This window comes from Alysiella filiformis (assembly GCF_014054525.1).
Taxonomy (GTDB): domain Bacteria; phylum Pseudomonadota; class Gammaproteobacteria; order Burkholderiales; family Neisseriaceae; genus Simonsiella; species Simonsiella filiformis.
In genome coordinates this window covers 1,614,806-1,672,476 of record NZ_CP059564.1, presented here as the reverse complement: position 1 = coordinate 1,672,476, position 57,671 = coordinate 1,614,806, and the positions used below count along the sequence as shown (strand labels likewise).

The 57,671-nt window shown below is 47.7% G+C and carries 55 protein-coding genes (2 of these 55 running past the window's edge); 40 read left to right on the top strand and 15 right to left on the bottom strand.

Annotation, left to right across the window (positions count from 1 at the left end; translation table 11 throughout):
• A protein-coding gene (locus tag H3L97_RS08280; protein ID WP_097113105.1) for an acyl-CoA dehydrogenase family protein crosses the window boundary here: on the top strand, positions 1-803 show its 3' portion. The gene continues 301 nt to the left of window position 1, outside the view; 803 of the gene's 1,104 nt are visible here — the last part of the coding sequence; the start codon falls outside the window, past its left edge; the stop codon is at positions 801-803.
• 99 nt (positions 804-902) lie between these two features.
• Here the strand turns inward: H3L97_RS08280 and H3L97_RS08275 are convergent, their stop codons facing one another.
• Entirely contained in the window at positions 903-1,442 is a 540-nt protein-coding gene (locus tag H3L97_RS08275) for an NADPH-dependent FMN reductase (protein WP_097113104.1), read from the bottom strand.
• 280 nt (positions 1,443-1,722) lie between these two features.
• Here H3L97_RS08275 and aceE point away from each other — a divergent pair, with 280 nt between their 5' ends.
• The 10 genes from aceE (at position 1,723) to H3L97_RS08230 (ending at position 15,904) form a co-directional block, all read left to right on the top strand.
• A complete protein-coding gene (gene aceE, locus H3L97_RS08270) occupies positions 1,723-4,410 on the top strand; it encodes a pyruvate dehydrogenase (acetyl-transferring), homodimeric type (protein ID WP_097113103.1) in 2,688 nt (895 codons plus the stop codon).
• Positions 4,411-4,501: 91 nt separating this feature from the next.
• Positions 4,502-4,708, top strand: coding sequence for a hypothetical protein (locus tag H3L97_RS08265; RefSeq protein ID WP_034291578.1), 207 nt, complete (start codon positions 4,502-4,504; stop codon positions 4,706-4,708).
• Entirely contained in the window at positions 4,698-5,075 is a 378-nt protein-coding gene (locus tag H3L97_RS08260; protein WP_034291580.1) for a type II toxin-antitoxin system VapC family toxin, read from the top strand. Before H3L97_RS08265 ends, H3L97_RS08260 begins: the two co-directional genes overlap by 11 nt.
• The gene (locus tag H3L97_RS12075; protein WP_257010963.1) at positions 5,075-5,209 is read left to right on the top strand and encodes a hypothetical protein; all 135 of its coding nucleotides are present in this window, start codon (positions 5,075-5,077) and stop codon (positions 5,207-5,209) included. Before H3L97_RS08260 ends, H3L97_RS12075 begins: the two co-directional genes overlap by 1 nt.
• A 21-nt stretch (positions 5,210-5,230) precedes the next feature.
• A complete protein-coding gene (locus tag H3L97_RS08255; protein WP_143269071.1) occupies positions 5,231-5,683 on the top strand; it encodes a DUF7832 domain-containing protein in 453 nt (150 codons plus the stop codon).
• Between the two features lie 197 nt (positions 5,684-5,880).
• Entirely contained in the window at positions 5,881-7,527 is a 1,647-nt protein-coding gene (aceF, locus tag H3L97_RS08250; RefSeq protein WP_097113274.1) for a dihydrolipoyllysine-residue acetyltransferase, read from the top strand.
• Between the two features lie 79 nt (positions 7,528-7,606).
• Positions 7,607-8,800 carry an acetate kinase gene (locus tag H3L97_RS08245; RefSeq protein WP_097113101.1) on the top strand — a complete coding sequence of 398 codons (1,194 nt, stop codon included), beginning with the start codon at positions 7,607-7,609 and terminating at the stop codon, positions 8,798-8,800.
• Between the two features lie 307 nt (positions 8,801-9,107).
• The gene (mfd, locus tag H3L97_RS08240) at positions 9,108-12,662 is read left to right on the top strand and encodes a transcription-repair coupling factor (RefSeq protein ID WP_097115050.1); all 3,555 of its coding nucleotides are present in this window, start codon (positions 9,108-9,110) and stop codon (positions 12,660-12,662) included.
• Positions 12,663-12,741: 79 nt separating this feature from the next.
• Positions 12,742-14,064 (top strand): AAA family ATPase, encoded by a 1,323-nt coding sequence (locus tag H3L97_RS08235; protein WP_097115051.1) that lies wholly within the window; start codon positions 12,742-12,744, stop codon positions 14,062-14,064.
• Positions 14,065-14,254: 190 nt separating this feature from the next.
• Positions 14,255-15,904 (top strand): VWA domain-containing protein, encoded by a 1,650-nt coding sequence (locus H3L97_RS08230; protein WP_218839699.1) that lies wholly within the window; start codon positions 14,255-14,257, stop codon positions 15,902-15,904.
• 374 nt (positions 15,905-16,278) lie between these two features.
• Here the strand turns inward: H3L97_RS08230 and H3L97_RS08225 are convergent, their stop codons facing one another.
• On the bottom strand, positions 16,279-17,196 hold the full coding sequence (locus H3L97_RS08225; RefSeq protein WP_143269207.1) for a hypothetical protein: 918 nt from the start codon (positions 17,194-17,196) through the stop codon (positions 16,279-16,281).
• A 99-nt stretch (positions 17,197-17,295) separates the two neighbouring features.
• Positions 17,296-17,559, bottom strand: coding sequence for a 30S ribosomal protein S20 (rpsT, locus tag H3L97_RS08220; protein WP_097115053.1), 264 nt, complete (start codon positions 17,557-17,559; stop codon positions 17,296-17,298).
• Between the two features lie 211 nt (positions 17,560-17,770).
• On the opposite strand from rpsT, the gene prmA reads away from it, so the two are divergent.
• The 11 genes from prmA to H3L97_RS08165 all read left to right on the top strand — a co-directional run bounded on the left by prmA (position 17,771) and on the right by H3L97_RS08165 (position 27,971).
• Positions 17,771-18,664 carry a 50S ribosomal protein L11 methyltransferase gene (gene prmA, locus H3L97_RS08215; protein ID WP_097115054.1) on the top strand — a complete coding sequence of 298 codons (894 nt, stop codon included), beginning with the start codon at positions 17,771-17,773 and terminating at the stop codon, positions 18,662-18,664.
• An 18-nt stretch (positions 18,665-18,682) separates the two neighbouring features.
• A complete protein-coding gene (locus H3L97_RS08210) occupies positions 18,683-19,396 on the top strand; it encodes a zinc-ribbon domain-containing protein (protein ID WP_097115055.1) in 714 nt (237 codons plus the stop codon).
• Between the two features lie 78 nt (positions 19,397-19,474).
• Entirely contained in the window at positions 19,475-20,791 is a 1,317-nt protein-coding gene (gene argA / locus H3L97_RS08205; RefSeq protein ID WP_097115056.1) for an amino-acid N-acetyltransferase, read from the top strand.
• A 9-nt stretch (positions 20,792-20,800) separates the two neighbouring features.
• The gene (locus H3L97_RS08200; protein ID WP_097115057.1) at positions 20,801-21,046 is read left to right on the top strand and encodes an NGO_0222 family membrane protein; all 246 of its coding nucleotides are present in this window, start codon (positions 20,801-20,803) and stop codon (positions 21,044-21,046) included.
• Between the two features lie 41 nt (positions 21,047-21,087).
• Positions 21,088-21,684, top strand: a complete 597-nt coding sequence (rdgB, locus tag H3L97_RS08195) for an RdgB/HAM1 family non-canonical purine NTP pyrophosphatase (RefSeq protein WP_097115058.1) — start codon at positions 21,088-21,090, stop codon at positions 21,682-21,684.
• 327 nt (positions 21,685-22,011) lie between these two features.
• A complete protein-coding gene (gene erpA / locus H3L97_RS08190; protein WP_097115060.1) occupies positions 22,012-22,350 on the top strand; it encodes an iron-sulfur cluster insertion protein ErpA in 339 nt (112 codons plus the stop codon).
• Between the two features lie 215 nt (positions 22,351-22,565).
• Positions 22,566-24,161, top strand: coding sequence for a YdgA family protein (locus tag H3L97_RS08185; protein WP_097115061.1), 1,596 nt, complete (start codon positions 22,566-22,568; stop codon positions 24,159-24,161).
• Between the two features lie 172 nt (positions 24,162-24,333).
• Positions 24,334-24,822, top strand: coding sequence for a cell wall hydrolase (locus H3L97_RS08180; protein WP_097115062.1), 489 nt, complete (start codon positions 24,334-24,336; stop codon positions 24,820-24,822).
• A gap of 82 nt (positions 24,823-24,904) precedes the next feature.
• Positions 24,905-26,308, top strand: a complete 1,404-nt coding sequence (locus tag H3L97_RS08175) for an L-serine ammonia-lyase (RefSeq protein WP_097115063.1) — start codon at positions 24,905-24,907, stop codon at positions 26,306-26,308.
• A gap of 284 nt (positions 26,309-26,592) precedes the next feature.
• A complete protein-coding gene (locus tag H3L97_RS08170; protein WP_143269209.1) occupies positions 26,593-26,997 on the top strand; it encodes a hypothetical protein in 405 nt (134 codons plus the stop codon).
• Between the two features lie 62 nt (positions 26,998-27,059).
• On the top strand, positions 27,060-27,971 hold the full coding sequence (locus H3L97_RS08165) for a bestrophin family protein (protein ID WP_097115065.1): 912 nt from the start codon (positions 27,060-27,062) through the stop codon (positions 27,969-27,971).
• A gap of 62 nt (positions 27,972-28,033) precedes the next feature.
• Here H3L97_RS08165 and H3L97_RS08160 read toward each other — a convergent pair whose 3' ends face one another.
• The gene (locus tag H3L97_RS08160) at positions 28,034-29,866 is read right to left on the bottom strand and encodes a trehalase family glycosidase (RefSeq protein ID WP_097115066.1); all 1,833 of its coding nucleotides are present in this window, start codon (positions 29,864-29,866) and stop codon (positions 28,034-28,036) included.
• A complete protein-coding gene (locus tag H3L97_RS08155; RefSeq protein WP_097115067.1) occupies positions 29,856-31,082 on the bottom strand; it encodes an MFS transporter in 1,227 nt (408 codons plus the stop codon). Before H3L97_RS08155 ends, H3L97_RS08160 begins: the two co-directional genes overlap by 11 nt.
• 292 nt (positions 31,083-31,374) lie before the next feature.
• Between H3L97_RS08155 and acnB the strand changes: the two genes are divergently transcribed.
• Together acnB and trpD are read left to right on the top strand one after the other, a co-directional pair.
• On the top strand, positions 31,375-33,963 hold the full coding sequence (gene acnB / locus H3L97_RS08150) for a bifunctional aconitate hydratase 2/2-methylisocitrate dehydratase (RefSeq protein ID WP_097115068.1): 2,589 nt from the start codon (positions 31,375-31,377) through the stop codon (positions 33,961-33,963).
• Between the two features lie 125 nt (positions 33,964-34,088).
• Positions 34,089-35,114 (top strand): anthranilate phosphoribosyltransferase, encoded by a 1,026-nt coding sequence (trpD, locus tag H3L97_RS08145; RefSeq protein ID WP_097115069.1) that lies wholly within the window; start codon positions 34,089-34,091, stop codon positions 35,112-35,114.
• 50 nt (positions 35,115-35,164) lie between these two features.
• Here trpD and H3L97_RS08140 read toward each other — a convergent pair whose 3' ends face one another.
• Complete coding sequence (locus H3L97_RS08140; protein WP_179655896.1) at positions 35,165-35,341, bottom strand: hypothetical protein; 177 nt, start codon at positions 35,339-35,341, stop codon at positions 35,165-35,167.
• 162 nt (positions 35,342-35,503) lie between these two features.
• On the opposite strand from H3L97_RS08140, the gene H3L97_RS08135 reads away from it, so the two are divergent.
• Together H3L97_RS08135 and H3L97_RS12070 are read left to right on the top strand one after the other, a co-directional pair.
• Positions 35,504-37,024 carry a phospholipase D family protein gene (locus H3L97_RS08135; protein ID WP_097115070.1) on the top strand — a complete coding sequence of 507 codons (1,521 nt, stop codon included), beginning with the start codon at positions 35,504-35,506 and terminating at the stop codon, positions 37,022-37,024.
• Positions 37,025-37,092: 68 nt separating this feature from the next.
• On the top strand, positions 37,093-37,227 hold the full coding sequence (locus H3L97_RS12070) for a hypothetical protein (RefSeq protein WP_263480786.1): 135 nt from the start codon (positions 37,093-37,095) through the stop codon (positions 37,225-37,227).
• Between the two features lie 9 nt (positions 37,228-37,236).
• Here H3L97_RS12070 and H3L97_RS08130 read toward each other — a convergent pair.
• A protein-coding gene (locus tag H3L97_RS08130) for an IS630 family transposase (RefSeq protein WP_182073065.1) occupies positions 37,237-38,084 on the bottom strand; the annotation gives its coding sequence in 2 pieces (ribosomal slippage) (positions 37,237-37,769 and positions 37,769-38,084; 849 coding nt in all).
• Between the two features lie 93 nt (positions 38,085-38,177).
• On the opposite strand from H3L97_RS08130, the gene H3L97_RS08125 reads away from it, so the two are divergent.
• From H3L97_RS08125 to H3L97_RS08115, 3 genes are all read left to right on the top strand, one after another.
• A complete protein-coding gene (locus H3L97_RS08125; RefSeq protein ID WP_097115072.1) occupies positions 38,178-38,366 on the top strand; it encodes a DUF3460 family protein in 189 nt (62 codons plus the stop codon).
• Positions 38,367-38,490: 124 nt separating this feature from the next.
• Positions 38,491-39,159, top strand: coding sequence for a class I SAM-dependent methyltransferase (locus H3L97_RS08120; protein ID WP_097115073.1), 669 nt, complete (start codon positions 38,491-38,493; stop codon positions 39,157-39,159).
• 2 nt (positions 39,160-39,161) lie between these two features.
• Positions 39,162-39,953 (top strand): tetratricopeptide repeat protein, encoded by a 792-nt coding sequence (locus H3L97_RS08115; protein ID WP_097115074.1) that lies wholly within the window; start codon positions 39,162-39,164, stop codon positions 39,951-39,953.
• 318 nt (positions 39,954-40,271) lie between these two features.
• On the opposite strand, the gene lpdA is transcribed toward H3L97_RS08115, so the two are convergent.
• A complete protein-coding gene (gene lpdA / locus H3L97_RS08110) occupies positions 40,272-42,062 on the bottom strand; it encodes a dihydrolipoyl dehydrogenase (protein WP_097115094.1) in 1,791 nt (596 codons plus the stop codon).
• Positions 42,063-42,146: 84 nt separating this feature from the next.
• Positions 42,147-42,638, bottom strand: coding sequence for an FxsA family protein (locus H3L97_RS08105; protein ID WP_097115075.1), 492 nt, complete (start codon positions 42,636-42,638; stop codon positions 42,147-42,149).
• Positions 42,639-42,813: 175 nt separating this feature from the next.
• Between H3L97_RS08105 and H3L97_RS08100 the strand changes: the two genes are divergently transcribed.
• On the top strand, positions 42,814-43,473 hold the full coding sequence (locus H3L97_RS08100; protein ID WP_097115076.1) for a murein hydrolase activator EnvC family protein: 660 nt from the start codon (positions 42,814-42,816) through the stop codon (positions 43,471-43,473).
• Positions 43,474-43,562: 89 nt separating this feature from the next.
• Here the strand turns inward: H3L97_RS08100 and H3L97_RS08095 are convergent, their stop codons facing one another.
• Both H3L97_RS08095 and H3L97_RS08090 read right to left on the bottom strand, forming a co-directional pair.
• Complete coding sequence (locus H3L97_RS08095; protein WP_097115077.1) at positions 43,563-45,236, bottom strand: cation acetate symporter; 1,674 nt, start codon at positions 45,234-45,236, stop codon at positions 43,563-43,565.
• Positions 45,233-45,577 (bottom strand): DUF485 domain-containing protein, encoded by a 345-nt coding sequence (locus tag H3L97_RS08090; RefSeq protein ID WP_097115078.1) that lies wholly within the window; start codon positions 45,575-45,577, stop codon positions 45,233-45,235. The genes H3L97_RS08095 and H3L97_RS08090 overlap by 4 nt, the downstream gene beginning before the upstream one ends.
• 329 nt (positions 45,578-45,906) lie before the next feature.
• Here H3L97_RS08090 and H3L97_RS08085 point away from each other — a divergent pair, with 329 nt between their 5' ends.
• The 4 genes from H3L97_RS08085 to H3L97_RS08070 all read left to right on the top strand — a co-directional run bounded on the left by H3L97_RS08085 (position 45,907) and on the right by H3L97_RS08070 (position 49,166).
• Positions 45,907-46,791: a LysR family transcriptional regulator gene (locus H3L97_RS08085; protein ID WP_097115079.1), complete on the top strand. Its 885-nt coding sequence runs from the start codon at positions 45,907-45,909 to the stop codon at positions 46,789-46,791.
• A gap of 410 nt (positions 46,792-47,201) precedes the next feature.
• The gene (locus H3L97_RS08080; RefSeq protein WP_097115081.1) at positions 47,202-47,678 is read left to right on the top strand and encodes an LPS-assembly lipoprotein LptE; all 477 of its coding nucleotides are present in this window, start codon (positions 47,202-47,204) and stop codon (positions 47,676-47,678) included.
• Positions 47,678-48,685, top strand: coding sequence for a DNA polymerase III subunit delta (holA, locus tag H3L97_RS08075; RefSeq protein WP_097115095.1), 1,008 nt, complete (start codon positions 47,678-47,680; stop codon positions 48,683-48,685). Before H3L97_RS08080 ends, holA begins: the two co-directional genes overlap by 1 nt.
• A 49-nt stretch (positions 48,686-48,734) precedes the next feature.
• Positions 48,735-49,166, top strand: a complete 432-nt coding sequence (locus H3L97_RS08070) for an NfeD family protein (RefSeq protein ID WP_097115082.1) — start codon at positions 48,735-48,737, stop codon at positions 49,164-49,166.
• A 254-nt stretch (positions 49,167-49,420) separates the two neighbouring features.
• Here H3L97_RS08070 and nfsA read toward each other — a convergent pair whose 3' ends face one another.
• Positions 49,421-50,164: an oxygen-insensitive NADPH nitroreductase gene (gene nfsA / locus H3L97_RS08065; protein ID WP_179655897.1), complete on the bottom strand. Its 744-nt coding sequence runs from the start codon at positions 50,162-50,164 to the stop codon at positions 49,421-49,423.
• Positions 50,165-50,397: 233 nt separating this feature from the next.
• Here nfsA and H3L97_RS08060 point away from each other — a divergent pair, with 233 nt between their 5' ends.
• Together H3L97_RS08060 and H3L97_RS08055 are read left to right on the top strand one after the other, a co-directional pair.
• Positions 50,398-51,789: an MFS transporter gene (locus tag H3L97_RS08060; protein WP_097115083.1), complete on the top strand. Its 1,392-nt coding sequence runs from the start codon at positions 50,398-50,400 to the stop codon at positions 51,787-51,789.
• Positions 51,790-51,792: 3 nt separating this feature from the next.
• Complete coding sequence (locus tag H3L97_RS08055; protein WP_097115084.1) at positions 51,793-52,317, top strand: single-stranded DNA-binding protein; 525 nt, start codon at positions 51,793-51,795, stop codon at positions 52,315-52,317.
• Positions 52,318-52,412: 95 nt separating this feature from the next.
• Here the strand turns inward: H3L97_RS08055 and hemW are convergent, their stop codons facing one another.
• Entirely contained in the window at positions 52,413-53,573 is a 1,161-nt protein-coding gene (gene hemW, locus H3L97_RS08050) for a radical SAM family heme chaperone HemW (RefSeq protein WP_097115085.1), read from the bottom strand.
• A gap of 110 nt (positions 53,574-53,683) precedes the next feature.
• Here hemW and H3L97_RS08045 point away from each other — a divergent pair, with 110 nt between their 5' ends.
• The 4 genes from H3L97_RS08045 (at position 53,684) to H3L97_RS11825 (ending at position 55,263) form a co-directional block, all read left to right on the top strand.
• Positions 53,684-54,121 (top strand): type II toxin-antitoxin system RatA family toxin, encoded by a 438-nt coding sequence (locus H3L97_RS08045; protein WP_097115097.1) that lies wholly within the window; start codon positions 53,684-53,686, stop codon positions 54,119-54,121.
• On the top strand, positions 54,111-54,410 hold the full coding sequence (locus tag H3L97_RS08040) for an RnfH family protein (protein WP_097115086.1): 300 nt from the start codon (positions 54,111-54,113) through the stop codon (positions 54,408-54,410). Before H3L97_RS08045 ends, H3L97_RS08040 begins: the two co-directional genes overlap by 11 nt.
• The gene (gene pth, locus H3L97_RS08035; protein WP_097115087.1) at positions 54,400-54,978 is read left to right on the top strand and encodes an aminoacyl-tRNA hydrolase; all 579 of its coding nucleotides are present in this window, start codon (positions 54,400-54,402) and stop codon (positions 54,976-54,978) included. The genes H3L97_RS08040 and pth overlap by 11 nt, the downstream gene beginning before the upstream one ends.
• A gap of 195 nt (positions 54,979-55,173) precedes the next feature.
• Positions 55,174-55,263 carry an acetolactate decarboxylase gene (locus tag H3L97_RS11825; RefSeq protein ID WP_220457429.1) on the top strand — a complete coding sequence of 30 codons (90 nt, stop codon included), beginning with the start codon at positions 55,174-55,176 and terminating at the stop codon, positions 55,261-55,263.
• Here the strand turns inward: H3L97_RS11825 and putP are convergent.
• Together putP and H3L97_RS08025 are read right to left on the bottom strand one after the other, a co-directional pair.
• Positions 55,260-56,750: a sodium/proline symporter PutP gene (putP, locus tag H3L97_RS08030; RefSeq protein ID WP_097115088.1), complete on the bottom strand. Its 1,491-nt coding sequence runs from the start codon at positions 56,748-56,750 to the stop codon at positions 55,260-55,262. The genes H3L97_RS11825 and putP overlap by 4 nt on opposite strands.
• 87 nt (positions 56,751-56,837) lie before the next feature.
• Positions 56,838-57,671 carry the 3' portion of an aspartate kinase gene (locus H3L97_RS08025; RefSeq protein WP_097115089.1) on the bottom strand. 387 nt of this gene lie beyond the right edge of the window, so the window shows 834 of its 1,221 coding nt (coding positions 388-1,221); the start codon falls outside the window, past its right edge; it ends in the stop codon at positions 56,838-56,840.

Genomic DNA, 57,671 nt, shown 5'->3' with positions numbered 1-57,671 from the left:
AACGCCATTTGGCAAACGTGTTGCAAGGCAAAGTGCTGGCAGGCACAGGCATGTCCAACACAGTCAAACACTTGGCTGGCATTGAAGACCACGCTTTACAAGCCACACCTACTGATGGCGGCTACATGGTCAATGGCGTGTTGCCGTGGGTGTCCAATTTGGGCGATACGCACATTTGGGCGAATACGGCTCAAACATCAAATGGTTATGTGATGTTCATCACAGGCGCACAACGCGATGGCGTCACACTCAACCCCTGCCCTGAATTTTGCGCTTTGGAAGGCACGCGCACTTTTGCCTTAAAATTTGAAAACGTGTTTGTGCCAAACGAAGACGTTTTGGCGCAGCCTGAACAGTTTGGCGATTTCATCAAATCCATCAAAACGGGTTTCATTTTGTTGCAAGTGGGCATAGGCGCAGGCATTGTTTCAGGCAGCCTGAACGACATTGAATTGGCAAACGTCAGCCATGGCGAAGTGAATTTCTATCTGGATAATCAAATCGATGAATTGCAATCGCGTTTTGACACCGTGTTAGCCAAAACCGAAAAACTGGCAAACGAAACATGGGCAGGTCAAACCAGTTTGCTGGAAACTTTGGAAACGCGCTTGGCAGCATCGGAATTGTGTTTGGACGCGGCACAATCGGCGGCTTTACACGCAGGCGCAAAAGGCTATTTGTTGCGCTCGCCCGTGCAACGCCGCCAGCGTGAGGCGATGTTTGTGGCGATTGTAACACCGTCCATCAAACATTTGAAAAAAGAAATTTTGGATTTGGAATTTACGGGCGAATTTTCCATTTAAATTCATGTTTTGGTTTTTCAGGCAGCCTGAAAAACCATTGCGCCACAAAAAACACGGTTTCTGTTGAAGCACAGAAACCGTGTTTTATCCCATTTTCAATTACGCCACAAATTGTGCAAACTCATTGATAAAATGCTGCAAATTGGCTTTCACATCTTCCGACACCACTTCGCCCTGCTCATTGATTGAGCCAGCAAAAATACCGCCCACCGCAGCCGCCACAGGCGCAGCCTGCATATTGATGTAAGGCGCATTTGCCAAATCACGCAGTTGCTGAATCACATTTTCCGAACCACGCGCATTCACGCTGATGAAACCCACTTTTTTGCCAATCCACAAGCTCTGACCCGTGGGACGCGACACCACATCAATCACATTTTTCAACATGGCAGACACTTGACCATTGTGTTCAGGGCTTACCCATAAAATCGCGTCAGCCGCTTTCACGATGTCGCGCACACGGTTGTAGGCAGGCACATTTTGCTCGTCCAAATCGCGGTCATACATGGGCAAATCGCCAATTTCAGCAATGTTTAATTGAATGCTGCTGGGGGCAATGCCTTGCAAATGTTTAACCACAGCATGATTGAAAGACGTTTTGCTCGCAGAGCCAATGAATACAGCAACTTGTTTACTCATTTTCAGATTCCTCAAAATTTAAAGTGTGTTAAAGCCGCGTATTTTAACAAGCTCTCATCATGCAAACAATTCGCATTCAAGAAACATAGTTTTTTTAAATGGGAAAGTTTCAGGCAGCCTGAAAATATTTTGCACACATTGGTTAAGATTTGGTTAAAAAAAGCGCGTGAATTGCCAATCATAGCCAATTAACCTAAAATAGACGCGCTTTTTGGTAGGCGCAACGCGAATTTGCGCCCCATTTCAAATCCTTCTTTCAACAAGTGCAAGGAAAGACAAAATGTCTCAAACACATAATTTAATGACCGACACCGACCCCATTGAAACCCAAGAATGGTTGGATTCACTGGCATCGGTTTTACAAAACGAAGGGGCAGAACGCGCCCATTTTATCTTGGAAAACTTGGTGAAATACACACGCCGCCGTGGCGTACACTTGCCTTTTGACGCAACCACCGCTTATTTGAACACCATTCCCGTAGGTCAAGAAGCCAAATCCCCTGGCAATCACGAATTGGAACACCGCATTCGTGCCGCAATCCGTTGGAACGCGGCAGCCATGGTTTTGCGTGCAGGCAAAAAAGATTTGGAATTGGGCGGACACATTGCGTCTTTCCAATCGGCCGCCACTTTGTATGATGTCGGTTTCAACCACTTTTGGAAAGCCAAAGGCGATGGCGAAGAAGGCGATATGGTGTTTGTACAAGGACACTCCGCCCCAGGCGTGTATGCCCGCGCCTTTATTGAAGGACGTTTGAGCGAAGAACAACTCAATAATTTCCGCCAAGAAATCGGTGGCAACGGCTTATCTTCTTACCCACACCCCCATTTGATGCCCGATTTTTGGCAATTCCCCACCGTATCCATGGGCTTGGGCCCCTTGATGGCGATTTACCAAGCGCGTTTCTTAAAATATTTGGATTCACGCGGTTTGAGCAAAACCAAAGGTCGCAAAGTATGGTGTTTCTGTGGCGATGGCGAAATGAGCGAACCCGAATCTTTGGGCGCGATTTCATTGGCAGCGCGTGAAGGCTTGGACAACCTGATTTTTGTGATTAACTGTAACTTGCAACGCTTGGACGGCCCTGTTCACGGCAACGGCAAAATCATTCAAGAATTTGAAGGCACATTCCGTGGCGCAGGCTGGAATGTGATTAAAGTGATTTGGGGCAGCAAATGGGACGCACTCTTGGCGCGTGATACCAACAACGCCTTGAAACAACGCATGGAAGAAGTGGTTGATGGCGACTATCAAACCTACAAATCCAAAGACGGTGCTTATGTGCGCGAACATTTCTTCAACACGCCCGAATTGCGCGCCATGGTTGCCAATATGTCGGACGATGAAGTTTGGGCATTGAACCGTGGCGGTCATGACCCACACAAAGTTTACGCAGCTTATCATGAAGCGGTAAACAATCCCGATGGTCGCCCCACCGTGATTTTGGCAAAAACCATCAAAGGCTACGGCATGGGCGCGTCTGGCGAAGGTCAAAACGTGGCACACCAATCCAAAAAAATGGACGTGGCATCTTTGAAACAATTCCGTACCCGTTTCAACATTCAGGTTACGGACGAGCAAATTGACAGTGGCGATTTGCCTTATTTCCGTTTCCCCGAAGACAGCGAAGAAATGCGCTATTTGCGTGAACGCCGCAATGCTTTGGGCGGCTATTTGCCACAACGCAATCCCAATACCGAAGCCTTGCCCATTCCTGCTTTGGAAGCCTTTGACGCGCAACTGCAATCAAGTGGCGAACGTGAGTTTTCTACCACCATGGCATTTGTTCGCATTTTGAATACTTTGTTGAAAGACAAGCAAATTGGCAAACGCATTGTGCCGATTGTACCTGATGAAAGCCGTACTTTTGGTATGGAAGGCATGTTCCGTCAATATGGCATTTGGAACTTGAAAGGTCAGCTCTACACGCCACAAGACAAAGACCAGTTGATGTTTTACAAAGAATCGATTGACGGTCAAATTTTGCAAGAAGGCATCAATGAACCAGGGGCAATGGCAGACTGGATTGCGGCGGCAACTTCTTACGCCAACAACCGTTATGCGATGATTCCATTCTACATTTACTATTCAATGTTTGGTTTCCAACGCATTGGTGATTTGGCTTGGGCGGCTGGCGACATGCACGCACGCGGTTTCTTGATTGGTGGCACAGCTGGTCGCACCACTTTGAATGGCGAAGGCTTGCAACACGAAGACGGACACAGCCACATTCAAGCGGATTTAATCCCCAACTGTGTGTCTTACGACCCGACTTATCAATATGAGTTGGCGGTGATTGTGCAAGACGGTTTGCGCCGCATGTATGTGGAACAAGAAGATGTGTTCTACTACTTGACCGTGATGAATGAAAACTACAAACACCCTGCCATGCCCCAACGCGCCAACATTGAACGCGATATTTTGAAAGGCATGTATTTGTTCCGCGAAGGCGGTTCAGGCAGCCTGAAAGTGCAGTTGATGGGTTCGGGCGTGATTTTGGAAGAAGTGATTCACGCTGCCGATTTGTTGAAAAACGACTTTGGCGTGGAAGCCGACATTTGGTCTTGCCCATCGTTCAATTTGTTGAGCCGCGATGCGATGGAAGTGGAACGCCACAACCGTTTGCACCCCACTGGCGAGCAAAAAGTGGCATTCGTTACCGAGCAGTTGCAAGGTCATGCGGGTCCTGTGATTGTGTCCACCGACTACATTCGCGGTTTTGCGGAGCGCATTCGTTCTGCCATTCCAAAAGAAAATGGCGAATTGGTGGTGTTGGGTACAGACGGTTTTGGTCGCAGCGACAGCCGCGCCAATTTGCGTAACTTCTTTGAAGTAGACCGCTACCACGTTGCCGTTGCCGCTTTGAACGCATTGGCAAATCAAGGCAAATTGGACAAGAAAACCGTACAAGTGGCGATTGACAAATACGGCATTGTCACAGACGTTGAGCCAAGCTGGAAACGTTGATTGGCGTTTTCAGGCTGCCTGAAAGTCTTTTCTTGCCCTCCCCCTCATTTGGGGAGGGTTGGGAAGAGACAAAATCCAATAGGAGGCAAAAATGGTCATTGATTTACCGCCACATATTGAGCAAATGGTTTTAAATCAAGCACTTGCCAGAAACATCAGCGTGAGTGCTTTGATTGAGCAATGGGCAAAACAGGACGATATGTTATTGATTGATTTTTTTAAACAAAATCCACCAATAGACGCATTTGCCGACATTGACCCTGTTGCCTACCAAAGGGCGGTGCGCGATGAATGGTAAACGTTATTTGTTGGATACCTGTACGCTGATTGGGCTGCAAAAACAAAGTCCTGAAAGTGTGGCATTATTGGCAGAAAAAGGCGTTTATTTATCGCAATGCGGCATTAGTGTGATTACTTATATTGAATTTGTGGGATTTCATGGCGCAGACAAAGCCACATCGCAACATCTGATGGCAATCGCCCAGCGTTTTACGCAATTTCCGATTTCCAATGAAATCCGTGACTTGGCAATCGCTTTGCGCCAGCACCACAAAATCAAATTGCCTGATACACTGATTTTGGCAACCGCCAAAGCGCACAATTTGACCCTATTAACGCTTGATGAGAAACTGGCTAGAATTTATCAACAAACGGATTTAATTTGATGAAAAAATGGCTTTTAATCATGGGCATATTGATGATTTTATTCGGTGCTTACGGCTTGATTTTTGACGACAAAGACCATTGTTTGGATTATGGCGGTTCGTATAACGCGCAAACCAAGCAATGCGAAAAATAATCAAAATTCAGGATTAAAATCATGGCAATAGACCAAATGGATTGGCATTATGGCGCGGCAGATTTTCCCACAAATGTGCCACAAGAAAACGCAGGTGTCCACATTGGCTTTTTCTTGGCATGGGCATTTGAACGTGGCATGGCTGGCGAAATCCACACCGAAGAAGAACCCCAAGCCATTGAACAATTAGTAAAACGCGAAATCACAGGCGTGGACTTTTTGGTGCAATATTGCGATGAAAAGCTGTGGGGCGAAGATTTTAATCAACAGGGCGAAGCCTTTGCCCTTGATTATTATGAAAATGCTGACAGCGAATTTGCCCAATCTTTTGGTAACTATTTGTCTGATTACAATCAAGTTTTTGCTGAATATGATGATTATGCAGTCCCCAATGATTGGGTGCATTTTGAACGCATTAAGCCCATTTTGGACGAACGTTTCGCGCAATGGCAAAACTTGGTTCAGGCAGCCTGAAAACCCAAATCTTTATTATTTAATTGGGGAAAATTCTCTTGGATAACAAAATGTTATTTAAACCCATTGCCGATTTTATCCATTCAGGATTGTGGCAACGCTATTTGCGGCACGGCAAAATATACCGCCCAGCCAAAAAAACGTTCAGGCAGCCTGAAACACATTTTTCCCCATTAAAACAAACAGAAAGAAACAATATGAGTTTAATTGAAATCAAAGTCCCCGACATCGGTGGACACAGCAACGTGGACGTGATTGCGGTTGAAGTCAAAGAGGGCGACACCATCGCACTTGACCAAACGCTCATCACTTTGGAAACCGACAAAGCCACCATGGACGTGCCTGCTGACGCGGCTGGTGTGGTCAAAGAATTGCGCGTGAAAGTGGGCGACAAAGTCTCCGAAGGCAGCGTGATTGTGTTGTTGGAAGCAGCGAGCCAAACCGAAACCGCACCACAAGTGGCTGAAAAACCAGCAGAAACACCTGCGCCCAGCGTTCAGGTAGCCGCGCCACAAGCTACGGCAAGCGCAACGCAAAAAGTGGAAGTACCCGACATTGGCGGACACAGCAATGTGGACGTGATTGCGGTGGAAATCAAAGTGGGCGACACCATCGCGCTTGACCAAACGCTCATCACTTTGGAAACCGACAAAGCCACGATGGACGTGCCCAGCACGGCGGCTGGCGTGGTAACGGCTTTGCACGTTAAGGTGGGCGACAAAGTTTCGCAAGGCACGGTGATTGTGGAAGTGTCAGGCGGTGCGCCTGTGGCGGAATCTGCACCACAAGCAGCCGCCAAACACGAAACTGCACCCGTTCAGGCTGCCGCGCCTGCGCCACAAGCCCCTGCTCCATCTTCACCACAAGTTCAACAAAATCAACCTGTTGCCGCTTATGGCGCGGTAAACGAGGCGGCATTTGCCAAAGCCCATGCTGGTCCTTCCACACGCAAATTGGCGCGTGAATTGGGCGTGGATTTGGGCTTGGTCAAAGGCACGGGCGCGAAAAATCGCATTACCGCCGAAGACGTGAAAGCGTTTGTGAAAGGCGTGATGCAAAACGGTGGCGCGAGCGTTCAGGCAGCCCCTGCGGCAGCGAGCTTGGGTGGCGGTTTGGATTTGTTGCCTTGGCCAAAAATTGATTTCAGCAAATTTGGCGAAATTGAAGTTAAAGAATTGAGCCGAATCAAGAAAATTTCAGGTCAAAACCTGTCGCGCAACTGGGTGATGATTCCGCACGTTACCGTGAACGAAGACGCGGACATGACCGAATTGGAAACTTTCCGCCAACAACTCAACAAAGAATGGGAAAAAGCGGGCGTGAAAGTGTCGCCATTGGCGTTCATCATCAAGGCGAGCGTGGCGGCATTGCAAGCTTTCCCCGAGTTCAACTCGTCTTTGGACGGCGACAATTTGATTTTGAAAAAATACTACAACATCGGTTTCGCGGCAGACACGCCAAACGGTTTGGTTGTGCCTGTGATTAAAGACGTGGACAAAAAAGGCATTAAGGAAATTTCCATTGAATTGACCGAATTGTCCAAAAAAGCCCGCGAAGGCAAGCTGAAACCGCAAGAAATGCAAGGCGCATGTTTCACGATTTCCAGCTTGGGCGGCATTGGCGGCACCAGTTTCACGCCGATTGTGAATGCCCCCGAAGTGGCGATTTTGGGCGTGTGCAAATCGCAAATGAAACCCGTGTGGAACGGCAAGGAATTTGAGCCACGTTTGATGTGTCCGTTGAGCTTGTCGTTTGACCACCGCGTGATTGACGGTGCGGCAGGTATGCGTTTCACGGTTTATTTGGCGCAATTATTGAAAGATTTCCGCCGCGTGATTTTGTAATTCACACCGTTCAGGCTGCCTGAAAAGCCGTTTGTTTCAGGCAGCCACAATGTTTTAATTTATCGTTTTGGAGTTTTTTATGTCTCAATTGATTTTGGTTTTGAACTGCGGTTCATCATCTTTAAAAGGCGCGGTTTTGAACAACGCCACAGGCGAAGTGCTGTTGAGCTGCTTGGGCGAAAAATTGGGCTTGGCAGACGCTTACATCACATTCAAAGTGAATGGCGAAAAACAAAAAGTGGAATTGGCAAACCAACCCAACCACACAGGCGCGGTGGCTGCCATGTTGAACAAATTGCAAGAAATGGGCTTGGAAAGCCAAATTGCCGCCATCGGTCATCGCGTGGTAAGCGGTGGCGAATTGTACAGCGATTCGGTTTTGATTAACGATGATGTGATTGCCGCCATTGAAAAATGCATTCCGCTCGCGCCCTTGCACAATCCAGCCAATTTGTTGGGCATTCGTGCCGCGCAAAACATTTTCAAAGGCTTGCCCAATGTGGCGGTGTTTGATACCGCATTCCACCAAACCATGCCCGAACACGCCTACACCTACGCTGTGCCACGCAAATTGTACCGCGAATTTGGTTTGCGCCGTTACGGTTTCCACGGCACAAGCTACCGCTTTGTGGCAACCGAAGCCGCACGCTTCTTGGGCAAAGACATTGAAAATTCACGCTTTGTGGTGGCACACTTGGGCAATGGCGCATCTGTTGCCGCCATCAAAAATGGCAAATCCGTAGATACATCAATGGGCATCACGCCTTTGGAAGGCTTGGTAATGGGTACACGCGCTGGCGACATTGACGCGAGCGTGTACGAATTTTTGGCAGACAATTTGAATTTGTCGGTAAAAGAAATCACCAATTTGTTGAACAAACAAAGTGGTTTGTTGGGCATTTCTGAATTGTCCAGCGATTGCCGCACCATTGAAGAAGAAGCCGCCAAAGGACACGAAGGCGCAAAATTGGCTTTGGAAATTTTCTCTTACCGTTTGGCAAAATACATTGCGTCTATGGCGGTGGCAGCAGGCGGCTTGGACGCGGTGGTGTTCACAGGCGGCATTGGCGAAAATTCTGACATCATTCGCGCCAAAGTTTTGAATTATTGCGCTTTCTTGGGATTGAAAGTGGACGATGAAGCCAACTTGGCAGCCCGTTTTGGCAAAGACGGCATCATCACCGCCGCCGACAGCCAAGTTCAAGCGGTTGTGATTCCCACCAATGAGGAATTGATGATTGCCCAAGACACAGCCCGTTTGAGCGGATTGTGATTTTTCAGGCAGCCTTAACAGTACACGACATTTTTTGATATTGCCACAAACCTGCCCCCTCCCCCTATGCAAGGGGGAGGGCTGGGGTGGGGGTTAGAAACGCAACGAGCCACCCCCACCCTAACCCTCCCCCGCCAGCGTGGGAGGGGACAGGTTACAGGCTGCCTGAAACCACCCAAACACGCCAAATCACACGATTTTGGCGTGTTTTTTTGTTAAAATGGCACGTTTTTGATTTTTCAGGCAGCCTGAAGTCCTAGCGGACGGCAAAACCACTTCCCAATTCAATCCCATTTCGGTTTATTTTATGAACTTCCCCCTTCCCAAACCCACGCAAAAATCCTTCTGGACAGATTTATCATTAGGCTCAATGCCTTATTTATTAAGCGAAAATCTCCCCAAAAATTCAAGCAAAATCATTTTAACTGCCGACAGCGAAACCGCCCACCGACTTCATCAAGCATGGCAATTTTTCCGCCCACGCGACAATGCCCTGTTTTTCCCCGATTGGGAAACTTTGCCCTACGAACATTTTTCGCCACACCAAGACCTTGTTTCTGAACGATTATCTGTGTTGTGGCAACTGAAAAACGGTACGGTGGACGCGCTGTTTTTGCCCGTTGCCACCGCCATGCAAAAGCTCGCGCCTGTGTCATTTTTGTTGGCGCGGACGTTTTGGTTGAAAGTCGGTCAAACTTTACACATTGATTCTTTAAGGGAAAATTTGATTCAGGCAGGCTATCATTTGGTGGACAATGTGTTGGCGGCAGGCGAATTTGCCGTGCGCGGCGGCATTGTGGACGTGTTCCCCATGGGCGCGGATTTGCCCTATCGCCTTGATTTGTTTGATGAAGAAATTGACACCATCAAAATTTTCAACCCCGAAACGCAGCGAACCATTGAAAACATTCAAGAAATCAGATTGTTGCCCGCCCACGAATTCCCCACCGATGCGGACGCGCAAAAAATCTTCCGCAGCCGTTTCCGTGAAGAAATCGATGGCGACCCCAGCGCGGCAGCCGTGTACAAAGCGGTGGGCAATGGGCAATTTGGCGCAGGCGTGGAGCATTATTTGCCTTTGTTTTTTGAAGAAAATTGTGCCAATCTGTTTGATTATGTTGGCGAAAATGCGATTGTGGTTTGCACGGACGATGTCCACGCCTACGCCAACCGTTTTTGGGGCGATGTGAAACAACGCCACCAATTCGCGCAGGGCGAGCCGCATTATCCGCCACTTGCACCGCAGTTTTTGTATTTGTCGCCCGACCAGTTTTCAGGCTGCCTGAAACCGTATCCGCAAATTTGGACTTCGCCCGACCACCGCCACGATTTGCCCAATCTTGCCGTAAATCGTCAGTCGGAACAGCCGCTTTTGGCGTTGCAGGATTTTCAGGCAGCGTTTGACGGCAAAATTTTGCTTTGTGCCGACAGCTTGGGGCGCAGGGAAACCATGTCCGCTTTTTTCAAACAAAATGGTTTGGATGTGGCACAAGTGGCAAGTTGGCAGGATTTTGTTCAACAAAACCATAAATTGGCAATTTGCGTGTCGCCTTTGGTGCAGGGCTTTCAAATGAACAGCAATCTCGTCCCCTCTCCCTCTGGGAGAGGGTTAGGGAGAGGGCAAACCGCAGACGATGAACCCCTCTCCCCAGCCCTCTCCCAAAGGGAGAGGGAGCAAGATTTCAGGCAGCCTGAAAATGCGTTGGCACAATCCCATTCACAAAATGTGAAAAATCAAATTTCAGGCAGCCTGAAAATTGCCGTCATCACCGAAACCGAACTCTATCAATACGTTGCTCGCCCCAAAACGCGCCGCTTGAAACACGCCAAAATTGCCGACACCGCCTTGCGCGATTTGGCGGAAATCAACATGGGCGACCCCGTTGTCCACCAAGAACACGGCATTGCGCGGTATCAAGGCTTGGTAAACATGAATTTTGGCGATGGCGACACCGAAATGATGTTGCTGGCATACGCCAACGAAGCGCAACTGTATGTACCTGTTTCACAACTGCATTTAATCAGCCGCTATTCAGGCAGCGCGTCCGAAAACGTGCAATTACACAAACTCGGCACAGGCGCGTGGGGCAAAGCCAAACGCAAAGCCGCCGAACAAGCCCGCGACACCGCAGCCGAATTGCTCAATTTGTACGCCCAACGCGCAGCACAATCGGGTTTCAAATTTGAAATCAACGAATTGGATTATCAAGCCTTTGCAGATGGATTCGGCTACGAAGAAACCGAAGACCAAGCCGCCGCCATCGCTGCCGTATTGAAAGACTTGACCCAAGCCAAACCGATGGACAGACTGGTTTGTGGCGATGTCGGTTTTGGCAAAACCGAAGTGGCGTTGCGTGCCGCATTTGTGGCGGTGATGGGTGGCAAACAGGTGGCGGTACTTGCGCCCACGACTTTGTTGGTGGAGCAACACGCGAAAAATTTTGCCGACCGTTTTGCCGATTTTCCTGTCAAAACGGCGGCGTTGTCGCGTTTTAACAGCAGCAAAGAAACCAAAGCCACCCTCGCAGGCATGGCAGATGGCACGGTGGACATCGTCATCGGCACACACAAATTGGTGCAAGATGATATTGCGTTTAAAAACTTGGGCTTGGTCATCATTGATGAAGAACACCGCTTTGGCGTGCGGCAAAAAGAGCAACTCAAACGCCTTCGCGCCAATGTGGACATGCTCACGCTGACCGCCACACCCATTCCGCGTACATTGAGCATGGCTTTGGAGGGTTTGCGTGATTTTTCATTGATTACCACCGCGCCATCGCGCCGCCTTGCCGTGAAAACTTTTGTCAAACCCTTTGGCGATGGCAGCGTGCGCGAAGCCGTGTTGCGCGAATTGAAACGTGGCGGACAGGTTTTTTTCCTGCACAATGAAGTAGAAACCATTGAAAACATGCGAGAAAAATTGGCAGAACTCTTGCCCGAAGCCCGCATTGGCGTGGCGCACGGACAGTTGCGCGAACGCGAATTGGAACAGGTCATGCGCGAATTTTTGCAACAGAAATTCAATGTCTTACTCTGTTCCACCATTATTGAGACGGGCATTGACATTCCCAATGCCAACACGATTATCATCAATCGTGCCGACAAATTCGGCATTGCCCAGTTGCACCAGTTGCGTGGACGCGTGGGGCGCAGTCATCATCAGGCGTATGCTTATCTTTTTACAGGCGAATTTGTCAGCAAAGACGCGCAAAAACGTTTGGACGCGATTGCGGCTGCCGATGAATTGGGCGCAGGTTTCGCGCTTGCCATGCAAGATTTGGAAATTCGCGGCGCAGGCGAAATTTTGGGCGAGGGACAATCGGGCGAAATGGCGCAGGTGGGTTTGACTTTGTACACGGAAATGTTGAAACAAGCCGTGCGCGAGTTGAAAAAAGGGCGTGTGCCTGATTTGGACGCGCCTTTGGGCGTGAACACGGAAATCAAGCTCCACGCACCTGCTTTGCTGCCTGAAAGTTATTGCCCCGATATTCACGAACGTTTGGTGCTGTACAAACGCTTGGCAACTTGCGAAAACATCAATCAAATCAACGATATTTTTGAAGAACTCATTGACCGTTTCGGGCTGCCTGAACAAGCTGTGAAAACGCTGGTGGAAAGCCACAAATTGCGGATTATGGCAAGCGATTTGGGCATCAGCACGGTGGACGCGACTGCCGAAGCCATCACGTTGGCGTTTGGCAAAAACATGGTGCTGAACCCAGCCAAAATCATCGCCATCATGCAACGCGAAAAAGGCTGGCGCATGGCTGGCAGCGACAAATTGCGCGTGGAAATGAAAAGCGCAGATGTGGTGGCACGGATTGAAAATGCGCGGAAAGTGTTGAAGTTGTTGGCGGAATAAGGGTTTCAGGCTGCCTGAAAGCATTTAGTGCTACAATTCACATTATTTACCCATTTTAACTTGATAGAGTGTGCATACCATGAACATGAAAACCAAATTAAGCAATCTTTTATCCGAACTCAATCACGGCTTTATTGGACGTGAAGAAATGGTCAAATCGGCTTTGTTGAGCATGATTGCGGGCGAAAACCTGCTGTTGATTGGTCCACCTGGCACTGGCAAAAGCCTGATTGCACGTCAAATCAGTCAAGCATTGGCGCAGCCTGAAACGCCCAATCAAGCCTATTTTGAATATTTGCTGACCAAATTTTCCACGCCCGAAGAATTGTTTGGTCCATTGTCCATCAGCGAATTGAAACAAGACCGCTTTCATCGCAACACGCAAGGCTATTTGCCGACCGTGCAAGTGGCGTTTTTAGATGAAATTTTCAAAGCCAGCTCATCCATTTTGAATGCGCTTTTAACCATTTTGAACGAACGCAAATTCCACAACGGCACACAAACCCAAAACATTCCCTTGCAAGCCTTGATTGCCGCGTCCAATGAATTGCCCAAAGGTCAAGCCGAATTATCGGCTTTATACGACCGCTTTTTGGTGCGCCGTTTTGTGGATTATGTGGGCGAAAATCAACTGAAAGATTTTTTCAACCTGCCTGAAAAACGCGCCATTTCGCCCGAAAACCAATTAAGCCGCGATGAATTGGCAGAGATTCAGCAAAATGCGGCAAAAGTGGTATTCCCCGAACCGATTCAGGCAGCTTTGCTGGCAATTTGGGCGAAACACAAAGAAACATTTAAAGAAAATGCCGATGAACGGCTTTCCGACCGCCGTTTTGCCAAAATTTTGCATTTATTGCGGATTTCTGCATTTACCAATCAACGTGAACAGGTGGATTTGTCCGATTTGTTTTTGTTGAAAGACTGTTTGTGGAATGATGAAACGAATGCGGAGAAAGTACGAAATTTGATTATGGGTGTATTGAGAAAATATGCCCAAAATGGAAAAAAGACCAGTAACCCCAACATTCAGGCAGCCAAAAAGCATTCTGTACATGAAATACGAGTACCACCAGAAAACAATGGAAATATAATAACCGCCTCCATAGCTATATTGCCGTCTTTTAGTGGTTATTTCGTTGTAAAACAAATTCATGTAAAAATTGGGGACAGCGTAGAACCCGACCAATCATTAGTTATGGTGCGACGTAAACCAGGCAAACTCGATTTTGATATACCAAGTCCTGTGGCTGGTGTAGTCAAAGCCATACATGCAAAAGTGGGTGATGAAGTATTACCAGACAGCATCATTGTTGAAATTGTTGAAACCGTATCGGTTGATGAACCTGAAAGCAATACACAATCGCTGTTGGTAGAGCAATTTAAAAACAATATTTGGCTGTAAAAGCTGCCTGAAACAGAAAAACGGTCGTCATTCCCGCGCAGGCGGGAATCCATTTTTAACTTTAAGAAACAAAAGTTTGTGTAACCCAACTTTGGATTCTCGCCTACGCGAGAATGACGGCAATTTAAAGGTTTCCGCAGTTTTGCAAAAGTTTCAGGCTGCCTGCAAATATATTTTTGATAAAGATTTCATGATGATTGGTTTATTTGATACGGTTAAAAATGGGCTAAGTAGCATAACTGCTGGTGTCGTACGTTTTGGCTTAAAACCCATTAAATATTTTATTGACAACAATTTTCGCAGTAAAGTTCAACCCGTTGCAGGCAGCGTGGTCTATTGCGATTTATGGGTGGCGGTGGAACATTCGGGCATTTATGTGGCAGATAACGGCATTTCCAATGTGGAAGTAACGGGCTTTGCCGATAGCCAAGTGCGCCTGTCTAATCCGACAGATTTCACGTCCAAAAGCACCATGGGGAAAAAGATTTACGTTTCCTGCCACGATAGCCATGCCGTTGGGCATGATAAAGTGGGCAATTATGCTGCTCAACAGGTGGGCGAGCGTTTGTTTTATGGCTTGGTGTTCAAAAATTGTCATGAATTTTCCAGCAGTTGCCTAAAACAAATTCCCGAACAAGATATTTCATTTTGGGGCAAATTGTGGGGCGAATTTACCGACTTTTTTGACCCAGAATGGGAATTCACCATTCGCCAATTAAAAAGGAATGCGCGTCTGCATTTGGGTGCAAACAAGTGGCGTTTGTGGGATTGGGATGGCAATGCTGCCAACGAACCCGAACCCGATTGGCAAGCACAACAAGATTATTTTCAGCAACAAGCGCTAACGCCCGAATTTATCCGCCAGTTGCGCTATGAATTGTTGGAAACGCGCGATTATGAACAAGAAATCGCCGATGAAAACATCCCCAAGCATATTCGCCAAAAACTGCACCAATTCAGGCAAAATTTAGAAGACATATCCGATACTTACCAAAAAGCAGAAGCATTTTTGAACGGTTGCCCCGAAGCCAAATTGTCGTTTAATGACCTGCAAAACAGCCCAGAAGATTTTGCATTATTGGCAAAAGAAATGGCGCAAAATCAAGGCATTCGTGAATTGGTACGCAAAATGGGGCGCAATTATGTTTCGGAAGAAATCAAGCAACGCGTGAAAGTGCCAACGCGCAGTCGCAGCGAAGTGCATGGCGTGGCATTGGGCAATGATTTAATGCGCATGCTGCCCAATGAAATGGCGTTGCTGGACGATGAAACTTTGGAAACGCTGTTTTACAGCCGTTTGCTGGAAAGCCAGTTGCAATGCTATGAATTGCAAGGCATTAGCCTGATTGATGAAGAACAAACCACCCAGCAGCAAAAAGCCCAAACAGGACCTGTGGTGGCGTGTTTGGACACATCGAGCAGCATGGCTGGCGAGCCTTTAATCAAAGCGAAAGCGGCTTTGTTTGCCATTGCCAATATTCTGCAACGCGAACAGCGTAGTTTGTATGTTTTGCTGTTCAGCGATAGCGGACAAGTAGCGGAATTTGCCCTAAACCATGCCGACAATTTGGCAGGTTTAATGCGCTTTTTGCAACAAGGTTTTGGTGGCGGCACGGATTATGAAACGCCATTGAATCGCGCTTTGGAAATCATTGAGCAGCAGCCTGAATTTGAAAAAGCCGATGTGTTGATGTTGTCTGATGGCGATTGCAATTTGTCTGATGAATTTGTGCGACATTGGAAACAGAAAAAAGAGCGGTTGAATTGCACGGCTTATTCTGTATTGTGCAATGGTTCGCGTACAGAAGACAATTTCAGCGATGAAATTTTGGTTTTATAGTCAATTCGTCTCAAAATAGAACAAGTGTAGGGTTCAACCTGTTGCACCATTTTCCTGAAAAAACATGGACTTGTTGCAACAAGTTGCACCCTACATGGCGTTCCAAAAGTAAAAATTTTTGCACATCTAAACAGGGCAGATATGAAATCTGCCCCTACGAACCGATTTTTGTAAAGGTTTCAACCTGAATCCTAGGGGCTAATGACAATTTGGGCGCGAAGTTGGTTTTTCAGGCAAACACCGCTTCGCTGTCAAATTCAAGGAAAAAATGCGAGTCAATACCACCCATTGGCGCGTATTTTTGACGCAGAAGTTGGCGATTTTGATGAAAAAACAATCGCGAAACGAATTGTCAAACGAATTGTCATTAGCCCCTAATCCAACAAATCATTCATCAAATCATGTTCGCGTTTCATCGCTTTCAAATCCGCACGAATCCGCGCTTGCACCGCCTGCAAATCCGCAGCAATATCGTGTGGCGCAACCGTTTTGCCCGATTTATCCCATGCCACGCGCGTGCTTTGGGTGGGGGTGTCGTCAATTTTCAGCATTGCTGTGCCATTGTCGTAATAAAACAAGATGTTGCTGTTGCCATTTTGCGAATGCCGCTCTGCCATCAAATTGCCGTTGGGGTAGAAAAATTGCATATTCAGGCTGCCTGAAACCGCCTTTTCCGCGCTGGCAGCTTGATTTTGCCCCAAATCATCGCGCACATAAGCCGACAAACGATTGTGGGCAAACAACCACACTTCGCCCTGCTCCACCCCCTTGTCATACACCGCCATTTTCAACAAACTGCCATCGGGCGCATACCATGCCACACGGCTGTCTATTGCCGATACATCGCCAAAAATTTTCAATTTTGCGTCCTTAATCGCAATATAAGGCGATGTGAATGGCACATCATTGTTTTGATAAAAATCCTGCACCACCCAACGCCCATCGCCCGTTTTCCCAATGATTTCACGGTAAAACCCATTTTTGGTCGGGCGCACTTCGGGGCGGCGCAAACGGTCAAAATAGCGAATATCGCGTTTTTCGGTTGGCGCGTTGGATTGGGCTGCTTTGCCCTTTTTGGGGCGTGATGTGTTTGGGGCTGGCGCAGCTTGTGCCACTTTTTTGGTCAAACGATAGCCCAACTGCTCGGGTGATTGCATTGCCAACACATCAGATGCGGTAAGCGACTTCACCGCCGCAGGTGCTTGTGGCGCAGGCTCATTCAAATCCGCCATTTCCACAGGCACACACGCCACCAAAAAAACCACACACCAGCATTGTTTGAACGATTTCATCAAAATGCCTTTTGGAAACATCAAAAAATCCCCCCAAAACAATAAAACCTGTTGCCACACAGACAACAGGTTTTATTCGTCAATCAAACAACCGCCAAATTAAGCCATTGCTTTGATTTTGGCAGACAAACGGCTTTTATGACGTGCCGCTTTGTTTTTGTGGAACACGCCTTTGTCGGCAATGCGGTCAATGATTTTGGTGTTTTGTTGGAAAGCGGCTTGTGCTGCTGCTTTGTCGCCAGCCTCAACTGCTTTCAACACTTTTTTAACCGCAGTACGGAAAGCGGTACGCAAGCTGGCGTTGTGGGCGCGAGCTTTCAAAGATTGACGGGCGCGTTTGCGGGCTTGTGCGCTATTTGCCATAAGTATTACTCCTGATGAAATTTGGGTAGAAAATGAAAACGTGCCATTCTAAACACGCCCATGGCAAAATGCAAGTATTTTCAAACAAAAACATCACATCACGCCCCAAATTCACCGCAAAAACACATCAATAAACAATCGGTCATTTAAAATTGGCTTAAAAAATGTTAAACTATCGCCCTTTTAGATTATTTATTTGGTTCATTCAGCTATGTCCTATCAACAAGCCAAAATTCCTGTATCCGAACAATTTGCCGAATCCCTGTCTGAATCGCTGATGGAACTGGGTGCTTTGTCGGTTGCCATTGAAGATGCTTACGCTGGCACAGCTGGCGAAGAAGAAATTTTCGGCGAACCCGATATGCCACAACAACAAATGTGGCAAAAAAGCGTTTTGGTCGCCCTGTTTGACGCGCAAGCTGATGTGGCAAGCTGCATTCAGGCTGCCTGTTCACAATTATCGCTGCCCACATTTGCCTATGAATTGGACACGCTGGCTGAACAAGATTGGGTGCGCTTAACCCAATCGCAATTTGACCCCATTCAAATTTCCGAACGCCTGTGGATTACCCCCACTTGGCACGACACCCCCAATAAAAATGCCATCAATTTGCGCCTTGACCCCGGTTTGGCATTTGGTACAGGCAGCCACCCCACCACACATTTGTGCCTGAAATGGCTGGACAACAACCTCAACGGCAAAGAAAATGTGTTGGATTATGGTTGCGGTTCGGGCATTTTGGCGATTGCCGCCTTAAAATTGGGCGCACAAAACGCCACAGGCGTGGACATTGACCCCCAAGCCATCATCGCCAGCAAAGACAATGCTTTGCAAAATGACGTTCAAGCCACTTTTGTGCAACCCAACGAGCTGCCCGATGCCCAATACGATGTGGTGCTTGCCAATATTTTGGCAAACCCTCTGCGTATGTTGGGCGAAATGCTGGCAAGCCGCACCAAACAAGGCGGACGCATTGTTTTATCAGGCATTTTGGCAGAGCAAATTGATGAAATGAGCGCGATTTATTCGCAATGGTTTGATTTAGCCCCCACCGAAATTTTGGACGGCTGGGCGTGTATCAGTGGTCGCAAAAAAGCCGCTTAAAACGAGAAAGCACACACCATGACTAAAATGATTAAAGTAACTTGCCCAAGCTGCAAAACCGCATTGAGCCTGTCTGAACAGCATTTGCGTGAAACAGACGGTCGCGCCGATTGCCACCACTGTGGACACGTTTTTCGTTTGGTAAAAAAGAAAAAAGCCGAAACCCCACCACCTGCCGAATCCCCCAAAAAAGAGCGCCCCAAAACCGACCCCTTTTTTGCTGATGTGGGTGTGAACGACCCGATTTTCCCCACCGATGGTTTCCCCACAGGCAATCGCGCCAAACAGGAAAAAGCCAAACCCAAAACCGCAAACAAAAGCGCGGTCAAACTCAATTATCGTGAACCCAAAGCGGAAAACAAAAACCGCAACACCTTTGCCGATGTGGGTCAAAAACCATTGGCATTCAATATGTTGGATGCGGATTCGGCAAACGCGCAAATTCCGCAAGTGTCCATCAAACCTGCGGTGCAAGGCAATGCGCTTGCCATGAACAGCACGGGCAATCCCGACCAGCAAAACAACATCACGATTCACACCGACAGCTTGGTGTTCACTTTGGTGGGCGACAACAATGGCACCGACAACAATGTGATTGACGCTGGTGGCAACAAAAGCAATGCGCCCATTGTGGTGTCATCTGGCAATGATTTGAATTGGACAATCGCCACCATCGCGGCACTTATCGCTTTGATTGTGCAATTATTTTATTTGGTTTTGATGTTGCAATAATCTTTTTCGTTTGCCCGATTGTTTTGCATGAAATAATCGGGCTTTTTTTCAGGCTGGCTTTTCTTTCAACCCAAAAATATGACAGACCCTTTTGTAAACGCATTCCGCGAAGCCGCGCCTTATATTCACTATTTGCGCGGCAAAACTTTGGTGGTGGGCATTGCCAGCCATTTGCTTGATTCAGGCAGCCTGAACGCTTTGTCGGCGGATTTTCATTTGCTGGCGGCTTTGGGCATACGCTTGGTTTTGGTACACGGTTGCGACACGCAAATTGCGCGGTTTTGTCCACAAAATCAACGCAATCATGCCATTTATCCGCAACGCCGTATTATTGACGACAACGCCCTGCAATTTGCCAAACACTTTTGTGGCGCAATACAATTTGATTTTCAGGCAGCCTTGTCGCTGGGTGTGGCGCGTTCGCCACAACGTCCACCGCGTTTGCGTTTGATTCATGGCAATTTTTTGAGTGCCAAGCCTTTGGGCGTACACGGCGGTGTGGACATGCAATGGGCGGGTCAAGTCCGCAAGGTGGACGCTGCCGCGATTGAAGACGCACTTGCAATGCAAGCCATTGTTTTGATTAGCCCCATTGCCGCATCATTGGGCGGGCAAAGCCATGTTTTGTCCATGCCCGAAGTCGCGGCAGAATTGGCGATTGCCTTGCAAGCGGAAAAATTGGTTTTTCTGACCCAAGAAAACGGCATACGCCATGCCAATGGGCAATTATTGGCAAATTTAACCGCGCAAGAAACACATCATTTGCTGTCTGAAAAGCATTTTTCCATTTCAGAGCAGGCGATTTTGACATCGGCATTGCACGCTTTGCAACAGGGCATTTCGCGCGTGCAAATCCTTTCAGGCAGCCAAAATGGGGGATTGTTGCGCGAATTGTTCACGCGACACGGTGCTGGCACGTCCATTGCCCAAGATTCGTTTATGAACGTGCGCCCTGCTCACGAGCGCGACATCGCCGACATCATCACGCTGATTAAGCCTTTGGAAGAGCGCGGCATTTTGCTGCCACGCAGTCCCGAATATTTGGCGGCACACATTCACGAATTTTTTGCGTTGGAACACGACCGCCAAATTTACGGTTGCGTGGCAATGAAAACCTTTTCAGACAGCCCAAATGACGCTGAATTGGCATGTTTGGTGGTGTCGCCCGATGCGCGAGATGGCGGCTTTGGCGAATTGCTGCTGGAAAAAGTGTTGCAACACGCACGGCAAATGGGCAAACAACGCCTGTTTGCGCTGTCCACCCACACCGCCGATTGGTTTTTGGAACGCGGTTTCCAGGCAGCCAGCGCAGCCGATTTGCCCGCTCAACGCTTGGCAGAATACCAAAGTAACGGTCGCCAATCCAAAATTTTCATTTTAAATTTAAATACTTGATAACAAACAATGAGTAAACGCCAAACTTTTTTGATTTTGATTATTTTGTTTTCGCTGCTGTTTGTGGCGTTGATTGCGCTGGGCAGTTATTGGCTGTCGCTCAAAACGCTGCCTGAACGACAATTTGGCATTGCGGCGTTTTTGTTTGCATTTGCGGCGGCGTTTGGGCAAATTGGCAGCTTGGCGATGTACATTCGCCACATCGCGCGTGAAAAAGCACAACGGCAAATGATGAATCAAAACAATGAGCTTTGATTCAGGCAACCGCCCAAACCATTTTCAGAAGGAAAACAACCATGTTTCAAAAAATCGTCCTTGCCAGCAACAACGCAGGCAAATTGCGCGAATTTACCGATTTATTTGCCGCGCAACACCTTGAAATCGTGCCACAATCCGCTTTCAACATCCCCGAATGCCCCGAACCCCACCCCACATTTGTGGAAAACGCGCTTGCCAAAGCCCGCCACACCAGTCGCCATAGCGGTTTGCCTGCTTTGGCAGACGACAGTGGCATTTGCGTGAATGCGCTGGGTGGCGCACCAGGGGTGTTGTCTGCCCGATTTGCTGGCGAACCCAAATCCGATGCCGCCAACAACGCCAAAGTCAGCGCACAACTGGCTCAACACACTGATTTATCTTGTTATTATGTTTGCGTTTTGGTGCTGGTGCGCCACGAAAACGACCCCCAACCCATCATCGCCGAAGGCATTTGGCACGGACAATGGCAACACCAAGCCGCAGGCGAACACGGCTTTGGCTACGACCCGCATTTTTATTTGCCCCAACACCATTGCACCGCCGCGCAAATGTCGCCCGAACACAAAAATGCCATCAGCCACCGCGCCATGGCTTTGCGCGAATTGCTGGCAAAAATTCAGGCTGCCTTTCACTAAACTGAAAAAATGGATTTTGCCTTCGGCGACTGACTTTTTAAAAAAGTAAGCCAAATACCTTAATGCTGAACGGTTTCTTGCCAAAAAATATTTCAGGCAGCCTGAAACCTTTGCAAACCCTATTTTTTGAACTTTTTTGAAAAATAAATTTATTAAAATCCAATATATTGAAATTTTGAAAAATCAAATTTTAGGCGTTTTGCAAAGGTTTCAGCCTGAAAACCAAAATGTAGGCAAACAGACAAAAAAAGCGTACACTCTCTTGAATAAAACCAAGGTGTGCCCCACATTGCACCCACCCAAATGTATTTTATAAGGAAAATCATCATGTCTGACGAAAACCCAATCATTTTTACCGAAGCGTGCTGCGAAAAAGTTGCCGACTTAATCGCCGAAGAAAACAACCCCGATTTGATGTTGCGCGTGTTTGTAAACGGTGGCGGTTGCTCGGGTTTCCAATATGGCTTTACCTTTGACGAAATCAAAAACGATGACGATTTTGAAATCGTGAAAAACGGCTTGAAATTTTTGGTGGACCCCATGAGCTACCAATACCTGATTGGTGCTGAAATTGACTACACCGAAAGTTTACACGGCTCACAATTTGTGATTCGCAATCCCAATGCCACCACCACTTGTGGTTGTGGCTCATCATTCTCGGTATAAAATCGCATTGTTTATGCAAAAAAAGCTGCCTGAAAGCCATTTTCAGGCAGCTTTTTCGCAATTTATGTTATGATACAAAATTTTTACGACCCATAACAAACAACATGTTCAACACACAGGGCGGCACATAAAATATCGCCTTGCGCCATATATGTTGCCCTGATTTGGACGAGGTGATGCCTCTACCAAATCAAACCCACCGAAAAGGAAATAGGATGAATAAAAAAATTTTAATCGGTGCGATTGCCAGCACCACACTCGCATTGTTTTTTGGCACACCTTACTATTTGGGCATGAAAGCCGAACAAAGCCTAAATGAACAACATCGCATTTTAGCCGATACCTTTTTCCTAGAAATTGACAATCACACCTACGACCGTGGCTGGTTCAGCGCAACCGAAACCACCGTTGTGCGTTTCAAACCCAGCGTGTTGAACAATTTGTCCAAACACCTGCCTGCCAACATCAAAACCGTGTTGGATAAACCCATTACCATGGTCAATCATGTGCAACATGGTTTGTTTGCCGATGGTTTCACGCCCGTTCGCGCTGTGGTTCGCACCGAATTTCAATACGACCCCGAAGTGCAAAAAGTGTTGGCGCGCTTTTTTGGCGACCAAACGCCCGTAAGCATGACCAACACCATAGGCTTAAACGGCAATGGTAAGTTGGAAATGCAGGTTGCCAAATTTGACTATGAAGAATTGTCGGGCATTAAATTGAATTGGCAAGGCATGCAAGCCCACATGGATTATGAGGCAGGTTTTCAAGCCTACACCAATCAATTTGACATTCCCCACTTAAAAGCGATTTTGGCAGACAAAGGCGAAATCAGCATAGAAAATGTGCAAATCAACAGCAAAACCCATTCAGGCAGCCACAACATCAGCTTGGGTTCATCGGAAACCAAATTGGGCAAATTCAATGTGGCTTGGAAAGAAAGCATTGATTACAACATTCGCCTGAATGAATTGGTCAATACCGTTACCGATTTGCAAATTGGCGCGTTCATCAATCCCACAGGCAGCATTGCGCCGTCCAATTTGTCGGTAAACAATTTGAGCTACACCACCCAAACCGATGAAAAAGACGGTTTCATCAACAGCCAAGGGCGTTTTGCTTTTGAAAAATTGCAATATGGCGACAATGCCTACGGCCCACTTGCCATAGACATTGCTGCCGAACATTTGGAAAGCAAGAGCTTGGCAGCCATCAAAAAAAGCTGGGCTGAATTGTCTGCCAAACAGGTTGATGACGAAAAAATGCAAGAAGCCATTTTGGACGTGGTTCGCAAAGAGGGTGTGGGCTTGTTTACCAACAATCCCGTTTTCAAAATCAATCAATTTGATTTTGTTGCGCCATCGGGTCATGTGAAAACCAAAGGACAAATTGGTTTCAATGGCGTTCAGGCAGCCGATTTGAACGATTTTGGCGTTTTATTGAAAAAAATGAACGCCAATATGGACTTTGACGTTTCCAAAGCCCTGATTGAGCAATTTGCCATCAGCCAAGCGCGTGGTTTGTTTAGCGCATCCAATAATCCCGAGAATCAAGAAGCCAAAATGGACGAAGCCGCCCAAAAAGACGTGGACGACACCATACGCTTGATGATAGGCGGCATGGTGGACAATATGGCTGGCGAAGGCTATTTGACCCAAAACAACGATGCCATTCAAACCAATGTGGCGGTGCAAAACAATGAAATCAAACTGAATGGCAAAGTCTTTACCATTCAAAGTGATGAAGATTTGTTGGCACAAATTGAAGCCGATGATGAAATGAAAGCCGCCGCCTCGGAAGTCAAAAAATAAGCAAAATTTGGCGAAAATCCATTCATCATTTATAATAAAAGCCATACAGCTAACACCCCGTGTGTTAGCTGCTTGGTTTTTCAGACAGCCTTTTTCTTCACAAATCACTTCAATAAAAATATTTTTGTGGAAATGAACAACATTTCCCCACACCCATTTTAAGGAACACCACATGAAAAAAACATTTTTCTTGTTTTTGACCACTTTGTTTGCCAGCCTGTTTTTGCCCATGCAGGCAGCCCACGCCAAAACCTATGCCCAAGAAGTCAAGTGCATGGCAACCGCCATTTTCTATGAAGCGCAAGGCGAACCCCACAAAGGCAAAATTGCGGTCGGTCATGTGATTTTGAACCGCATGCGTTCGGGCTTGTATCCCAAAAGCGCGTGTGGCGTGATTCATCAAAAAGGACAATTCCAATGGGCGCACAACCACCGTTTGCGTAAAAATCGCGTGTTTCACCCCGTGCGCCACAAGCAAATTCAGCATTTGGCAAGCAAAGTTTATGCGCAAAAACAATCCATTACCCAACATGATGTTACCCGTGGTGCATTGTTCTTTTCTGCCAATGGTGTGCGTCCTGCGCCACGCGCGGTAAAAGGCGTGAAAATCGGTCGTCATCAATTTTTCAATTTGCGCGGTTTCAAATACCGAGCGATTTAATGGTTCTTATCTTCCCCTTCTTTTTCAGGCAGCCTTGTTGTTTTCAGGCTGCCTGAAAGCACATTTTTATTGAGAAAACATCATGTTGAGCATTTTTGATATTTTTAAAATTGGTTTGGGTCCTTCCAGTTCACACACCGTAGGCCCGATGAAAGCCGCCGCCGCCTTTGCAGGCAGCCTGAACGATTTGGGCGTGTTGCCACAAGTAAAACGCCTTGCTGCCGAAGTGTATGGTTCGCTGGCACTCACAGGTTTGGGGCATGGCACGTTTGACGCGATTTTGCTGGGCTTGGAAGGCAGCCTGCCACACAATGTGGATTTGGAAACCCTGCCCGAACGCCTAGAACACATCAACGCCCACGCCCAATTACAACTGAATGGCACACAAACCATTGATTTTGAAGTGGCGCGCGATATGGTGGTGCGATACAGCGACAGCCTGCCCAAACACCCCAACGGTTTGCGTTTCATCGCCTACGATGCCCAAGAGCAAATTTTGCACGAACAAATTTACTATTCCATCGGCGGCGGTTTTATCGTTACCGATGAACAATTTGGCAAAGAACAAAGCAATGCGACCAGCGTCCCCTATCCTTTCAAGCACATGGCGGATTTGCTGCGCATTTGTGATGAAGAAGATTTGTCCATCGCGCAAGTGGTGGTGCAAAACGAAGCCGCAATAAGCGGCGAAAAACCGCTTGCCGTGCGCCGCCGCGTGGCTGCGATTGCCCAAGCCATGTTTGATTGCGTGGAACGCGGTTTGCAGCAACGCGGTGTATTGGCTGGCGGTTTGAATGTGCAACGCCGTGCGCCCGATTTGGCAGTGAAAATGCAAAATTTGCGTGAGGCAGGTCAGTTGAACACGCATTTGTGGCCGATGATTTACGCGATGGCGGTGAACGAAGAAAACGCGGCTGGTGGACGTGTTGTTACCGCTCCCACCAATGGTGCGGCTGGCATTGTGCCTGCGGTATTGTATTATTTCCATAAATTTCATCCACTTGCCGCGCCGCGTGCGATTGAAGATTTCCTGCTGGTGGCAGGCGCAATCGGCATTTTGTACAAAACCAACGCCTCCATTTCAGGGGCGGAAGTGGGTTGTCAAGGCGAAGTGGGCGTGGCGTGTTCCATGGCAGCAGGCGCGTTTTCAGCCGTGAGTGGTGGCACAACCGCGCAAATTGAAAACGCGGCAGAAATGGCAATGGAACACCATTTGGGTTTAACTTGCGACCCCGTAGGCGGCTTGGTGCAAATCCCGTGCATTGAGCGCAACGGCATTGCCGCCGAAAAAGCGATTAAATTGGCACAACTGTCGCTGCTGGAAGACGGCAACAACAAAAAAGTGAGCTTGGACATGGTCATCAAAACCATGCTGCAAACAGGCTTGGACATGAAATCCACCTACAAAGAAACTTCGCTGGCGGGTTTGGCGGTTACTTTAAAGAAAAAAGCCATTCCCATTTCTGTGCGTGTGGTGGAGTGTTGATGTGTGTAGGTTGGGCTGTCAAACCCAACCTACATTATTTCAGGCTGCCTGAAACAGAAAAACTGCCGTCATTCCCGCGTAGACGGGAATCCACTTTTAACTTTAAGAAACAAAAGTTTGTGTAACTCAACTTTGGATTCCCGCCTACGCGGGAATGACGATGGTAGTGGTTTTGCAAAGGTTTCAGCCTTTCAGAGTAGGTTTCGGCTCGGAGAACCGACCTACGCTGGCTTTTTTAATTTGCGTTAAACATAAATTTAATTTCAAAAAATTAAGATTAAATTATGACATTTATAAAAAAAATAATGGATAACCATTTTATTTTTGTCTGGTGGATATTTTTATTATTTTTATTTACAAACACAATTTTTCCTTACATTGCAATAACAAAAGCAGAAAAAGGTCAGTTTCAAACTGCTTGTGCTTACATAATTAAAACAAACAAAGGGAAATATATTGATGAAACAATTATTGAAATTGAAGGGAAATATTATTCAGATAGAGATATTTTACCTTTACGACATAGGGCTTTTCTGATTAAAAGAAAAGAATGGCTTCAGTTTCCATTGGGAAAAGGATATAAAGATTTTCTTACTGTAGAACCAAACAGATGTAAAAATGTTAAATATATTGAAGTATACAATATATTTGGATTGAGAAAAATTTTCTTATATGAATACATCAAATAACCTTGTCTTTTATTAAAAAATATTTTCAGGCAGCCTGAAAAACCTTCTCGCAAAACAATATTATGATTATCCGCAATAAAAACAATACTTTTACGCTGCTTTTCGCGTGGCGTGGCACGATTTTACCGCAAGTGCTGCCTGAAATTTTGGGCTTATCGGCTTTGTCGGTGGTGCTGGCAATGGTGGTGCATTATCGCTGGCTGGACGTGCCTGCGCCACCATTGGTGGGCTTCACGATTTTTGGTGTGGTGCTGTCGCTGTTTTTGGGCTTTCGCAACAACGCTTGCTACGACCGTTGGTGGGAAGGTCGCAAATTGTGGGGCGCGTTGATTGCGACCGAACGCCATTTGGCGCGCGACACCGCCATTTTGCCGCCCGAACAACGCGAAATCGTGTTGGAGCGCGTGATTGTGTTTGTGCATTTGTTGCGCGACCGTTTGCGCGTTCAGGCAGCCGCGCCCGAATTATTTTCGCGATATGGGCAATTTGATGAAAATGATATTATTCAATTTAAACAACACATTAATTTGCCACAATATTGTTTACAACAAATCCAAAACAATCTGATTGCCGCACACCAACAAAAGCACATCAGCGACATCATCTACACGCAACTGACCGCCCACATTACATCGCTGGGCAGCATTCAGGCAGGCTGCGACCGCATTGCCAGCACGCCCCTGCCCTTTGTTTATTCGGCATTATTGCGCCGTGCGGTGTACAGTTTTTGCGTGATGTTGCCCTTTGCGATACACAGCGAGCTGGGTTTTTGGACACCGTTGATGGTGGCGTGGCTGGTGTACATGTTTTTGGGTTTGGACGCGTTGAGTTTGCAACTGGAAGAGCCATTTGGCACGCAAGACAATGATTTGCCGCTAGACAGCATGGTCATTTTAATGGAACGCGAATTGTTGATGAGTTTGGGGCGCGATGTGCCGCCCGCGTTGGTGGCGCAGGATTTTTATTTAAGCTAAAAATATTTCAGGCAGCCTGAAACGCATTTTTCAGGCTGCCTGAATGTTTTTAACGATGAAAATCAAACCGTTGAATCTGCCAGCGCATTCAATTCATCTTTCTGCGCTTGGGTCAATTTTGCAATACCCAAAATCAAAGACGCATTCGTCCAACCAAAACCGCCTGCTGGCACATAGTCAAACACCGCCCCCACATTGCCATATTCCACATTGGTTTTGTGCGAACTTTGTTCCACGTTGAATTTTTCGGGAATCAAACCGTTGTATTCCACCGTTGCGCGGACAATGGTTTGCACCCACGCAAATGCCGCTTGGTGCATTTCATCAGCAAAACCAAAATGTTGCAAACCTTCCCAAATCAAAATTTGGTGCGGTGCCCAGCCGTAGGGATAATCCCATTGGCGTTCCACATTCAGGCTGCCTGAAATGGGGGCGGTGGACGCAATGCCACCCACGCGCAACAGTTGCGGCAACTGGCTGGCTACCGCGCGTTTCGCTTGCGTGGGGCTGCACGCCTTCGCCCAAAGTGGAAACAAATTGCTGGCGGATACAAACGCATTTTGCTTTTTCGTCAAATGGTTGTAATCGTAGAATGTGCCGTCCGCTTCATTCCACAAATATTGCTGCATGGCGAGATAGCGTTTTTCTGCGTATTCAAAAAAGCGGTCGTACGAATAAGTTTGACCTGCAAATTCAAAACCTTGTGGATAATATTCCAATAATAATTGGGCAATATCCGCTTCCACGCGATACAAAATGGCGTTCAAATCCACACAAGCGGTGTCGGCACACACATCGTCCAAACGGGTGGTGGTGTCGTGTCCGCTTTCGCGCATGGCGCGGTCGTGTTCAAAATAGCGGTCTAGCTCGGGTTCTTTCAGGCTGCCTGAATCGTATTCGCGCTCAAAATCTTGCCAATTCATGCCGTGTTTGTCGGCAAATTGCTGCAAAATCACGCGAAAATGCCCTTCTTCGGTTTCTTTGGGGCGACCCACGCCTTCGTCAAAATAATGGTTCAAACCGATGTCGGCAAAATAATGCGTGTTCGGGTTTTGCCAAACCTGTTCGTATTCTTGAATGGCGATTGCCAAATGCTCTGCCAGCCAGTTTTCAGGCAGCCTGTCGGCATATTGGCGGTAAAACGCGGCTAAATAGGGCGTGTAAAACGGTGGCTGCGAGCGCGTCAAATAATAGCTGCGGTTGGCGTTGAGCATTTTGCCGTAGTATTTGATTTGATAGGCAATGTTTTCCAACATACCGCGTGCCAATTCGTATTGGTCGTGCGCCATCAAGCCCAAGCCGATGAAATAGCTGTCCCAGCCATACATTTCATTAAACCGCCCCCCTGGTACGACATAGGGCAAAGGTTGGTCGGTTGCTTTGTCGTATTTCAATGCCAATAAACCCGCTTTCTCATCAATTTCTTTCAATAAATCAGCAGAATAAGGCGGAGCAGGCAGCTCAATAATCTCAATATTGTCATATTGAGCGGTAATGCGGCGATAGTACGCCAAACCGTCCACATCGGCAGCTGGCACATACAAATAGGATTTTTCGCTGCTGCGTTTTTCATCAAACAAATTGGCAAGCACATTGTCGGCATTCATGCGGCGGCTCAACACGTTCCAATAATGATTTTTCATTAAATAATCAACGCGTTCCAATGGAAGCATCAACACTTTTTCGGTGTCCAATTCGCCATTGCCCAGCCACACTTCTTGCAATAAATTGGCTAAATAATAAGTGCCGCGCACGTCAAATTGTTCGCCATTTTCGCCAAACACGGTAAATTGTTTGTTGCCTGTGTCGTCAATGGTAATGGTGCGTGTGCCTTGCGTGGATTGTTGCGCCAATAAGTCGTTTAAGATTTGGTCGCGGTTGATTTTAAGCTGCATTGCCGTATCCTTTAATGAATTTGTTCAACAAAATCAATGAAACAATCAAAATCGCAATCGGAATTAACATGAAATAAAACGCCTGTGCGCCACCCACATTTTCAAACAACATGCCAATAATGCGCGAACCCAAAGTACCGCCCAATGCGGAGAAAATCACAATCAAACCCGTCATCGGGCTGTGCAAATGTTTGGGCAAGGCGGACAAAGTTGCCGAACTAATCAAGGGGTAAATCGGTGCAATAAACAAGCCAATTAAAGGGAAAATAAAGCCAATCGCGGGAATGTCACTAAATGAATGAATGGTTTGTGGGTTGGCGTTCAAAGCCGATGGCAACACAAACACCACCACCGCAGCCGCCGCCAACAGGCAGCCAATCAGCAAAGTCAGCCAATGGATTTTTTTAACCAACTGCCCCGCCAAAAAACGCCCAGCCGCCAATGACAATGCCAAAATGCTCGCCATTTGTACGCTCAATGTTTCATTCAGCGACAAAACTTTTTGGTTGAAAGTCGGCAGCCAAGTCATAATCCCTTGTTCCACCATCACAAAACAGAATGCGCTCAACACAAAGAAAATCGTCAAAGGCAATGCCGCCATTTTCAACATACCAACAAAATCATCGGACAGGCTGCCTGAAGATTTGGGTGTTTCCACCTCCACTTTGGTAAACAGCAACAGAAAAAATGCCACCGCCACCAAAGCCGCCAACAGCAAATACACGCGCAGCCAGCCATTGGGGTCGTTCGCGTCAAAAAACGCGGGGAACAGGAAATAGGCGGACGCAATGCCTATCATGAAAAAGCCTTCAATGGAACTCATGAAACTGTTGTGTTCTTCCTTGCTGTTGGTGAACAAGCCTATCATGGAATACACGGACACTTTGATAAAGGCAAATGCCACGCCTATGGTTAAAAACAGGATTTTGCTGCTGCCAAACGAGTTACCCAAATACATGGTCAGGCAGCCTGCAAACACCAATGCCAAGCCGAGCAACATGCTGTTTTTGTAACCAAATTTCGGCAAAAATGAAGCAACGAAAAACGACACAATCGCAATCGGCAAATCTTTAAATGCTTCTAAAATACTGGCTTCGGTGGCGGAAACACCGTAGTTGGCAAGCGATTGTTGAATCACAATGCCCACGCTATTGAGCAAAATGGCAAAGACAAAGTAATTGATAAACAATGCCAATTTAATGGGGAAATGTTTCATGGCACATTCCTTGTGGAATAAACAGAAAAGCGGTTTATTTGCCGCACTGAGGTAATGACATCGGTGTCATTTTTATTTTAGTGTAAACACGAATGCCTAAATTGGCAAGCAGATTTTTGAGACACATTTTCAGGCAGCCTGAAAAAGCCGATTTCCCCCTGAAAATATATTGCCAAATTTTGTAAATTTCAGCTATGATTATGAAATAGTCGCACGACTACACACCGTTTCAGGCAGCCTGAAACACCCATTTAAAAGAAAAACATATCCCCAAACATAAGGAACAAAAGAAATGTTAGAAGCCTACCGCAAAGCCGCAGCCGAACGCGCTGCACAAGGCATTCCCGCCCTGCCTTTGACCGCCCAACAAATGGCTGATTTGGCTGAATTGTTGAAAAACCCACCTGCTGGCGAAGGCGAATTCTTGTTGGACTTGCTCGCCAACCGCGTACCTGCTGGTGTGGACGATGCCGCCAAAGTCAAAGCCTCATTCTTGGCAGCCATTGCCGAAGGCAGCGTATCCAGCCCACTGGTGTCGCCCGAATACGCCACCGAATTGCTCGGCACCATGCTGGGCGGTTACAACATTCACCCCCTGATTGAATTGTTGGACAACGACAAACTCGCGCCCATTGCCGCCGAAGGTTTGAAACACACTTTGTTGATGTTTGATTCTTTCCACGATGTGAAAGAAAAAGCCGACAAAGGCAATGTGAACGCGCAAGCCGTGTTGCAATCTTGGGCAGACGCGGAATGGTTCACATCGCGCCCTGCCGTGCCTGAAAAAATCACCGTTACCGTGTTCAAAGTAGATGGCGAAACCAACACAGACGACTTGTCGCCCGCACCTGACGCATGGTCGCGCCCCGACATTCCTTTGCACGCATTGGCAATGTTGAAAAACCCACGCGATGGCATTACCCCCGATAAAGCAGGCGAAATCGGCCCCATTAAAACTTTGGAAGAATTGAAAGCCAAAGGCAATTTGGTTGCCTATGTGGGCGATGTGGTGGGTACGGGTTCATCTCGCAAATCCGCAACCAATTCCGTGATTTGGCATACGGGCGAAGACATTCCATTTGTGCCAAACAAACGCTTTGGCGGTGTGTGCTTGGGTGGCAAAATTGCCCCAATTTTCTTTAACACGCAAGAAGACTCTGGCGCGTTGCCGATTGAAGTGGACGTGTCTGAATTGAAAATGGGCGATGTGGTGGACATTTTCCCATACGAAGGCAAAATCGTGAAAAATGGCGAAACCGTTGCCCAATTTGAATTGAAATCCCAAGTTTTGTTGGACGAAGTTCAGGCTGGCGGTCGCATTAACTTGATTATCGGTCGCGGCTTAACCGCCAAAGCGCGTGAGGCTTTGGGTTTGCCAGCCTCTGACAAATTCCGCTTGCCACAAGCCCCTGCCGAAAGCAAAGCAGGTTTCACTTTGGCACAAAAAATGGTCGGTCGCGCTTGCGGTTTGCCCGAAGGTCAAGGCGTTCGCCCAGGTACTTACTGCGAACCACGCATGACCACAGTCGGCTCGCAAGACACGACTGGTCCGATGACACGCGATGAATTGAAAGACTTGGCGTGCTTGGGTTTCTCGGCGGATTTGGTGATGCAATCATTCTGCCACACGGCTGCTTACCCCAAACCTGTGGACGTTCGCACCCACAAAGAGCTGCCTGAATTCATTTCTACGCGCGGTGGCGTGTCTTTGCGCCCTGGTGATGGCGTGATTCACTCTTGGTTGAACCGCTTGCTCTTGCCCGATACTGTGGGTACTGGTGGCGACTCGCACACCCGTTTCCCCATTGGCATTTCATTCCCAGCAGGTTCGGGTTTGGTGGCGTTTGCGGCGGCAACTGGCGTGATGCCTTTGGATATGCCTGAATCGGTGTTGGTGCGTTTTTCAGGCAGCCTGCAACCTGGTGTAACCTTGCGCGATTTGGTCAACGCGATTCCTTTGTACGCCATCAAACAAGGCTTGCTGACCGTTGCCAAAGCAGGCAAGAAAAACATTTTCTCGGGTCGCATTTTGGAAATTGAAGGTTTGCCCGATTTGAAAGTGGAACAAGCCTTTGAAATCACAGACGCTTCTGCGGAACGTTCTGCGGCTGGCTGTACCGTTCATTTGAACAAAGAACCGATTATTGAGTACATGACTTCCAATATCGTGTTGATGAAGAACATGATTGCCGATGGCTATGCCGATGCGCGTACTTTGGAACGCCGCATTAAAGCGATGGAAGCATGGTTGGCAAACCCACAACTGTTGGAAGCCGACAAAGACGCGGAATACGCTGCCGTGATTGAAATCAATATGGACGAAATCAAAGAGCCAATTATCGCTTGCCCGAACGACCCCGATGATGTGTGTTTCATGTCGGAAAAATCAGGCACGGTGATTGATGAAGTGTTCATCGGTTCGTGCATGACCAACATCGGACACTTCCGCGCTGCGTCCAAATTGCTGGAAGGCAAGAGCGACATTCCTGTGCGCCTGTGGATGGCACCGCCTACCAAAATGGACGCGCAAGAATTGTCCAATGAAGGACACTATGGCGTATTGGGTCGTGCAGGCGCGCGCATGGAAATGCCAGGTTGCTCGCTGTGTATGGGTAACCAAGCGCAAGTTCGCGAAGGTGCAACCGTGATGTCCACTTCAACGCGCAACTTCCCCAACCGTTTGGGTAAAAACACCAATGTGTTCTTGGGTTCGGCTGAATTGGCGGCAATTTGCTCCAAATTGGGCAAAATCCCGACTGTGGAAGAATACCAAGCCAACATCGGTATCATCAACGAAAACGGCGACAAAATCTACCGTTACATGAATTTCAATGAAATTCCTGAATACAATGATGTGGCGGCAAAAGTGAATGTGGCTTAATCGCTTGATTGTGTAAAATTCAGGCAGCCTGAAAGTGGAAATTTGGCTTTCAGGCTGCCTGTCTGTCTTTTGAAGTGGCGACAAAAGCAAGCCATTTCTTAACCCCATTTTTGAAAGGCAATTTCATGATTACCCCCAAACAAGCCCTTGCCCAATTAGTAGATAACAAAGCATTGCATTATGATGAAATGCAAGATTTAATGCGCCAAATCATGCGCGGCGAAGTGCCACCCGAACAAATGGCTGGCATTTTGGTGGGTTTGCGCATGAAAGGGGAAACCGTGTCGGAAATCGCGGCGGCTGCCAGCGTGATGCGCGAATTTGCCACCCAAGTACCTGTGCAAGACACACACAATTTGGTGGACATTGTTGGCACAGGTGGCGATGGCGCAAAAACCTTTAACATTTCCACCACCGCCATGTTTGTGGCGGCGGCGGCTGGTGCAAAAGTGGCGAAACACGGTGGGCGTTCGGTGTCATCATCAAGTGGCGCGGCTGATGTTTTGGCGCATTTGGGGGTGGATTTGAACGTGTCGCCCCAGCAAATCGCGCAACAAATTGCGCAATGTGGTTTGGGTTTCATGTTTGCCCAAAATCATCATTCGGCAATGCGCCATGTTGCGCCTGTGCGTCAGGCTTTGGGTTTTCGTACGCTGTTCAATATTTTGGGCCCCATGACCAATCCTGCTGCTGCCACCAATCAGTTGATTGGCGTGTTTCATGTTGATTTGTGTGAAACGCTGTCGCGCGTGTTGCAACAGTTGGGTTCGGAACACGCTTTGGTGGTACACGGCAGCGATGGTTTGGACGAAATCACGGTTACAGGCAGCACGCGCATCGCTGAACTGAACAACGGTGTGATTCACACATACGATTTCCACCCCGAAGAAGTGGGTTTGCCCATTTATGCCGATTTGGACGCGCTGAAAGTGGACAATCCCAGCCAATCGCTCGCCATGATGAATGCGGTTTTGGACAACACTGCGCCACCTGCGGCACGCGATATTGTGTTGCTCAATGTGGCGGCGTGTTTGTATGCGGGCAATGTGGCAGGCAGCCTGAAAGACGGTTTGGCTCTGGCACAAGATGCCCTGTTAAGCGGCAAAGCCAAAGCCAAACAACAGGAATTTTTGCAATTTAAACCTGCGTAATGGGGCTTTTCAGACTGCCTTTCGCTCTCGGGCATATTGGGATTTGCGCTCTATCGCCGCGCGGGCGACTTACTTTTTAAAAAAGTAAGCCAAATAAACCCAAAAACAAAGGCTACTTCCATTTTATTCAACGTGAGTTTGGGATATTTGCTCCCTCTCCCTGTGGGAGAGGGCTGGGGAGAGGGTATGCTGCTCAACCACGCCTCACCCGAGTTCACGTTATTCAATGGCTTAACCTTTTCAGGCTGCCTGAAATATTTTTTAAAGCAAAACCCTTAAACATTGATTTATTTGGCTTACTTTTTTAAAAAGTAAGTCGCCGAAGGCAAAACCCCTTTTTGTGGGAGCGAGAAAAGCTGCCTGAAATCCCTTTTCCCATTTCATCAACCATGTTTCGTTATGTGATTTTACTGCTGGCGTGTGTGTTGTCGGCTTGCACCAGCTTGCCCGATTTGCAACAGCGCACGCCCAGCATTTACATTCCCACCCAACACGCGCCACGCTTGGAACAGGTGCTGCAACTGCCATCGGTGCAACACACCGCGCCACCCAATGCCCACGTTCACATTTTGGATAAGGCGCAAGACGCTTTTGTTGCACGCGCCACGCTGATTGACCATGCCGATGTGTCATTGGATTTGCGCTATTACATTTGGCGCGATGATGTTTCAGGCAGGCTGCTGTTGCAAAAACTGTGGCAAGCCGCCCAACGTGGCGTGCGCGTTCGCCTGCTGCTGGACGACAACAACACACGCGGCATGGACAATATTTTATTCGCATTAAATCAACACGATAAAATTGAAGTGCGCCTGTTTAACCCCTTTTTAAACAGACGCTGGCGGGCATTGGGCTATTTGTCCGATTTTCCGCGCGTCAATCGCCGCATGCACAACAAATCGTTTACCGCAGACAATCGCGTCAGCATCATTGGCGGCAGAAATGTGGGCGATGAATATTTCCACACCCATGCCGAAACCCTGTTTTCCGACATGGACGTGCTGCTTTCAGGCAGCATTGTTACCCAAATTTCTGCCGATTTTGACCGCTACTGGCAAAGCAACTCATCTTATCCACTGGAAAGCATCATCAAAAAAATCCCAGCCCCCCAGTTGGCAAACGCCCTACAAATCCTCCAATCGCCACCGCAACCCAAAGCCCATTTGTATTTAAACAGCCTGAAAAACACCGATTTAAACCAAGCCATCGCCCACAAAAACGTGCAACACCTGCCCGCCCAAGCCGATTTAATCAGCGATGACCCAGCCAAAGCCCTAGACCGCCACACCAGCGTCAATATCGCCAGCAGCCTCAACGCCGCCTTAAAGCAGCCCCAAAGCGAAATTTATCTGGTCAGCCCCTATTTTGTGCCCACCCAAAAAGGCACACAAAAAATCCAAGAATGGGCAAAACAAGGCAAAAACATCACCGTGTTCACCAATTCACTGCGCGCCACCGATGTGGCAGCCGTGCATTCGGGCTACGCACGTTATCGCAAAGCACTTTTGCAAGCAGGCGTGCGCCTATTTGAATTTAAGCCCGACCACGCCGTACCGTCCAACAAAGACAAAGGCTTAACAGGCAACTCATCAGCCAGCCTGCACGCCAAAACCTTTATCGTGGACAGACAGCGCGTGTTTGTCGGTTCACTCAATCTCGACCCCCGTTCCGCGCGGCTGAACACCGAAATGGGCGTGGTCATACACAATGCTGCGCTCGCCAGCCAAATGCAACGCCAAATGCAACAGCAAGCCCAAGAAGTCGCCTACCGCGTCAGCCTCGACCCACACGGCAAACCCCAATGGCAAGACCCCCAAACAGGCAAAACCAGCCACCGCGAACCCGAAGCCCGTTTTTGGAAACGCACCATCAGCAAAATTTTATCGTGGTTGCCGATTGAACGATTGCTGTAAACATTCAAGCAGCCTGCAACTCGTCCCCTCCCACGCTGGCGGGGGAGGGTTAGGGTGGGGGTGGCTCTTTGATAAACAGCGCACCAAAACAACAATCGCAGAATTTGAACTGTGAACGTGGCGTTGCGCCGCCACACCCACGCTTTGGGCGCGTGGCACGAAACGGTTTTCAGGCAGCCAAAATTTATTGCAAAGCAGCCTGAAAATTATAGTCAGTTAAAATAAGAATAGGACACTAACGTATCAGTAAAATGCCTTCCACTAGGTAAAATGGCTCGCATATATCTCTTGATGTTTGCCCATGTCCGTTCTATGGGATTAAGCTCTGGTGAATAAGGTGCAAGCGGCAAGATTTTATGCCCCCATTTGTGCGCCATTTCACGCAAAATACCCATACGATGAAATCGTGCATTATCCAAAATAATGACAGATTTTTTATTTAAAATAGGCAATAAACATTGCTCAAACCATGTTTCAAAAAAAGCACTGGTCATTGTGTTTTGATAAATCATAGGGGCAATCAGTTTGTTGCCGACTTGTGCGGCAACAAGCGATAAGCGTTGGTACTTTTTACCACTGATTTGGGCTTTGATGACCTGCCCCTTTGGGCTACGCGCATAAGGACGAAATAAGTAAGTATCAAATCCCGTTTCATCCAAATAAACACGCTGATAGTCAAAAAATTCAGCCAGTTGATTTAAATAATCTTTTACTTTATTTGGGTCTTGTTCTTTGTATGTGGTGGTCTTTTTTTACGCGTGATACCCATTCTTTTGAGTGCATAAAAAATGGCTGATTTTGAACAATTAAAATGTTCAGCTATTTCATGCAAATAAGCATCAGGGTGTTGTTGTATATGTTCAGCCAATTTTTGGCTGTTCAATTTATTGGCATTTTGCCCCTTTACTTGATGATTTAAGCTGCCTGTTTGCGCTTTCAAGCGTATCCATAGGTAAAGCGTATTTCTGGATATTTGGTAAGCTTGGGCGACTTTACTGATATTTTTGCATTGTTCATAATAGCTTAATGCTTTATTTCGCAGTTCTGTTGAATGTGCCATTTTTTAATCCTAAAAATTAGGGTATTGTACTATTTTATTTTGAATTGACTATATTGTAAAATGGCGCAAATTTCTTCCACAAAGGCATTCATCATGTACGACAAATACCAATCCGACACCACCCAATTTTTAAACGATTTAATCCAAAAAAACCCCGAACTGGAACAAGAACGCTTGCAAAACCGCGCCCTGTTGTGGGACGTAACCCTCAATCCCGAAGAGCAAGCCCAATACGAAGCCGCCAAATTGCCCAAAAAACCCTACGCCTATCAGCCCGACTAAAACATTTTCAGGCAGCCTAACCGTACACGACCATTTGTGCCATTTGCCCTCTCCCCCTATGTAAGGGGGCGCGCCGCCCCACCAGCGTGGGCTGGCTGCCTGAAAAACCTTTCTATCCATCAACATGACCGTTCACGCTCCCACTTTCACGCCCGAACTTTTGGCATATTTGCGCCAAATCAGCGAAACCGAATCCCCCATACTCACCCAAATTCGCCACGAAACCGCACAACATCGCTTGGGCAAAATGGCAATCGCCCCCGAACAAGCCGCCTTTTTAACGTGGCTGGCGCGATTGATGGGCGCAAGCAAATATCTGGAAATCGGCACATTCACAGGATACAGCAGCACCGCCATGGCACTTGCCCTGCCCGAACACGCACGGCTAACCTGTTGCGACATCAACGTTACCTTTACCGACATCGCCCAGCAAAATTGGCAACGCGCTGGTGTGGCACACAAAATCACATTGCACTTGCAACCCGCACTCATCACATTGCAAGAACTGCTGGACGCTGGCGAAGCCGAAAGCTACGACATCGCCTTTATTGATGCCGACAAACCGCCCACACCCCATTATTACGAAAGCTGCCTGAAACTGGTTCGGCGCGGCGGCATCATCGCCATAGACAATATTCTGCTCAATGGGCGCATCACGCAAAATCCCAATGAAAACAGCCCTGCCAGCCACGCCATTTTACAAAAATTCAACGCCAGCCTGCCCCACGACCCACGCATTGTGCCGTTTACCCTGCCCTTGGGCGATGGCTTAACTTTATTGATGAAAAAATAATCATGTTTAAAAAAATCATCATCTTATTTGGATTAGTGGCACTCAATGCCTGTGCCACTTCATCGCCCAACAACGCCACCCCCAACAGCGAAATGGCGGTTCAAGCTGCCAGCGAAGTGCTTGCCGCGCCCGAAATTCAGGCTGCCAGCGACATTGCCCAGCAGCCTGAAAGCGAATCTTTGCCCTACCCCACTTTGGACAAGCAAAATCAAATTGACCAATTAATCATAAAAATCAATCAACTAGAAGAAAAAATGGCTCAACTCAACACGCGCATTCGCCAATTAGAACGCCATGCCCAAACACCACCGCCCAAAGTGGCACGTCCCACGCCCCCATCTGCCACCAAACGCAAATTGCTGCCTGAAAAAACCCTTACCATCAAAGCGCAAAACCATGCGCCTGAACAGGAAGACAATCCCCCACCCACCGTCAATCCCTTACAGGCAGCGCAAAATGCCTACGCGCAAAAACAGTATCACACCGTGATTGAACAATTACGCGGTGCCGACAGTGGCGGCGATGGCAGCCCCAATGCCCAGCAGCAGATGTTTTTGCTGTTGCAAAGCCATTTGAAATTGAATCATTGCCAATCGGTCATTCAAATGGGCAGACATTTTGCCTCGCGCTTTTCAGGCAGCCCCAATGCACCCCAAGCGTTGTTTGCGGTGGGACAATGCCAATGGCAAATTCAGCAGCGCGACATCGCCAAAGACACTTGGCGCGACATCATACGGCGTTATCCGCAAAGCCCCGTTGCCCAAGCCGCCGCCCATGCCATGAAACAAAAATAGAACCTGTGTTCATAAAATTCAGGCTGAAACTTTTGCAAAACTCGGTTCGCAAGGGCAGATTTCATATTTGCCCTGTTTAAACTTGCAGAAATTTTTATTTTTGGGACGCCATGTAGGGTGCAACTTGTTGCACCAAATCCATGTTTTATCAGGAAAATGGTGCAACAAGTTGCACCCTACACTCGTCCTATTTTTACATAAATTGAAAAGAGGCGGATATGAAATCCGCCTCTACATCAGTTTAAAAGTAGGTTTTGCAAAGGTTTCAGGCTGCCTGAAACAGCATTTCAGGCAGCCTTTTTTCATGTTTTTACACGATTATTTCTTTTTGCGTTGTGGCGGCAAATCGGTGCAAACGCCCAAAGCCACTTCTGCCGCCATGCCAATGCTTTCGCCCAAAGTGGGGTGTGGGTGAATGGTTTTGCCGATGTCTTCCGCATCGCAACCCATTTCAATCGCCAAACAAATTTCGCCAATCATGTCGCCAGCGTGTGTGCCAACAATGCCACCGCCAATAATGCGACCCGTTTCCGCGTCAAAAATCAGTTTGGTAAAGCCTTCATCGCGACCGTTGGCAATCGCACGACCGCTCGCCGCCCATGGGAACACGGATTTGGTGATTTTAATGCCATCGCGTTTGGCGATTTCTTCGGTAACGCCTACCCACGCCACTTCGGGGTCGGTGTACGCCACCCCCGGAATCACACGCGCGTCAAAATAGGCTTTGTGTCCCGCGCAATTTTCGGCAGCAACGTGTCCTTCATGCACCGCTTTGTGCGCCAACATCGGTTGTCCGACCACATCGCCAATCGCGTAAATGTGTGGCACATTGGTGCGTTGTTGCTTGTCCACTTCAATGAAACCGCGTTCGGTAACGGCAACACCTGCGTTTTCCGCGCCACACAGTTTGCCATTCGGTGCGCGACCTGCGGCAACCAACACCAAATCGTATTTTTGCGGCTCTTTGGGGGCTTTTTCGCCTTCAAACGTAACGTAAATGCCGTCTTCTTTGGCTTCTACGGCAACGGTTTTGGTGTTGGTCATGATGTTGTCAAAGCGATGGGCGTTCATTTTTTCCCACACTTTAACCAAATCGCGGTCTGCGCCTTGCATTAAGCCGTCCATCATTTCCACCACGTCCAAGCGCGCGCCCAAGGTGCTGTACACCGTGCCCATTTCCAAACCAATGATGCCGCCACCGATAACCAGCATTTTTTCAGGCAGCTTGCCGTTTTGGGTACGCAATTCCAACGCGCCTGTGCTGTCCACAATGCGTGGGTCTTTGGGGATAAAGGGCAAATTCACCACGCGGCTGCCCACGGCAATAATCGCGTTTTTGAATTGCACGGTTTTTTTCGCGCCTGTTTCGCTGGCGTGTTCGTATTGTGTGGATTCGGTCAAAGCCACTTCAATGTGGTTTGCGCCCACAAATTTGCCAAATCCTTGAATCAAATCCACTTTACGCGCTTTTGCCATGCCAGCCAAGCCGCCAGTCAATTTGCCGATGACTTTTTCTTTGTAGCCGCGCAACTGGTCAATGTCAATTTCTGGCTCGGGGTATTTGATGCCGTTTGCTGCCAAATGTTTCACTTCGTCAATCACTGCCGCGTTGTGCAACAGGGCTTTGGACGGAATGCAACCCACGTTCAAGCACACGCCACCCAAAGTGCTGTATTGCTCCACAATCGCCACTTTCAAGCCTTCGTCTGCGGCAGCAAAGGCGGCAGAATAGCCACCTGGCCCGCCACCCAATACCACCACATCGTATTCTGCGTCTGCGCTGCCTGAAAAGCTGGCGGCTTGCGGTGCAGGGGTTTCTTGTTTGATTTCAACGGGTTTGGGGGATTCAGGCTGCTTGGTTTCGCTTGCACCTGCGGCTTCCACAAGGGCAATCACGCCGCCTTCGGAGATTTTGTCGCCCACTTTCACTTTCACTTCTTTAATCACACCAGCGTGGGTGGCTGGCACGTCCATGGTGGCTTTGTCGGTTTCCAAAGTGATTAAAGTTTGTTCCAATTCAACGGTATCGCCCACTTTGATTTCTACGGCGATGATGTCCACATTTTCGTGTCCGCCAATGTCGGGGACTTTCAGTTCAATTGTCATGATTCTGCCTTTCGGTGTACGCTTCAAAAATACGAAAATGCCGAATTATACCGCATTTGTTTTGCAAAGGTTTCAGCTTTGGTGTTTTTAAGGGCGATGTTCTATCACATCTTGATTTTTTTGGGATTGTTTGGCTTGGGCATTGCCATTTGCATCGCGTACCACAAAATCGCCTTCAATCACATCATCATCGGGCTTGGCTTTGTGGTATTGAAAACCGTTTGCGCTGAAATGCGATTGTGAATTGGGCGTTGCCACCGCTTTACCCGAAAACGGTATCAACAACAACAAAGCCAAAACATCACTCAAAAACCCTGGCAAAATCAACAACAAACCTGCCACAGGCACACGAATCGGCAACAGCAATTCATACCAAGACACCGTTCCGTTTTTCAGCACGCCACCTGCCAAAATCACTTTGCTGATGTTGCCCATATTGCGCAACAAAAATGCACCCAACATGGCACTCAAAATCATTAAGCCAAATGTTGCCAAACCGCCCAGCAGCTTGCCCACAAACACGATGGACAAAATCTCCAAAATAAACGCCACGAAAAAGAAAATACCCACAAATTGCATAGTCTGTCCTTTCTGTATTGATGAAGACCAAATAATGCCAAACCCTTTGATTTACAAGTTGCCGCTTTTCAGGCTGCCTGTAAAAACAGGTAAAGCAAAACCGCATTTTGCTTTAATCATCAAGCAAAAATCCCTATAATCGCCCCTTTGATTTTTTATTGAAAGGGCGCAATTTATGCTATCGGTTTCCCATTTTATTCGTCCGCTTGCACTTTCGCTGGCGATTTTAAGCACTTTGGCTGCCTGTTCCAGTAGCGGCAAAACCAGCACCACGCGCGTGTGCAAAAATTTGGCATCAAACCAATATTGCGTGCAATCGGGCGACACATTAAGCCGCATCGCCCAACGCCATAAAGTCAGCGTAAACGATTTGAAAGCGTGGAACCATTTACGCAGCGACACCATTCAAATTGGTCAAGCCTTGATTGTGCGCGGCAGTGCGCCTGTTTACAATGCACCGCGTCCCAGCAATGCCATTGCCCTGCAAATGCCTGTGCAAGGCACCATTATCGCCACATACAGCAGCGCCAACAAGGGCTTGGACATTGCCGCACCGCGTGGCACTTTGGTTCATGCCGCAGCCGATGGCACGGTCATTTATGCAGGACAAGGTGTGCGTGGTTATGGCAAATTGGTGTTGATTCGCCACAGCCCCACCACCATCACCGCCTATGCCCACAACGACAATGTGCTGGTTGCTGAAAAAACCAATGTTCGCGCAGGGCAAATCATTTCATCGGTGGGCGAAACGGGTCGCAATGATGGCAGAACCGCCTTGCATTTTGAATTGCGCATCAACGGCAAACACGTTAATCCTGCCGCTTATTTGCGCTAAATGCCCATTGTTCATCGTCCACATTTCAAACCCCAAAAAGGCTGCCTGAAAAATCCTTTCAGGCAGCCTTTTGATTGGGATAACAGCGTTTAGTGGTCAGACGCGCCTGCCGCACCAATGCCTGTCATAGAGCGCACATATTGTGCTTCAAAGCCTTCTTTGTCTTTCTTCGCTTGTTCCGAATTGTCCAACAAAGACACGATGATGGAAACGATGAACGCCAAAGGAATCGTGAAAATCGCAGGGTTGCCATATGGGAAAATGGCTTCTTTGTTGTGCAACACGCTTACCCACACGCTTGGACCCAAGATAATCAGCAAGAATGCGCCAATCAAACCAGCGAAACCGCCCACTACCGCGCCACGAGTCGTCAAACCTTTCCAGAACATGCTCAACATCAACACGGGGAAGTTAGCCGAAGCCGCCACCGCAAATGCCAAGCCCACCATAAATGCCACGTTTTGATTTTCAAACGCCAAGCCCAAGATGATGGACAATACGCCCAAAGCCAAAGTTGCCATTTTGGAAACGCGCATTTCTTCTTCTTGCGATGCTTGACCTTTGCGGATAACCGAAGCGTAAATATCATGGCTCACCGCAGACGCGCCAGACAAGGTCAAACCAGCTACTACTGCCAAAATCGTTGCAAATGCCACCGCAGAAATGAAGCCCAACAACAAGTCGCCACCCACCGCTTTGGACAAGTGAACCGCAGCCATATTCGTGCCGCCAATCATTTCATAAACGGTTTTGCCGTTTTTGGTTACTTCATTAAAGAAATCTGGGTTTTTGGTCAAGAAAATAATCGCACCAAAACCAATAATAAACGTCAGCAAGTAGAAATAACCAATGAAACCTGTTGCCACCACCACCGATTTACGCGCCTCACGCGCATCGGGTACGGTAAAGAAACGCATCAAAATGTGTGGCAAACCTGCTGTACCAAACATCAACGCCAAGCCCAAAGACAATGCGTCAATCGGATTTTTAACCAAACCACCAGGGGCAAGAATGGCTTCGCCTTTTTCGTGGGTGTCCACGGCTGCCTGAAACATGCCTTCAAAGCTGAATCCTGTGTGTTTCAATACCATCAGCGACATGAATGTTGCACCGCCCAACAGCAATACGGCTTTAATCATTTGCACCCAAGTGGTTGCCAACATACCGCCAAACATCACATAAGCGACCATCAACACGCCCACCAAAATCACGGCAAACAAATAGTCCATACCAAACAGCAGTTGAATCAGTTTACCCGCACCCACCACTTGCGCGATGAGATACAGCAACACCACCACCAGCGAACCACCCGCCGCAAACAAACGCACAGGTTTTTGCGCCAAACGGTAAGCCGCCACATCAGAGAATGTGAATTTACCCAAGTTACGCAAACGCTCCGCCACCAAAAACAACACAATCGGCCAGCCCACCAAGAAACCTGTTGAATAAATCAAGCCATCATAACCTGATGTGAACACCATTGCCGAAATCCCCAAAAATGAGGCTGCCGACATGTAATCGCCCGCAATCGCCAAACCATTTTGGAAACCCGAAATGCCACCGCCGCCTGTGTAGAAATCTTTGGTGGATTTATTTTGTTTGGCTGCCCATTTTGTGATGTACAAAGTTGCACCCACAAAAATGAAAAACATGATGATGGCAGTCCAGTTGGTTGCCTGCTTTTGCACATCGCCCGAAAAGGCTTCGGCAAACACGCTGTTTGAAAACAGCAGGGTCATCAAACCCAAAAGCGATTTGTTCATTTGTTTTCTCCCATCACTTCTTTGACCACTTCTTGTGTCATGTCTTCATATTTGCCGTTTGCCAGCCAAACATAAATCAGTGTAATCAAAAAGGCAAAAATAATCATTGCCACACCTGCATAAATGCCCACGGTCATGATGCCGCCGCCCATTTTTGCGCCCAATGCTTGGGGATTGGTGCCAATTGTCCAAATAAAACCCACATAAACAAAAAACATCACGGCTGAAAAGCTCCAACCCAAAATGGATTTTTGTTTTTCCATGGCTTTGAATTTGGGGTGAGACAAAACGCGTTGTGCCAATTCGCGTTCTTGTGCCACATCGGGTTTATTGTGTTCCATAAAATCATCTCCTAAAAATATGGTTCTTATGTGCTGCTTGGGGGGTATTAAAAGGCAAAATGAATCAAAACACATAATTGTAAATTTAAATAACGGCTATCCATAAAAGTGATACTGTTATTTAATTTTATGATTTGTAAAGAAAATGTATTTTTTATTGAACGCAAGACTCTGGTAATTGGAAATTTTAATGCCCCCTATCTGTAAAATTGATATTGAAATTTAATTTTATGATTTTTAAAAACAATATTTTCCAAATTAAACCTTTTCAGGCAGCCTGAAAAATGTAAAAATGCCAACAAAATTAAACAGAATAAAGAGTCAAACGCATGGACATCACGCAACTCAAATCCTTCATCACCGTGGCACACACCCAAAATTTAACGCAAGCTGCTGAAAAATTGTTTCTCTCGCAACCTGCCGTTTCGGCGCAAATCAAGTCTTTGGAATCGCACATTGGCACGCCCCTGTTCAACCGCAACAGCAGTGGCATGACGCTCACACGCGCAGGCGAAGTGTTTTTGCCCGAAGCCGAAGCCCTGTTACAACACAAACATCGCTTGGAAATTTTTGCCAAAACGCTGTCTGAAAGCTATGTGCAAAGCGTGCAACTGGGTTTGATTCACCCCGTACACCCCGCAAAAATCACCGAATTGATAGACGAAATTGTCCAAAACAACAGCGAAACACAATTACACATTCAATACGGCATGAGCGGCGAAATTTTGACGCGCATTTTGGCAAAAAAACTGCACGGCGGCTTTTTTTTGGGACACATCAATCAGCGCAATTTGCAAACGATTATGTTGGAAAATATTCCTTATTCATTGATTTGCCACAAAAAATATTATGATGAAATCCTCAAAGGCTTGCCCAAAAGCCTGAATGAATTTACTTGGATTGAAATGTCGGGCATTTCAGGCAGCCACAAAAATTTGCAACAATTTTGGCATCGCCACAAACTCACGCCCAAAAAACAAATCATTTGTGATTATCCGCAAACCATTGTGGATTTGGTGGTAAGCGGCTCGGGCTTGGCAATGGTGCCAAAAAGCAAAGCCGAAGCCGCCATTGAACAAAATCGCCCCATTGCGATTATTGAACAATTTGAACAAAGTTTACCTTTAAATTTCATTTATTTAGATGAATTTGGCGAAGACCCCGCCCTACAAACCCTGCGCGATTGCGTGGAACAGGTTTGGCAAGTGGTATAGTTTTTCAGGCAGCCTGAAACTTTTGCAAAACTCGGTTTGTAGGGGCAGATTTCACATCTGCCCTGTTTAGAATTGCAGAAATTTTTATTTTTATCAATAACGTGAACTCGGGATAAGTCACTGTCAATTTGCCAACAAACCTGCCCTCTCTCCCTATGGGAGAGAGTTGGAGAGAGGGCTTGTTGAGCAGCATACCCTCTCCCCAGCCCTCTCCCACAGGGAGAGGGAGTAAAGTGACTTAAATTTATCAATCACTTTTATCCCGAAATCGCGTTATCAATAAATTGAAAAAAGGGCAGATATGAAATCTGTACCTACGAATTGAGTTTTGCAAAGGTTTCAGCCTGTCGTGGTTTAAATGAACGAAACTTTGTATAATGCACACTCATTTTTACCTAAACCGAAAATTTATGTTGCCCCAACTTCGTTTTTTTGCCGTGGCAATGCTGCTGTGCGTGTCGGCTTGCGGCTTTCATTTGAAAGGCAATTTGCCCCATGCCGTGCTGCCTGTAAACACATGGTCGGTGCAAGGCGATGTGTTGCAATCGCATTTAGAAAGCGCATTGCGGCACAATCAAGCCAGCGTCAATCCCAATGCACAAGCGCAAATTAAATTGCTCCACTACGAAACCAAAAAAGACATCTACACCATTACCCGCGCTGCCAAATTGAATGAATATTTGCTTTCTATGCGCATCGTGGTACAAGCGTATCGTGGCAATCGCGCTTGGGGCGAACCCATTTCGTTGCAAATACAACGCATCATGCCCTATGCCGACAGCATGATTTTGGGCAAACAATACGAAGAAGAACAAATTTGGCAAGAAATGCAACACGATGCCGCCCAACAAATCGTCCGCCAAATGGCTTTTTTGAAAGATGAATGATGGCGGCTTTGGATTCAGAACAGCTTTCAGGCAGCCTGAAATCGGGTTTGCAAGCCCTGTATGTGATTCATGGCGAAGAAGATTTGTTGCGTTTAGAAAGCCTAGACCACATTCGCCACGCCGCACGGCAACACGGCTACATCAAAGAAAGCCACATTGCCGATTCGCCCCAATTTGATTGGCAAGAATTGCTGGCAAACGCAGGCAGCGCAGGTTTGTTTGGCGACAAAAAACTGCTGGAAATTCATCTACCAAGCGGCAAAGTGGGCAAACAAGGCAGCGATGCCCTGCACGAATTGGCAAACCATTTGCCCAACGACACTTGCGTGTTGATTGCCTTGCCCAAATTGGAACGCGCCCAGTTGCAAAGCAAATGGTTCAGCAGTTTGGCACAACACGGTTGCGTGGTAGAAGCCAAAGCCATTACCCTAAACGCCCTGCCCACTTGGATTAAAAAGCGTTTGCAACAACACAAATTGGACATTGAAACCGATGCCTTGGCATGGTTTGCCGAGCGCGTAGAAGGCAATTTGTTGGCAGCCAAACAAGAAATAGAAAAACTGTCGCTGCTCTACCCGCCAAAAACGCAGCTCAACATGAACGATGTGGAACAAGCCGTGGCAAATGTGGCGCGTTTTGACGCATTTCAGTTGTCTGCCGCGTGGTGGTCGGGCGATGCCAAGCGCGTGGTGCGATTGCTAGAAGGCTTGGAAGCCGAAGGCGATGAACCCGTGTTGATTTTGTGGGCGGTGGCAGAAGACATACGCACACTGTTGCGCCTGATGGCAGCCTTAAAACAAGGCAAAACCGTGGCAGCCGTACGCAATGAATTGCGTTTGTGGGGCGACAAACAAACCCTAGCCCCCAAAGCCGTGGCGCGTTTTTCAGCCCAAAAATTGGTGGACGCATTGCAAACTTGCGCCCAAATTGACCGCCAAATCAAAGGCGCAGAATCGGGCAATGCGTGGGCAAATTTGAAACACCTGCTGCTGAATCTGGCAGCCTGAACCCCCAAACATTTGACAACAAACAACATTTCAACAAGGAAACACAAACATGGACAAACAACGTTTAATCTTAATTTGGCTGGCAATGGCAGCCGTTTTTACCGTGATTGCCTATTTATTGGGTGCATCGTGGCTGTGGGCTGTGGTAATTGGCGTATTGCTGGTGGCGGCGATTGTGGGCGGTGCAACGGGATTCATGTATTTCAAACAAAAAAAATTGCTGGACAGCGCAGCCAAATTCAATATTGATTTGAAAAACGGCAAAATCAACCCAGCCGATTTGCGCCGAATGTATTTTAGCGGCGGACAAGCCCGCAAAGACGCGCTGTTTATCGCCACACGCGCCATGAATTGCTCGGTGGCAGAAGCCGAACGCCGTTTGAGCGAAAAAATCACCAAACAAGCCGCCATGCAAGAAAGCATGAAAATGCAACAAGCCCACAAAGGCAAAGGCAAAAATAAAGGGCAATTTGGTCGCTAACCCACAAAATGCGTAGGGGCGGATTTCATATCCGCCCCTTTTTCAATTTAGGGTTAATTCATTGAAAAATAACGCGAGTTTGGGATAAAAGTAATTGATAAATTTAAGTAATTCCCCCCTCTCTTTGTGGGAGAGGGCTGGTTTATTGGCACATTTACAGTTACTTATCCCAAGTTCACGTTTTTGTAGGGTGATGAAAAAGCCACAAAAAAGTTGCCTGAAACCCCAATTTAAAACAAAAACCGTTTGGCATTTTAGCGTTTCGCAAACCCTTTGCTTTGCAAAAACGCCAACATTTCGGGGCGCACTTCGGTACACAAATTGTTTTCAATTTGCTGCTGCCACGACAAATCCAAATTGCTGCGTTCTTGGTAATATTGCTTAACCACTTGATTGTATTCGCTCAATGCCGTTTCATTGGGTGCGCCATATTCGTTTTCAAACAACACATTGTCCAAAGGCAAACGCGGACGCTGTGCAGGGTCTTGGTCGGGATAACCCAAACACATGCCCACCAAAGGCACAACATAATCAGGTGTTTGCAAAATTTCGGCTGCCTGCGCCATGTTGTTGCGAATGCTGCCAATGTACACGCCACCCAAACCGATGGACTCTGCCGCCAACATCACATTTTGCGCGAAAATGCCCACATCTACCGCGCCCACCAACAGCACTTCTGTCCAGTCCAACTGTGCGTGGGGTGCAAAATGTTTGTGGCGCGAACCGTCAATGCAAAACACCAAAAATTCGGCACAATGTTCCACATAAGCATGACCTTTGCCGCCTGTGGCTTGGGTGCAAATGGCGCGAATTTGGGCGCGTTTGGCAGGGTCGCTCACGCGAATCACGCTCACGTTTTGCATGTAGCTTGATGTTGATGCCATTTGTCCTGCATAAATCAGTTGCGATAAGGTTTCGCGGTCAATGGCTTGCTCGGTAAATTTGCGAATGGAACGGTGCGCCAAAGCCGTTTGCAAAGCAGATGAATGGTTTTGCATGATGTTTTTCCTGTTGTGAGTAAAATCGCGATTATAGTGCAATTTTGCTGTTATAATTCGCGCTATTTTTCAGGTAGCCTTACGGTTCACGACAAAAAACGGTTTTGCCTTCGGCAATTTACTTTATTAAAAAAGTAAGCCAAATACATGAACGCTGAATGGTTTGTGGCTCAAAAAAACATTTCAGGCAGCCTGAACGCACATTCCCAAAAAATATCAAGGAAATCAAATTTATGGCACGAAAAGCAAAAATTGCCATGTTGCCCCACGAATGGCGCGCCAGCACATCATTGGCAGGGGTGTATGCTTTGCGTATGCTGGGTATGTTTTTGGTACTGCCCGTGTTGGCTTTGCACGCGCACGGTTTGGCGGCGCACCTGCCTGAAAGCGAACAGCTTAAAATGGTGGGTTTGTCTATGGCGATGTATGGCTTAACCCAAGCCCTGTTGCAACTGCCATTGGGGATTTTGTCGGACAAAATTGGGCGCAAAAAAGTCATTTACTTGGGCATGGCGGTGTTTGCAGGGGGGAGCTTTTTGGCGGCAAGTGCCACGCAGGTGGAAACTTTGGTCATTGCCCGCGCCATACAGGGCGCAGGAGCGGTTAGCGCAGCCGTTACCGCCTTGGTTGCCGATTTAACGCGCGAAGAAGTTCGCACACGCGCCATGTCCATGATAGGATTGAGCATAGGCTTAACCTTTTCGGTGGGTTTGGTGTTGTCGCCCATTTTAACGCGCTGGGTGGGCGTGGACGGTTTGTTTGTGATAATGGGGGCATTGAGCGCGGCAAGCATCGCCTTGGTCGCGTTTTACACGCCCAATCCCGAAAAATCGCGTCTGCACCAAGATGCCCAAGCCCAAACCAGTCGCATTGGCGAAGTGCTGAAAAACACCCAATTATTGCGTTTAAATTTTGGTATTTTTGTTTTGCAAACGGGTTTGATGGCGATTTTTACCGCGCTGCCTTTTGCCTTGCGCCAACTGGGTTTGGACAAAACCGAACATTGGCAAGTGTATTTGCCTGCCACCGTAATTGGCTTGATTTTGATGATACCTGCCATTGTGATTGGCGAAACGCGCAATAAATTGAAACAGGTGTTTGTGCTGGGCATTGCTTTGGTGCTGTTGGCGCAATTTGCGTTGATTTTCAGCCTGCATGCCATTTGGTTGATTGCTGCGGTGCTGATTGTTTATTTTATTGGATTCAATATCTTGGAGGCGAGTATGCCTTCTTTGGTGTCCAAAATCGCGCCTGTTGATTTGAAAGGCACGGCAATGGGGGTGTACAACACTTTGCAATCCATAGGCGTGTTTATGGGCGGTATGTTGGGCAGCCGAATGTATGCCCATTTTGGTTTTGTGGGGGTGTTTGGATTTTGTTGTGTGATTGTGGCGGTGTGGCTGTTGGTTGCGCTGACCGCACCTGCACCCCAACCCGTGAAAAACATCATGTTCGCCCTGCCCCAAGCGTGGCATTCGCGCTTGGACGAGCTTTCAGGCAGCCTGAAAAACGTGGCTGGCGTGGAATCGGTTTCGTTTAGCGAAGATAAAAATACAATATTTATCAAAGCATTACAAATTGGATTTGATGAAGAACAGGTCAAACAAATTTTAACAGGAGTGTAGTTTATGTCATCTATGAACAAAGTGATTTTGATTGGACGCTTGGGACGCGACCCCGAAACGCGCTATATGCCAAGCGGCGAGGCGGTGTGCAATTTCAGCCTTGCCACATCGGAAAGCTGGAACGACAAAAAAAGCGGCAACAAAGTGGAACGCACCGAATGGCACAATATCAGCATGTATGGTCGTTTGGCGGAAATTGCAGGGCAGTATTTGAAAAAAGGCAGCCTGACTTACATTGAAGGTCGCATTCAATCGCGCAAATACACCGACAAAATGGGCGTGGAGCGCACCGCCTACGACATCGTTGCCAATGAAATGAAAATGCTCGGCGGCAAAAACGACATGGGTGGCGAAGACCGCGCTTGGGACAACAGCCCCAAATCGTATGGCAACAACACCAGCCAAAACGACTACAATGACGAATATGCGCGTCCAGACAGCCCACCGCCTGCCGCGCCGCAACAACGCAAAGCACCCGTTGCCCCCGTTGCGCCTGTGGACGACATTGATGATGACATTCCATTTTAATGGGTAAAAAAACGTTTCAGGCAGCCTGAATGTGTTGTTCAGGCTGCCTGAAATGCTTTTTTGGCTGACTTTTTGAAAAAGTAAGTCGCCGTCTGCTACAAAAAAATCCCAATCAAATCATTCAAAAAACGCCTGCCCAAATCAGTGGGGCGCAAAAACATGGGGTTGCCGTCCAACAAACCCTTTTGTTGCGCCAAAGCGATTTGCGGGGCGATTTTCGCCATGCTCACGCCCGTGCGTTCGGCAAAATAATGGCTGGGTACACCGTCCACCAAACGCAGCGCATTCATCATGAATTCAAATGGCAAATCCGATGTTGGCACGATTTTGCGTTCAATCGCATCATGCGGATTGCCTTGCATGGCGGTCAAATAATCGCTGGGGTGGCGTTTGCGCGTGGTGCGTTCAATGCGGTCGTGGTGCGACAATTTGCCATGCGCCCCAGCCCCAATGCCAATGTAATCGCCAAACTGCCAATAATTCACATTGTGCCGCGCCCTTTGGCTGGCGTGTTGGGCAAACGCGCTGGTTTCATACTGTACAAAACCCGATGATTGCAACGTGCCGTGAATCGCATCTTCAATGTCTTGGGCGGATTCGTCTTCGGGCAAGCCTTGCGGAGGGGTATGCCCAAAAGGGGTGTTCGGTTCAAGCGTTAATTGATACGCGCTGATGTGCGACACGCCAAAATCAATGGCGGTCTGCACATCATTTAAGGCAGCCTGAACCGTTTGGTGCGGCAAAGCGTACATCAAATCAATGTTTACCCGTTCAAAAATTTGGCTGGCGGTGGCGATGGCAGATTTGGCTTCATCGGCATTGTGTATGCGCCCCAAAATTTTCAGGTGCTGATTGTCAAAACTTTGCACACCAATAGAAAGGCGATTCACACCCGCGTCTTTAAAACCTTGAAATTTATCCCGTTCAAAAGTGCTGGGATTGGCTTCCAGTGTGATTTCCGCATTCGGATTGAGTTTCACCAAAGCGCGAATGCCGCTCAACAATTTATCAATCGCAGCAGCCTGAAACACGCTGGGCGTGCCACCGCCAATGAAAATCGTGTCAATCGGCCGCCCCCAAAAATGCGGCAATTCGGTTTGCAAATCCGTGAGCAGCGCATTGATGTAGGCATTTTCGTCCAAAGTGGTTTTGATTTTGTGGGAATTAAAATCACAATAAGGGCATTTTTGAATGCACCACGGAATGTGAACATAGAGCGAAAGCGGCGGCAAAGCCGTTAAAGGCGTGTGAAACATGGTTGCGGTTTAAGAATCAAAAAGCCATTTTAACGCAAAACGCAGCCTGAAAACAGTTGCGCGTTTTCAGGTATAATCGCACCCATTTGAACGCATTTTTTCCCCAAATCATGTCTGCCACCACCATTAAAAAATCAGTATTGGTGCTACACAGTGCCGAACAAATGTTTGAATTAGTTGATAAAGTAGAAGATTATGCCCAGTTTTTGCCTTGGTATGGCAAAACCGAAGTGCTGCAACGCACCGACACCGAATTAAAAGCCCGTTTGCACATGGATTACATGGGGGTCAATCAATCGTTTGCCACCCACAATCACAATGTGGCAGGACGCGAAATCCACATGAATCTGCTGGAAGGTCCCTTTAAAAGCCTGCACGGCACATGGAAATTCACCCCCATTGGCGATGACGCTTGTAAAGTGGAATTTGAATTACAATACGAATTATTGGGCTTATTGAGCCGTTTAATCAGCCCCGTTTTCAGCACCATCAGCAGCAAATTGGTGGACGCATTTGTAAAAGAAGCAGACAAACGCTATGGCAAATAAAATCCAAATTGAAGTGGCGTATGGATTAGCCCAACGCCAACACATTTACCGTTATGAAGTGGCACAAGGCACCACCGCGCGTCAAGCCGTGCTGCAAAGCGATGTGTTGCGCGATTATCCGCAAGCGGATTTGTCTGCGCCTGTGGGCATTTTCGGCAAAATGGTGCGCGATGACACCCCCCTGCGCCACAACGACCGCGTGGAATTGTATCGCCCCCTGCTCGCCGACCCCAAAGAAGCACGGCGCAAGCGCGTTCAAAAACAACAGGAAAATCAAAATGACGATTAAAATTAAAATGATAGTCGGACTGGGCAATATAGGCACAGAATACGAACACACACGCCACAACGCAGGCTTTTGGCTGATAGATGAATTAGCGTGGCAATGGAAAGTGAATTTGCGCGAAGAAAAAAAATTCCACGGCGAAGTGGCGCGTGCCAGTCATTCAGGCAGCGACATTTGGCTGTTGAAACCGCACACTTACATGAATTTATCGGGTCAAGCCGTGTCGGCATTGGCGCAATTTTACAAAATTCAACCCAATGAAATTTTGGTGGTGCATGATGAATTGGATATTCCCTGCGGCAAAATTCGCCTGAAATTGGGCGGCGGCAACGGTGGACACAACGGCTTAAAAGACATTCAAGCCAAACTGGGTACACCCAATTTTTACCGCTTGCGCTTGGGCATAGACCACCCTGGCGACCGCAACTTGGTGGTTGGCTATGTGCTGAACAAGCCCAGCCCCGAACAACGCCAACAAATTGACGACAGCATTCGCAAATCGTTGCAAGGCTTACCCCTGTTTTTGGACGGCGACATGGAAGCGGCAATGCGCTTTTTGCACAGCGCGTAGGGTTTTTGCTTGTCGCTACTTTTAAATGGTTTGCGTTTTTTTTAAAAACGCGAGTTCAGGATACAAATGATTGATAAATTTAAGTCACTTTGCCCCCTCTCCCTGTGGGAGAGGGCTGGGGAGAGGGTGTGCCTACTCAACAAACCCTCTCTCCAACGCTTTCCCAAAGGGAGAGAGGGCTGATTTATTGGCACATTGACAGTTACCTATCCCGAGTTTACGTTAAAAAACATTTTAGGCAGCCTGAAAATCGGTTTCAGGCTGCCTGAATTTGGTTTCAATTAAGCCGCTTTTTTGTAGGCTTCATCGGCATCATCAAAACGTTTTTGCACTTCTGCGCTGGCGGTTTTGCCAAACAATGACACCACCACAATCGCCACCCAGCATGCAATAAAGCCAGGAATGATTTCATACAAAGTGCTGCCTGTAAGTGGTTTCCACGCCACCACCGTTACCGCACCCGCAACCATGCCAGCCAATGCGCCCAAGCCCGTCATGCGTTTCCAAAACACCGACAAAATCACCACAGGACCAAATGCCGCGCCAAATCCTGCCCAAGCATAGGAAACCAAACCCAATACTTGGCTTTTGGGGTCGGAGGCAATCACAATCGCAATCACGGCAATCAGCAACACCATCGCACGACCCACCCACACCAATTCTTTTTGTGCTGCTTTGGGGCGCAAGAAACCTTTGTAGAAATCTTCGGTAATCGCGCTGGAACACACCAATAATTGACAAGACAAAGTGGACATCACCGCCGCCAAAATCGCCGATAAAATCACGCCTGCAATCCAAGGGTTAAACAAAATGGTGGTTAAGGCGATGAAAATGCGTTCGGGATTGTCTTGCATGGTTGCCACTTGGTCGGGGTGCTGACCGAAATAGGCAATGCCAAAATAACCCACCGCACAAGCACCTGCCAAACACAAAATCATCCACGTCATACCAATGCGGCGGGCGTTTTTGAGTGATTTCACGCTGTCTGCTGCCATAAAACGCGCCAAAATGTGTGGTTGTCCAAAATAGCCCAAACCCCACGCTGCGGTAGAAATGATGCCGATGAAAGTGGTGCCTGCAAACAAGCTGGCGTATTCTTTGCCTGTGCTTTGTGCGGCTGCCTGAATGGCTGCGCTCATTTCATCTGCACCGCCCAAACCCAAATACACCATAATTGGCGTTAAAATCAGCGCGAAAATCATCAGGCTGGCTTGAATGGTATCCGTCCAGCTCACCGCCAAAAAGCCGCCAATAAAGGTGTAGGCAATGGTTGCGCCTGCGCCCAACCACATGGCTTGGGTGTAAGTCAAATCAAACAGGCTTTCAAACAAACGCGCCCCTGCCACCACGCCCGAAGCGCAATAAATCGTAAAGAAAAACAAAATGATGCTGGCTGAAATCACTTTCATCGCATGACCTTGTGCGCCAAAACGATGATAAAAATAATCGGGCAACGTCAGCGCATTGTTGTTGAACTCGGTGTGTATGCGCAAACGCCCCGACACCAACAGCCAGTTGAGCCACGCGCCAATGGTCAAGCCAATGGCAATCCACGATTCGCTCAAACCCGACACATAAATTGCCCCTGGTAAACCCATCAGCAGCCAGCCCGACATATCCGAAGCCCCTGCCGATAAGGCGGTTACAAATGCGCCCAAGCTGCGTCCGCCCAAAATGTAATCGTCAAAACTGCGCGTGGAACGGTAGGCAATAAAACCGATTGCCAACACCGCCACCAAATAAATCCCAAAAGTGATGTACATTGGATTCATGGCGAAAATCTCCTTGAAAAACCGTATTTTTCTATTTTCAAAAACGGTTCAGGCAGCCTGAAAATACCATTCAGGCTGCCTGAAACATCATTGGTCTAAACCAAATTCTTTGTGCAACACGCGGGTTGCCAATTCCATGTATTTTTCATCAATCAAAACAGAAACTTTGATTTCAGACGTGGAAATCATTTGAATGTTGATGCTTTCTGCCGCCAAAGCGCGGAACATTTTGGATGCCACACCAACGTGCGAACGCATACCCAAGCCCACAATGGAAACTTTGCATACTGCGTCATCGCCGCTCACTTCGGTTGCGCCAATCGTGTCTTTCAAATCAGAGAGCAATGCCAAAGTGGGTTTGTAATCACCGCGTGGCACGGTAAAAGAAAAATCGGTGGTGCCTTCATTGCCCACGTTTTGAATAATCATGTCCACTTCAATGTTTGCGTCTGCCACCGCGCCCAAGATTTGGTAGGCAATACCAGGTTTGTCGGGTACACCGCGCACATTGATGCGCGCTTGATTTTTGTCAAAGGCAATGCCTGATACAATGGCTCTTTCCATGTTTTGGTCTTCCTCAAATGTGATTAATGTGCCGTTGCCGCCGTCTTCCAAGCTGCTCAAAACGCGCAAACGAACTTTGTATTTGCCCGCAAATTCAACCGAACGAATTTGCAAAACTTTGCTGCCCAAACTTGCCAATTCCAGCATTTCTTCAAATGTGATGGTGTCCATGCGTTTGGCTTCTGGCACAACGCGCGGGTCGGTGGTGTAAACGCCATCTACATCGGTGTAGATTTGGCATTCGTCTGCTTTTAAGGCAGCCGCCAATGCCACCGCCGAAGTATCTGAACCGCCGCGTCCCAAAGTGGAAATGTCGCCATTGCTGCTGATGCCTTGGAATCCTGCCACAATCACCAC

Bases quoted from the DNA above. Each gene is read 5' to 3' on its own strand.
- H3L97_RS08275 (WP_097113104.1), bottom strand. From the start codon at position 1,442: ATGAGTAAACAAGTTGCTGTATTCATTGGCTCTGCGAGCAAAACGTCT.
- aceE (WP_097113103.1), top strand. From the start codon at position 1,723: ATGTCTCAAACACATAATTTAATGACCGACACCGACCCCATTGAAACC.
- H3L97_RS08265 (WP_034291578.1), top strand. From the start codon at position 4,502: ATGGTCATTGATTTACCGCCACATATTGAGCAAATGGTTTTAAATCAA.
- H3L97_RS08260 (WP_034291580.1), top strand. From the start codon at position 4,698: ATGAATGGTAAACGTTATTTGTTGGATACCTGTACGCTGATTGGGCTG.
- H3L97_RS12075 (WP_257010963.1), top strand. From the start codon at position 5,075: ATGAAAAAATGGCTTTTAATCATGGGCATATTGATGATTTTATTCGGT.
- H3L97_RS08255 (WP_143269071.1), top strand. From the start codon at position 5,231: ATGGCAATAGACCAAATGGATTGGCATTATGGCGCGGCAGATTTTCCC.
- aceF (WP_097113274.1), top strand. From the start codon at position 5,881: ATGAGTTTAATTGAAATCAAAGTCCCCGACATCGGTGGACACAGCAAC.
- H3L97_RS08245 (WP_097113101.1), top strand. From the start codon at position 7,607: ATGTCTCAATTGATTTTGGTTTTGAACTGCGGTTCATCATCTTTAAAA.
- mfd (WP_097115050.1), top strand. From the start codon at position 9,108: ATGAACTTCCCCCTTCCCAAACCCACGCAAAAATCCTTCTGGACAGAT.
- H3L97_RS08235 (WP_097115051.1), top strand. From the start codon at position 12,742: ATGAACATGAAAACCAAATTAAGCAATCTTTTATCCGAACTCAATCAC.
- H3L97_RS08230 (WP_218839699.1), top strand. From the start codon at position 14,255: ATGATGATTGGTTTATTTGATACGGTTAAAAATGGGCTAAGTAGCATA.
- H3L97_RS08225 (WP_143269207.1), bottom strand. From the start codon at position 17,196: ATGAAATCGTTCAAACAATGCTGGTGTGTGGTTTTTTTGGTGGCGTGT.
- rpsT (WP_097115053.1), bottom strand. From the start codon at position 17,559: ATGGCAAATAGCGCACAAGCCCGCAAACGCGCCCGTCAATCTTTGAAA.
- prmA (WP_097115054.1), top strand. From the start codon at position 17,771: ATGTCCTATCAACAAGCCAAAATTCCTGTATCCGAACAATTTGCCGAA.
- H3L97_RS08210 (WP_097115055.1), top strand. From the start codon at position 18,683: ATGACTAAAATGATTAAAGTAACTTGCCCAAGCTGCAAAACCGCATTG.
- argA (WP_097115056.1), top strand. From the start codon at position 19,475: ATGACAGACCCTTTTGTAAACGCATTCCGCGAAGCCGCGCCTTATATT.
- H3L97_RS08200 (WP_097115057.1), top strand. From the start codon at position 20,801: ATGAGTAAACGCCAAACTTTTTTGATTTTGATTATTTTGTTTTCGCTG.
- rdgB (WP_097115058.1), top strand. From the start codon at position 21,088: ATGTTTCAAAAAATCGTCCTTGCCAGCAACAACGCAGGCAAATTGCGC.
- erpA (WP_097115060.1), top strand. From the start codon at position 22,012: ATGTCTGACGAAAACCCAATCATTTTTACCGAAGCGTGCTGCGAAAAA.
- H3L97_RS08185 (WP_097115061.1), top strand. From the start codon at position 22,566: ATGAATAAAAAAATTTTAATCGGTGCGATTGCCAGCACCACACTCGCA.
- H3L97_RS08180 (WP_097115062.1), top strand. From the start codon at position 24,334: ATGAAAAAAACATTTTTCTTGTTTTTGACCACTTTGTTTGCCAGCCTG.
- H3L97_RS08175 (WP_097115063.1), top strand. From the start codon at position 24,905: ATGTTGAGCATTTTTGATATTTTTAAAATTGGTTTGGGTCCTTCCAGT.
- H3L97_RS08170 (WP_143269209.1), top strand. From the start codon at position 26,593: ATGACATTTATAAAAAAAATAATGGATAACCATTTTATTTTTGTCTGG.
- H3L97_RS08165 (WP_097115065.1), top strand. From the start codon at position 27,060: ATGATTATCCGCAATAAAAACAATACTTTTACGCTGCTTTTCGCGTGG.
- H3L97_RS08160 (WP_097115066.1), bottom strand. From the start codon at position 29,866: ATGCAGCTTAAAATCAACCGCGACCAAATCTTAAACGACTTATTGGCG.
- H3L97_RS08155 (WP_097115067.1), bottom strand. From the start codon at position 31,082: ATGAAACATTTCCCCATTAAATTGGCATTGTTTATCAATTACTTTGTC.
- acnB (WP_097115068.1), top strand. From the start codon at position 31,375: ATGTTAGAAGCCTACCGCAAAGCCGCAGCCGAACGCGCTGCACAAGGC.
- trpD (WP_097115069.1), top strand. From the start codon at position 34,089: ATGATTACCCCCAAACAAGCCCTTGCCCAATTAGTAGATAACAAAGCA.
- H3L97_RS08135 (WP_097115070.1), top strand. From the start codon at position 35,504: ATGTTTCGTTATGTGATTTTACTGCTGGCGTGTGTGTTGTCGGCTTGC.
- H3L97_RS08125 (WP_097115072.1), top strand. From the start codon at position 38,178: ATGTACGACAAATACCAATCCGACACCACCCAATTTTTAAACGATTTA.
- H3L97_RS08120 (WP_097115073.1), top strand. From the start codon at position 38,491: ATGACCGTTCACGCTCCCACTTTCACGCCCGAACTTTTGGCATATTTG.
- H3L97_RS08115 (WP_097115074.1), top strand. From the start codon at position 39,162: ATGTTTAAAAAAATCATCATCTTATTTGGATTAGTGGCACTCAATGCC.
- H3L97_RS08105 (WP_097115075.1), bottom strand. From the start codon at position 42,638: ATGCAATTTGTGGGTATTTTCTTTTTCGTGGCGTTTATTTTGGAGATT.
- H3L97_RS08100 (WP_097115076.1), top strand. From the start codon at position 42,814: ATGCTATCGGTTTCCCATTTTATTCGTCCGCTTGCACTTTCGCTGGCG.
- H3L97_RS08095 (WP_097115077.1), bottom strand. From the start codon at position 45,236: ATGAACAAATCGCTTTTGGGTTTGATGACCCTGCTGTTTTCAAACAGC.
- H3L97_RS08090 (WP_097115078.1), bottom strand. From the start codon at position 45,577: ATGGAACACAATAAACCCGATGTGGCACAAGAACGCGAATTGGCACAA.
- H3L97_RS08085 (WP_097115079.1), top strand. From the start codon at position 45,907: ATGGACATCACGCAACTCAAATCCTTCATCACCGTGGCACACACCCAA.
- H3L97_RS08080 (WP_097115081.1), top strand. From the start codon at position 47,202: ATGTTGCCCCAACTTCGTTTTTTTGCCGTGGCAATGCTGCTGTGCGTG.
- holA (WP_097115095.1), top strand. From the start codon at position 47,678: ATGGCGGCTTTGGATTCAGAACAGCTTTCAGGCAGCCTGAAATCGGGT.
- H3L97_RS08070 (WP_097115082.1), top strand. From the start codon at position 48,735: ATGGACAAACAACGTTTAATCTTAATTTGGCTGGCAATGGCAGCCGTT.
- nfsA (WP_179655897.1), bottom strand. From the start codon at position 50,164: ATGCAAAACCATTCATCTGCTTTGCAAACGGCTTTGGCGCACCGTTCC.
- H3L97_RS08060 (WP_097115083.1), top strand. From the start codon at position 50,398: ATGGCACGAAAAGCAAAAATTGCCATGTTGCCCCACGAATGGCGCGCC.
- H3L97_RS08055 (WP_097115084.1), top strand. From the start codon at position 51,793: ATGTCATCTATGAACAAAGTGATTTTGATTGGACGCTTGGGACGCGAC.
- hemW (WP_097115085.1), bottom strand. From the start codon at position 53,573: ATGTTTCACACGCCTTTAACGGCTTTGCCGCCGCTTTCGCTCTATGTT.
- H3L97_RS08045 (WP_097115097.1), top strand. From the start codon at position 53,684: ATGTCTGCCACCACCATTAAAAAATCAGTATTGGTGCTACACAGTGCC.
- H3L97_RS08040 (WP_097115086.1), top strand. From the start codon at position 54,111: ATGGCAAATAAAATCCAAATTGAAGTGGCGTATGGATTAGCCCAACGC.
- pth (WP_097115087.1), top strand. From the start codon at position 54,400: ATGACGATTAAAATTAAAATGATAGTCGGACTGGGCAATATAGGCACA.
- putP (WP_097115088.1), bottom strand. From the start codon at position 56,750: ATGAATCCAATGTACATCACTTTTGGGATTTATTTGGTGGCGGTGTTG.